The 46162-nt window shown below is 63.2% G+C and carries 40 protein-coding genes and 2 pseudogenes; 14 read left to right on the top strand and 28 right to left on the bottom strand.

The window, feature by feature from the left end; all coding sequences use genetic code 11:
• Positions 1 to 289: pseudogene (locus tag AC1DWF_RS08150) on the top strand (MurR/RpiR family transcriptional regulator); the annotation flags it as partial.
• 166 nt (positions 290 to 455) lie between these two features.
• Positions 456 to 2933 (top strand): DNA translocase FtsK, encoded by a 2478-nt coding sequence (locus AC1DWF_RS08155; RefSeq protein WP_476841588.1) that lies wholly within the window; start codon positions 456 to 458, stop codon positions 2931 to 2933.
• Positions 2934 to 2942: 9 nt separating this feature from the next.
• Here the strand turns inward: AC1DWF_RS08155 and pta are convergent, their stop codons facing one another.
• The 7 genes from pta to tauA form a co-directional block, all read right to left on the bottom strand.
• Entirely contained in the window at positions 2943 to 3941 is a 999-nt protein-coding gene (gene pta / locus AC1DWF_RS08160) for a phosphate acetyltransferase (RefSeq protein ID WP_476841589.1), read from the bottom strand.
• Positions 3942 to 4016: 75 nt separating this feature from the next.
• Positions 4017 to 5792, bottom strand: coding sequence for a sulfoacetaldehyde acetyltransferase (xsc, locus tag AC1DWF_RS08165; protein WP_476804318.1), 1776 nt, complete (start codon positions 5790 to 5792; stop codon positions 4017 to 4019).
• Between the two features lie 47 nt (positions 5793 to 5839).
• Positions 5840 to 7240, bottom strand: a complete 1401-nt coding sequence (locus AC1DWF_RS08170) for an NAD(P)/FAD-dependent oxidoreductase (protein ID WP_476784012.1) — start codon at positions 7238 to 7240, stop codon at positions 5840 to 5842.
• Positions 7241 to 7261: 21 nt separating this feature from the next.
• Positions 7262 to 7654 (bottom strand): nuclear transport factor 2 family protein, encoded by a 393-nt coding sequence (locus AC1DWF_RS08175; protein ID WP_476784013.1) that lies wholly within the window; start codon positions 7652 to 7654, stop codon positions 7262 to 7264.
• A 142-nt stretch (positions 7655 to 7796) separates the two neighbouring features.
• Positions 7797 to 8624, bottom strand: a complete 828-nt coding sequence (locus tag AC1DWF_RS08180) for an ABC transporter permease subunit (RefSeq protein WP_476784014.1) — start codon at positions 8622 to 8624, stop codon at positions 7797 to 7799.
• Positions 8617 to 9429: a taurine ABC transporter ATP-binding protein gene (locus AC1DWF_RS08185; protein ID WP_476784015.1), complete on the bottom strand. Its 813-nt coding sequence runs from the start codon at positions 9427 to 9429 to the stop codon at positions 8617 to 8619. The genes AC1DWF_RS08180 and AC1DWF_RS08185 overlap by 8 nt, the downstream gene beginning before the upstream one ends.
• An 84-nt stretch (positions 9430 to 9513) precedes the next feature.
• Positions 9514 to 10533, bottom strand: coding sequence for a taurine ABC transporter substrate-binding protein (gene tauA / locus AC1DWF_RS08190; protein ID WP_476784016.1), 1020 nt, complete (start codon positions 10531 to 10533; stop codon positions 9514 to 9516).
• Between the two features lie 158 nt (positions 10534 to 10691).
• Here tauA and pdxR point away from each other — a divergent pair, with 158 nt between their 5' ends.
• On the top strand, positions 10692 to 12170 hold the full coding sequence (gene pdxR, locus AC1DWF_RS08195; RefSeq protein WP_476788924.1) for a MocR-like pyridoxine biosynthesis transcription factor PdxR: 1479 nt from the start codon (positions 10692 to 10694) through the stop codon (positions 12168 to 12170).
• A gap of 7 nt (positions 12171 to 12177) precedes the next feature.
• Here pdxR and AC1DWF_RS08200 read toward each other — a convergent pair whose 3' ends face one another.
• Genes AC1DWF_RS08200 through AC1DWF_RS08210 form a run of 3 tightly spaced genes read right to left on the bottom strand, consistent with a single transcriptional unit; the run spans position 12178 to position 16721 of the window.
• Positions 12178 to 13092 (bottom strand): DMT family transporter, encoded by a 915-nt coding sequence (locus tag AC1DWF_RS08200; RefSeq protein ID WP_476786692.1) that lies wholly within the window; start codon positions 13090 to 13092, stop codon positions 12178 to 12180.
• The gene (locus AC1DWF_RS08205) at positions 13076 to 15481 is read right to left on the bottom strand and encodes a PIG-L family deacetylase (RefSeq protein ID WP_476804319.1); all 2406 of its coding nucleotides are present in this window, start codon (positions 15479 to 15481) and stop codon (positions 13076 to 13078) included. The genes AC1DWF_RS08200 and AC1DWF_RS08205 overlap by 17 nt, the downstream gene beginning before the upstream one ends.
• A gap of 25 nt (positions 15482 to 15506) precedes the next feature.
• Positions 15507 to 16721: an ROK family protein gene (locus AC1DWF_RS08210; RefSeq protein ID WP_476786748.1), complete on the bottom strand. Its 1215-nt coding sequence runs from the start codon at positions 16719 to 16721 to the stop codon at positions 15507 to 15509.
• A 288-nt stretch (positions 16722 to 17009) separates the two neighbouring features.
• On the opposite strand from AC1DWF_RS08210, the gene AC1DWF_RS08215 reads away from it, so the two are divergent.
• The 6 genes from AC1DWF_RS08215 to AC1DWF_RS08240 are packed head-to-tail and all read left to right on the top strand — an operon-like array spanning position 17010 to position 23549.
• Positions 17010 to 18278 carry an extracellular solute-binding protein gene (locus AC1DWF_RS08215; protein ID WP_476788926.1) on the top strand — a complete coding sequence of 423 codons (1269 nt, stop codon included), beginning with the start codon at positions 17010 to 17012 and terminating at the stop codon, positions 18276 to 18278.
• 18 nt (positions 18279 to 18296) lie between these two features.
• Positions 18297 to 19235 (top strand): carbohydrate ABC transporter permease, encoded by a 939-nt coding sequence (locus AC1DWF_RS08220; protein WP_476785852.1) that lies wholly within the window; start codon positions 18297 to 18299, stop codon positions 19233 to 19235.
• Complete coding sequence (locus AC1DWF_RS08225) at positions 19232 to 20083, top strand: carbohydrate ABC transporter permease (RefSeq protein ID WP_109573826.1); 852 nt, start codon at positions 19232 to 19234, stop codon at positions 20081 to 20083. The genes AC1DWF_RS08220 and AC1DWF_RS08225 overlap by 4 nt, the downstream gene beginning before the upstream one ends.
• A 3-nt stretch (positions 20084 to 20086) precedes the next feature.
• On the top strand, positions 20087 to 21601 hold the full coding sequence (gene argH / locus AC1DWF_RS08230; protein ID WP_476785850.1) for an argininosuccinate lyase: 1515 nt from the start codon (positions 20087 to 20089) through the stop codon (positions 21599 to 21601).
• Positions 21601 to 22638, top strand: coding sequence for an ABC transporter ATP-binding protein (locus AC1DWF_RS08235; protein WP_476841590.1), 1038 nt, complete (start codon positions 21601 to 21603; stop codon positions 22636 to 22638). Before argH ends, AC1DWF_RS08235 begins: the two co-directional genes overlap by 1 nt.
• Positions 22635 to 23549, top strand: coding sequence for a carbohydrate kinase family protein (locus AC1DWF_RS08240; protein ID WP_476788927.1), 915 nt, complete (start codon positions 22635 to 22637; stop codon positions 23547 to 23549). Before AC1DWF_RS08235 ends, AC1DWF_RS08240 begins: the two co-directional genes overlap by 4 nt.
• Before the next feature lie 33 nt (positions 23550 to 23582).
• On the opposite strand, the gene pcaF is transcribed toward AC1DWF_RS08240, so the two are convergent.
• From pcaF to AC1DWF_RS08290, 10 genes are all read right to left on the bottom strand, one after another.
• Positions 23583 to 24785 (bottom strand): 3-oxoadipyl-CoA thiolase, encoded by a 1203-nt coding sequence (gene pcaF, locus AC1DWF_RS08245; RefSeq protein ID WP_476788928.1) that lies wholly within the window; start codon positions 24783 to 24785, stop codon positions 23583 to 23585.
• On the bottom strand, positions 24782 to 26761 hold the full coding sequence (locus AC1DWF_RS08250; protein WP_476788929.1) for a 3-hydroxyacyl-CoA dehydrogenase NAD-binding domain-containing protein: 1980 nt from the start codon (positions 26759 to 26761) through the stop codon (positions 24782 to 24784). The genes pcaF and AC1DWF_RS08250 overlap by 4 nt, the downstream gene beginning before the upstream one ends.
• Positions 26762 to 26767: 6 nt before the next feature.
• Entirely contained in the window at positions 26768 to 27163 is a 396-nt protein-coding gene (locus tag AC1DWF_RS08255; protein WP_476788930.1) for a RidA family protein, read from the bottom strand.
• Entirely contained in the window at positions 27156 to 27572 is a 417-nt protein-coding gene (locus AC1DWF_RS08260) for an acyl-CoA thioesterase (RefSeq protein WP_476841591.1), read from the bottom strand. Before AC1DWF_RS08260 ends, AC1DWF_RS08255 begins: the two co-directional genes overlap by 8 nt.
• Before the next feature lie 11 nt (positions 27573 to 27583).
• Positions 27584 to 28777: an acyl-CoA dehydrogenase family protein gene (locus AC1DWF_RS08265; RefSeq protein WP_476788932.1), complete on the bottom strand. Its 1194-nt coding sequence runs from the start codon at positions 28775 to 28777 to the stop codon at positions 27584 to 27586.
• Positions 28778 to 28780: 3 nt separating this feature from the next.
• On the bottom strand, positions 28781 to 29611 hold the full coding sequence (locus AC1DWF_RS08270) for an enoyl-CoA hydratase family protein (RefSeq protein ID WP_476788943.1): 831 nt from the start codon (positions 29609 to 29611) through the stop codon (positions 28781 to 28783).
• Between the two features lie 42 nt (positions 29612 to 29653).
• On the bottom strand, positions 29654 to 30106 hold the full coding sequence (locus tag AC1DWF_RS08275; protein WP_476786295.1) for a cupin domain-containing protein: 453 nt from the start codon (positions 30104 to 30106) through the stop codon (positions 29654 to 29656).
• 101 nt (positions 30107 to 30207) lie between these two features.
• Positions 30208 to 30999, bottom strand: coding sequence for an SDR family NAD(P)-dependent oxidoreductase (locus AC1DWF_RS08280; protein WP_476786296.1), 792 nt, complete (start codon positions 30997 to 30999; stop codon positions 30208 to 30210).
• Positions 30996 to 33323 (bottom strand): bifunctional salicylyl-CoA 5-hydroxylase/oxidoreductase, encoded by a 2328-nt coding sequence (locus AC1DWF_RS08285; protein WP_476788933.1) that lies wholly within the window; start codon positions 33321 to 33323, stop codon positions 30996 to 30998. Before AC1DWF_RS08285 ends, AC1DWF_RS08280 begins: the two co-directional genes overlap by 4 nt.
• 188 nt (positions 33324 to 33511) lie before the next feature.
• Complete coding sequence (locus AC1DWF_RS08290) at positions 33512 to 34060, bottom strand: cysteine hydrolase family protein (protein ID WP_476786386.1); 549 nt, start codon at positions 34058 to 34060, stop codon at positions 33512 to 33514.
• A 103-nt stretch (positions 34061 to 34163) separates the two neighbouring features.
• Between AC1DWF_RS08290 and AC1DWF_RS08295 the strand changes: the two are divergent.
• A pseudogene (locus tag AC1DWF_RS08295) lies at positions 34164 to 35137 on the top strand (GlxA family transcriptional regulator).
• Positions 35138 to 35152: 15 nt separating this feature from the next.
• Here AC1DWF_RS08295 and AC1DWF_RS08300 read toward each other — a convergent pair.
• The 3 genes from AC1DWF_RS08300 to AC1DWF_RS08310 form a co-directional block, all read right to left on the bottom strand.
• Entirely contained in the window at positions 35153 to 35677 is a 525-nt protein-coding gene (locus AC1DWF_RS08300) for a MarR family winged helix-turn-helix transcriptional regulator (protein ID WP_476786385.1), read from the bottom strand.
• 97 nt (positions 35678 to 35774) lie between these two features.
• A complete protein-coding gene (locus AC1DWF_RS08305) occupies positions 35775 to 36743 on the bottom strand; it encodes a pyridoxal-phosphate dependent enzyme (RefSeq protein ID WP_476804320.1) in 969 nt (322 codons plus the stop codon).
• On the bottom strand, positions 36740 to 37519 hold the full coding sequence (locus tag AC1DWF_RS08310; RefSeq protein WP_476786810.1) for a GntR family transcriptional regulator: 780 nt from the start codon (positions 37517 to 37519) through the stop codon (positions 36740 to 36742). Before AC1DWF_RS08310 ends, AC1DWF_RS08305 begins: the two co-directional genes overlap by 4 nt.
• 151 nt (positions 37520 to 37670) lie before the next feature.
• Here AC1DWF_RS08310 and AC1DWF_RS08315 point away from each other — a divergent pair, with 151 nt between their 5' ends.
• From AC1DWF_RS08315 to kynU, 4 genes are all read left to right on the top strand, one after another.
• Entirely contained in the window at positions 37671 to 38657 is a 987-nt protein-coding gene (locus AC1DWF_RS08315) for an ABC transporter substrate-binding protein (protein ID WP_476788935.1), read from the top strand.
• Between the two features lie 65 nt (positions 38658 to 38722).
• The gene (locus AC1DWF_RS08320; RefSeq protein ID WP_476788936.1) at positions 38723 to 39502 is read left to right on the top strand and encodes an ABC transporter ATP-binding protein; all 780 of its coding nucleotides are present in this window, start codon (positions 38723 to 38725) and stop codon (positions 39500 to 39502) included.
• Positions 39503 to 39507: 5 nt separating this feature from the next.
• Positions 39508 to 40431 (top strand): ABC transporter permease, encoded by a 924-nt coding sequence (locus AC1DWF_RS08325; RefSeq protein WP_476785289.1) that lies wholly within the window; start codon positions 39508 to 39510, stop codon positions 40429 to 40431.
• An 18-nt stretch (positions 40432 to 40449) separates the two neighbouring features.
• Positions 40450 to 41697 carry a kynureninase gene (gene kynU / locus AC1DWF_RS08330; RefSeq protein WP_476785288.1) on the top strand — a complete coding sequence of 416 codons (1248 nt, stop codon included), beginning with the start codon at positions 40450 to 40452 and terminating at the stop codon, positions 41695 to 41697.
• A 54-nt stretch (positions 41698 to 41751) separates the two neighbouring features.
• Here the strand turns inward: kynU and AC1DWF_RS08335 are convergent, their stop codons facing one another.
• The 5 genes from AC1DWF_RS08335 to AC1DWF_RS08355 form a co-directional block, all read right to left on the bottom strand.
• Positions 41752 to 42438, bottom strand: a complete 687-nt coding sequence (locus AC1DWF_RS08335; protein WP_476788937.1) for an ABC transporter ATP-binding protein — start codon at positions 42436 to 42438, stop codon at positions 41752 to 41754.
• Positions 42435 to 43184 (bottom strand): ABC transporter ATP-binding protein, encoded by a 750-nt coding sequence (locus tag AC1DWF_RS08340; protein ID WP_476841592.1) that lies wholly within the window; start codon positions 43182 to 43184, stop codon positions 42435 to 42437. The genes AC1DWF_RS08335 and AC1DWF_RS08340 overlap by 4 nt, the downstream gene beginning before the upstream one ends.
• Entirely contained in the window at positions 43177 to 44148 is a 972-nt protein-coding gene (locus tag AC1DWF_RS08345; protein ID WP_476785285.1) for a branched-chain amino acid ABC transporter permease, read from the bottom strand. Before AC1DWF_RS08345 ends, AC1DWF_RS08340 begins: the two co-directional genes overlap by 8 nt.
• Positions 44149 to 44156: 8 nt before the next feature.
• Positions 44157 to 45077, bottom strand: a complete 921-nt coding sequence (locus tag AC1DWF_RS08350; RefSeq protein ID WP_476788939.1) for a branched-chain amino acid ABC transporter permease — start codon at positions 45075 to 45077, stop codon at positions 44157 to 44159.
• 164 nt (positions 45078 to 45241) lie between these two features.
• Positions 45242 to 46162 (bottom strand): ABC transporter substrate-binding protein (locus AC1DWF_RS08355; RefSeq protein WP_476841593.1); only part of this gene is annotated, 921 nt, incomplete at its 5' end.

Below are 46162 nucleotides of genomic sequence, written 5' to 3' on the forward strand. Positions count from 1 at the left end.
GGTCTTCGGACTGCGCCGCCGGATCGCGCGTATGGAGATGGTACTGTCGGCCATCGAAAAAAGCGGTGCGAAGCTGCTCTACATCACCGACGAGGGCGTTTCCCACCGGCAAAGTGCAACCTGGCATTTTCGCTGCCAGACGCTGGCGCCAGGGCCTCTGTTCAACCACGTCTCGGCGATGGCGATCTGCCACCTTCTCGCAACCCGCGCCATCGAACGCTCAGGTGCCGCCGGACGAACCCGTCTCAGGGGCATCGAACGAATTGGCGATGCGCTGGAGGAGTTGTAGCTCCTCATACCTTGCGACTTTCCACGACTGCATAGCCCAGTGGCGGAGGGCACTGCGCCGGGCCGCGACAGATGTTCACTTTCACGGTCAGAGTGGCCGGCGGGAAGGAACTGTTAACCACTCGCTTCCTATTGCTCAGCAGACGTTTCATCGGCGAGTCTTGAGTATGCAGTCCATGCGTTTTTCTCGAACCAATCTTCCGGACACGGCTTCGCACGATGACGGCGCGAGCCACCCTGACAACAAGCGCGGCGACAGGGCGGCAGGCCAGCTGCCCTCGGCGGCGGACGGCCCCGGCTGGCAAGATTATTTCTTCCTGGCACCCAATGTGCGCTTCACCCGCACTCCCGATTACGATGCCGCAAAGCGCCATGCGGACGGCGAGGCCGATGCCGGTCAGGGCGAAACACAGGCTGAGGTTTCCGCCGTGCAGCCGTCGATGCCGGAAGTTCAGGTCGCGGTGACGCCCCACGCTCAACCCTCGGCAACGGTGATACGCCGGCCGCAGGTCGTGGAAGCCTTGCAGGCACAAATTGCCAGCAGAATCGCTGCGGCGGCGCCCAAGCCAGCACAATTACCGGCGCAGCAGGCCAGTGTCGTTTCGCAGCCGACCGTGCCTGCGGCGCGTCCGACGGCAATGGCAACAGACCCACGGTCCTCCACCACCAGCGGGGCGGTGCCGCAGCCCAAGAAAGCACGCTGGTCCTACCTCTCCGATCACGCCTTCTTCGAATTGATGGCGCCGAGCACCTCGGACGGGCCGTCGCCGGTCGCGGCACATATCGCCTCGCGGCCAGCACCCGCTCCGGCGCCAGTACCGGTGCCAGTGCCGGTTGCACCGGCTCCCGCTGTCGCCAGGCGCCCAGACGTCTCGGCTACGGAAATCACCGCGCTGTTTCGCGTCATTGAATGCATCCCGGCCGTTGAGACCGCCATGCCGATCGTGGCACCGGCCAATTCGAACGAGGCCAAGCCGGAAACATCGGCGATTGCCGAAGCAATTGCCGCCAGCACGGAGCCCGCGCAGCCAAGCGTCGAGATCGCAGCACCGGCCGCGCGGCCAGCTTTGCCACCCATTGGCAGGATCGTGCCGGCGACCACGGGCGACGCCTATCAGCTTCCTTCCGAGGAGCTGCTGCAGCTGCCACCGGAAGGCCAGGGCTTCTACATGTCGCAGGAGCGGTTGGAGCAGAATGCCGACCTGCTGGAAAGCGTGCTCGAGGATTTCGGCGTGCGCGGCGAAATCATCCATGTCCGCCCCGGCCCTGTCGTCACGCTCTACGAATTCGAGCCGGCACCGGGTGTCAAATCCTCGCGCGTCATCGGCCTTGCCGACGACATCGCGCGTTCCATGTCGGCGATTTCAGCGCGTGTAGCTGTCGTGCCCGGTCGCAACGTCATCGGCATCGAGCTGCCGAACGAGACGCGCGAGACCGTCTATTTCCGCGAGCTGATCGAGTCGGACGGCTTCCGAAACACCAGCTGCAAGCTGGCGCTATGTCTCGGCAAGACGATTGGCGGCGAGCCTGTCATCGCCGAGCTTGCCAAGATGCCGCATCTGCTCGTCGCCGGCACCACCGGCTCGGGCAAGTCGGTGGSSATCAACACCATGATCCTGTCGCTGCTCTACCGGCTGAAGCCTGAAGAGTGCCGTCTTATCATGGTCGATCCCAAGATGCTCGAGCTCTCCATCTATGACGGCATCCCGCATCTTTTGACGCCCGTCGTCACCGACCCCAAGAAGGCGGTGACCGCGCTCAAATGGGCGGTGCGCGAGATGGAGGACCGCTACCGCAAGATGGCGCGCCTCGGCGTCCGCAGCATCGATGGCTACAACGAACGCGCCGCCGTCGCCCGCGAAAAGGGCGAGACCGTCGTCATGACGGTTCAGACCGGCTTCGAAAAAGGCACCGGCGAGCCGCTGTTTGAAGAGCAGGAGATCGACCTCGCGCCGATGCCCTATATCGTCGTCATCGTCGACGAGATGGCCGACCTGATGATGGTCGCCGGCAAGGAAATCGAAGGCGCCATCCAGCGCCTGGCGCAGATGGCGCGTGCCGCCGGCATCCATCTGATCATGGCGACGCAGCGCCCATCGGTCGATGTCATCACCGGCACGATCAAGGCCAACTTCCCGACCCGCATCTCCTTCCAGGTGACGTCCAAGATCGACAGCCGCACCATCCTTGGCGAACAGGGCGCTGAACAGCTTCTCGGCCAGGGCGACATGCTGCACATGGCGGGCGGCGGGCGCATTTCGCGCGTTCACGGCCCCTTTGTCTCCGACATTGAGGTCGAGCATGTCGTGGCCCATCTGAAAGCGCAGGGGCGCCCCGAATATCTCGAAACCGTGACTGCCGACGAAGAGGACGAAGAGCCCGAACAGGGGCCCGTCTTCGACAAGGGGGCCGTTGCGGCCGAAGATGGCGACTCGATCTATGACGAGGCGGTGAAGGTGGTGCAGCGCGACAAGAAGTGCTCGACCTCCTACATCCAGCGCCGACTCGGCATTGGCTACAACCGTGCCGCCTCGCTGGTCGAACGCATGGAGAAGGAGGGCCTGGTTGGCGCTCCCAACCATGTCGGCAAGCGCGAGATCATGGCAGGCCGGCGCGATCTGCCCGACGGGCCCGACATGGATTGATCGGCGGCCCTAGCCCTGGGCCGCCTGAACCACTGTAACGGCGATCATGTGAAACGCGTCCTCGGTGCTGCAGCCGCGCGACAGGTCATTTGCCGGCTTGGCAAGGCCTTGCAGGATCGGCCCGATGGCGGTGGCGCCACCGATGCGCTGGGCGATCTTGTAGCCGATATTGGCGGCGTCGAGATTGGGGAAGACAAAAACATTGGCTTCGCCATGCAGCGTTGAGTTCGGCGCCTTGGACGCGCTGACCGCCTCGACAAAGGCAGTGTCGAACTGCAGCTCGCCGTCGATGACAAGGTCGGGGTCGGCGGCATGGGCGAGCCGGGTCGCCTCGACGACCTTCGACACCCGCTCGTGCGCCGCACTGCCATTGGTCGAAAACGACAGCATCGCCACCTTGGCKGCAGCGCCGGCCAACGCCTCGTAAGAGCGCGCCGACATGCGTGCGATGTCGGCGAGGCCAGTTGCATCGGGGTCGACGACCAGGCCGCAATCGGCGAAGACGAAGGCGCCTTTGCGGGCATGGTAGGGCTCGCACAACATCATCAGGAAGAAGCTGGAGACCAGCCCGACACCAGGCGCGCGGCCGATGACCTGGAGGGCTGCCCGCACCGTGTCGGCAGTGGTGGCGACGGCCCCGCCGACAGTGCCGTCCGCCTCACCCTCGCGCACCATCATGGCGGCGAAGATGAGGGGCGAACGAACAGCCTCCAGTGCCTGGATCTTATTGACGCCCTTGGCCTTGCGCAATTCATGATAGGCGGCCGCAAAACGCGGGGTCAGGGGCGAGCGTGCCGGGTCCTCGATACGAAATCGTTCAGGACTGGCACCGGCATCGGCCAGCCTTTGCGTGATCACCTGATGGCTGCCGATCAGGGTGATCTCGGCGATGCCTTCTCGTAGAGCCTGCACGGCAKCCTCGACGATGCGCGGATCCTCGCCCTCGGCCARCACAATGCGTTTGGGCGCGTGCCTTGCGGCTGCGATGATGCGGTCGAGCGGTTTCATCAATATGTCCAGGAGAGGTGGATGCGGCCCGGATGCAAATGTTCCGAGCCGGTATTGGCGCGATGTAGCCGCTTGTCAGCTGCGTGACTGCGGACGCATGTCGGCGCGGTCGATGCCGGCAACTGGCACCGGCTTCTTCATCGCATCGCGGCGGAAGGGCTCGCCGAGTTCCTGGTTGAGAATGACCTCGACGAAAGTGGTCACACCCTTGGCCTGTTCCTCGACCGCCTTTTGCAATGCTGCCGTCAGCGCAGCCGGCGTGTCGGCCACCACACCTTTCAATCCGCAGCCCTCGGCCACCTTGGCGTAGCTGAGGTTCGGGTTGAGCTCAGTGCCGACGAAGTTGTTGTCGTACCATAGCGTCGTGTTGCGCTTTTCGGCACCCCACTGGTAGTTGCGGAAGATCACCATGGTGATCGCCGGCCATCCCTTGCGGCCGATCGCGCCCATCTCGTTCATCGAGATGCCGAAAGCGCCGTCGCCGGCAAAGCCAACCACCGGCACGTCGGGCCGGCCGATCTTGGCGCCGACGATCGACGGGAAGCCATAGCCGCACGGGCCGAACATGCCGGGTGCAAGATACTTGCGGCCTTGCTCGAAGCTCGGATAGGCGTTGCCGATGGCGCAGTTATTGCCGATGTCGGTGGAGATGATCGCTTCCTTGGGCAAAGCCGCCTGGATCGCCCGCCATGCCTGGCGCGGCGACATGCGGTCGGCCTCGCGACGGCGCACCGAGGCATTCCACTCGGTTCCCGCATCGTCATCCTCGTGGTCCATCGACGACAGCTGCTGCAGCCAGGCCGAACGGGTCTGGTGGATCGCAGCCTTGCGCTCCTCGCGGCCAACGTTGCCAGCAGCCGGCGTCAGCTGATCGAGGATCTGGCGCGCCACCTGCTTGGCGTCGCCGCATATGCCGACCGAGACCTTCTTGGTCAGGCCGATGCGGTCGGCGTTGATGTCGACCTGGATGATCGCGGCGTTCTTCGGCCAGTAGTCGATGCCGTAGCCGGGCAGGGTCGAGAACGGGTTGAGGCGCGTGCCGAGCGCCAGCACCACGTCCGCCTTGGCGATCAGCTCCATCGCTGCCTTCGAACCATTGTAGCCCAGCGGGCCCGCGGCAAGGCGATGGCTGCCGGGGAAGGCGTCATTGTGCTGGTAACCGCAGCAGACGGGCGCATCGAGACGCTCGGCCAGCGCGATTGATTCTGGGATTGCTTCGCCGATGACCACGCCAGCACCGTTGAGGATAACGGGGAATTTCGCTTCGGAGAGCAGCCTTGCCGCCTCCGCGATTGCCTGCTTTCCGCCCGAGGGCCGTTCGAGCTTGACGATGCTCGGCAGGTCGACGTCGATGACATGGGTCCAGTAGTCGCGCGGGATGTTGATCTGCGCTGGCGCACAGCCGCGCCAGGCCTTTTCGATGACGCGGTTGAGCACTTCGGGAATGCGCGAGGGGTCGCGCACCTCTTCCTGGTAGCAAACCATCTCCTCAAACATCGCCATCTGGTCGACTTCCTGGAAACCGCCCTGGCCGATAGTCTTGTTGGCCGCCTGGGGGGTGACCATCAGCATCGGCGTATGGTTCCAGTAAGCGGTTTTCATCGCGGTGATGAAGCCGGTGACGCCGGGGCCGTTCTGGCCGATCGCCATCGCCATGGTGCCGGTGACGCGGCTGAAGCCGTCGCACATCATGCCGGCATTGGTCTCGTGCGCGCAGTCCCAGAAGCTAATGCCGGCCTTGGGGAAAAGGTCGGATACGGGCATCATGGCCGAGCCGATGATGCCGAATGCATGCTCGATGCCATGCATCTGGAGAACCTTCACGAATGCTTCTTCGGTGGTCATTTTCATGGTTTTGTTCCTTTCGATTTCGGGGGCGGAGTCCGGCCTTGGGAGGGCTAGAGGATTTCGTCCTTGAGATAATACCAGCGGTACATGCCCCACTGGCCAAGGCGCCTGAACGGCGTCAGAAGCCCGTGGCTCGGCAGCGGTGAGGTGAAGATCGGCAGGTCGAGCTCGCCGCCCTTGCCCGCGACCATCTGGGCCATGCGGCGGCCGGCCTGGGCCGAATACATGACGCCGTTGCCGCCATAGCCCATGGCATAGAACAGCTGCTGTTTCGGGTCGGGCCGGAAGATGCGCGGCATCATGTCGTGACTGACATCGACCCAGCCCCACCATGAATAGTCGACCTCGATGCCGCGCAGGACCGGAAACTTGCGATAGAGCCCTTCGAGCAGGCGCTCGAGATGCCTGTCATTGACCGCATCGCGGCCGGTGATGGCGCTGCGGCTGCCGATCTGCACGCGGCCATCGGGCAGCATGCGATAGTAGTGACGCAAGGTGCGCGTATCGGTGAGCGGGATGCGCGTCTTGAAATTCAGCGCCTCGTGTTCGCCAGGGGTAAGCGGGCGGGTGACGACGGAATTGGACAGGATCGGCATCAGCCGGTGCCTGGTCAGGTCGTGCAGGCCAGGCGAGGTGTAACCGGCGGTGGCGATGCAGACCGCGCGTGCCCGGACTGTGCCGCCCGGCGTGCGCAGATGGTGGACGCCGCCCTTCAGCTCGCTGTCCAGCACCGGACTGGAGGTGTGTACCCTGGCGCCAAGCTTGCGGGCCAGCTTGAGATAGCCGAAGGCGAGCTTGGCGGCATGGATGCCCATGCCGTCGGGCTCATACACACCGCCCTTGGCTTCGGCGTCACGGACGAAATCCCGGTGGATCTCGTCGCGCCCCACGATCCGGGTCGGATAGCCAAAAACCTCGTTGAGCAGCCGCGATTCCTTCTCCAGCGCTGGCATCATCTTGTCGCGATGGGCGATGTAAAGATGGCCGCCATCCTGCGGGTCGCAGTCGATCTCCGGTGAACGGATCAGGTCGCGAAACAGGTCAAAAGCCTCGCTGATCTCGGCATGCAGCCTCCTGGCGACATCGATGCCCCAGCGTTCGATCCATTGCGAACGCTTGAGCCGCCCGGCTGAAATCTGCGCCTGTCCGCCATTGCGCGTGCTGCAACCCCAGGCGACGCCATTGGCCTCAAGCACCGTCGCCTTGATGCCATGCTCCTTGGCGAGATGGATGGCGCAGGAGAGGCCAGTATAGCCCGAACCGATAATGGCGACATCGACATCGATATCCTGCGTGACCGGGCCGTCGTCTTCGGGCGGCATGCCGGCGGTGGCGATCCAGTAGGTCGGCGCATAGTCCTTGCCTTCGCCGGGATTGGGCGCATGAACCGGATCGTAGGCCGGGTCAAAGGGCTTTCGCTGAGCACTGGGCCTTGTGAGCTGATGTTGCATGGGCCTGTTCTCCCGAACCTCTCAGCCCTTGGGCTGAGCCGCAATCAGCGGCCGGTTCTTGCGGAATGCCTGCTTGCGTACGATCTCGCCGTCCTTCAGCGTGAACAGATCGCAGCCTTCGGCCTCGATGCGGCTACCGTCCGAATTGGTGCCGGAGAAGGTCCATTCGGAGACCGCGCGGTCGCCATGGACGAAATGTCCGTGATGGGCCCAATGCGCGTCCGGCATGGCTTTCCAGACGCCGCTGAAAGCCGCGGCGATCTGCTCCGTGCCTTCGAAACGTGTGCCGTAGACCTCTGTGCCGGCGACACCATTGAAGACGCAATCCTTGGCGAAGAAGCGCATGACACCATCGATGTCGTGCCGGTTGAAGGCATCGAACAGGTGGGCAAGATCGTTGGCGGTAACAGGCATTTCGCAGTCCTCGTGACGTGGCTGCTGTGCCTTTCAGGCATAGCTTCGCCGTGGCCGGACAAGCCGGCCGAATGGTCTTGGTGTGATGAGTTTTGGTGGCTTCAGCCGGGTGGCGCAGTCGCCATGTGGATCATTGYTGCCATCAGATCTTGCCCTTCCAGGGGATCAGCGTCTTTTCGAGATAGCGGATCAAAAGGTCAAAGGCGAAAGCGAATATGCCGATGACGATGATGCCCATGATCACCGTGTCGCTGGCGAGATATTCAGCGGCATTCAGCACCATGAAGCCCAGGCCGCGATGGGCGGCGACCATTTCGGCCGCCACAAGCGTGGTCCAGCCGACGCCGATGCCGATGCGCATGCCGGTGAATATCTCCGGCAAGGCAGCCTTGAGAATGACGTGGCGGATGACCTGGCCACGGCTCGCGCCCATCGCATAAGCCGCGTGAATCTGCTCGATCGAGACGGAGCGGACGCCGGCGCGGGCGGCGATCGCCATCGGCGCGAAGATGGCGAGGTAGATCAGGAACACCTTCGGCAGCTCGTCGATGCCGAGCCAGATGATGATAAGTGGCAGATAGGCGAGCGGTGGCAGCGGCCGGTAGAACTCGATGATCGGATCAAACAGGCCGCGCACGACGCGGTTGGTGCCCATCAGGATGCCGACGGGTACCGCCGTCACGAGCGCCAGCACAAAGGCGCCGAGCACGCGGCCAAGGCTCGCCAGCGTGTGCTGGGTAAGTGTCGAATTGGAAACGCCTTCCGTCATAGCCGTGACGAATTTGGCCCATACGGCGAGCGGCGAGGGCAGGAACAAAGGCTTGACCCAGCCCATCTCGGTAACCAGCAGCCACAGGCCGAAGATCACCAGGGCTGTGATCAGGCTGATATGCCCGCTCATGCCGTCGCCGGGCGCGCCATAGATCTTGCCTGGTCGCGCGGGCTTGGCCTTGGAGAGGCGCTCAAGCATGGGCGAGTTCCGGGTTTCCGGATTGGAGCTCGTCGCCATAGATGATGCTGAGGATCTGTTCGCGCATGTCGATGAAATCGCGGCTGGACTTGATGGCACGGGCATTGCCCTCTTCAAGGAAGCGTCGGTTGAAATCGAGTTCGTAGGTGTGGGTGATGCGGCCCGGCCGCGGCGACATGACGATCAGCCGCGAGCCCAGGAACAGCGCCTCCTCGACGCTGTGGGTGATGAAGAAGAACATCTTGTTGGTGAGCTGCCAGACCTTGAGCAGCAGCTCCTGGATGGTCTCGCGGGTCAGCGCGTCGAGGGCGGCCATCGGTTCGTCCATCAACAGCATCGCTGGATCGCAGGTCAGCGCGCGGGCAACGCCGACGCGCTGCTGCATGCCGCCGGAGAGGTGGTAGATCATGTGGCGGTGGAAATCCTGAAGCCCGACCAGTGCGAGGTTTTTGGTGGCAATCTCACGCCGCGTCGCCTTGTCCACGCCGCGCAGCTTGAGGCCGAACTCGGTGTTGTCGATGACGTTGAGCCAGGGCAAAAGCGCGTGCTTTTGGAAGACGACGCCACGGTCGGCGCCGGGACCCGTGATGCGGCGCCCGCCCAATGTGATGTCGCCGGCGGTCGGCGCCATGAAACCAGCCATCAGGTTGAGCAATGTGGTCTTGCCGCAGCCCGACGCGCCGAGCGCCACGACGAAATCGCCGCTGTTGATTTCAAGATTCACGCCCTTGAGCGCAACGACCGCCTGATCGGTATAGAGACCTGGATAGGTCAGGCTGACATTGCTGACGTTTAAGGCTTCCATTTCGCCGACCTTTCGTAACGAATGCGCAGTCGAGGTGGGAAGTCGCCGCCGGCCGACAGGTGCGGCCAGCGGCTTTGTCGAGGCTTATTTGGACGCCTCCTTGGCATAGCCACTGTTGACGAAGGGCGCGTAGTCGTCGAGTGCCTTGTCGATCTGTTTTTGGGCGACAAGGAACTTCGCGCTTTCGTTCAGCGCGCGTGTTGCACCCCCGCCGAGCCAGGTGTCGGACGCCTGTTCGGCGGCATTGGGGAAGGACAAGAGCTTCAGCGCTTCGACAGCACCTGCGCCATCGCCGCCGATCAGCTTGACGATGCCCTGGACCTGCGGCGAGTCCGCTGTCCAGGCTGCCTTGTTGGCGTTGTAGTCGGCATAGGCATCGGCAAGAACCTTGGTAAAGGCCGCCATGAACTTGGGGTTCTCAGCCGCCCATTTCTTGTCGGCCACAAGGCCGTCGAAGGTCGGCACGCTGGCCGCGCCGATGACTTCGGAATCGGCGATCACCTTGCCGTTCTTGAGCAGTTCAGACAGCGCCGGTGGCCAGACATAGGCGGCATCGATGTCGCCGCGCTGCCATGCTGCAATGATCTGCGGCGGCTTCATGTTGAGGATGTTGACCTCGCGCGGATCGATCTTCCACACCTGCTCCAGGCCGACGAGCAGATGGAAATGCGAGGTCGACACGAAGGGCACGCCGACATTCTTGCCCTTGAGGTCTTCGGGCTTTTCGATGCCAGAGCCGTTGCGCACCACGAGTGCTTCGGACTTGCCGATATTGTCGAGGATCCAGAACAGTTCGAGATCGACGCCGCGGGTCGCGGCGGCGGTGGTGCCGGTGGAGCCGATCACGCCGATCGGCACGGTGCCCGAGGCGAGCGCGGTCGAGATGTCGCCGCCCGAGCTGAATTGGCGCCAGTCGATGGTGTAGCCCGCTTCCTTGGCGGCGGCGTCGAAGCGGCCGTCGGCAATGGCGGTGACGAACGGACCGACGATCTGCTGGTAGCCGACGACGACCGACGTTTGAGCGTAAGCAAGACAGGACGTGAACAGGCCGGCAGCGATGGTTGCTGCGCCGGCCAAATGCTTCAGAGACTTAAAGTGTATCATCGTTTCCCTCTTTGTTTTGCTGCCACCGGTTGTCCCGGGATCTTGCCAGCTTTGATGCCGGTCTTGGTTCTGCCTCAAAGGGATAATTGAGCACATCCGATTGCCTTATATCCAGATAGGAAGTTGAATGATTCCAGTCTGGGCTTACAGGCAGGTTCATGGCGCACGCGACCATTTCGGAATCGATCTTCTTTCTCGACCGGGCGAGCCGGATCGGGCTGCAGACGCAGATCCGCGAGACGATTGTTTCGTCGGTGCTTGCGGGCCGGCTGCCACCAGGCGCGCAGCTGCCGTCGACGCGCAAGCTCGCCGATTACCTCAACATCTCGCGCATCACGGTGACGCTGGCCTATCAGGAACTGGCGTCACAGGGTTACGTCGAGACGGCGAGCCGCAGCGCCTATCGTGTCGCCGACAACCCCCCGATTAGCGGACTGGAGGCAAGCACGCCCGAGGCGGGACCTGATGTCATCGACTGGTCAGCCAAGCTGCGCACGAGCTTCATCGTTGCCAAGCAGATGCGCAAGCCGCTCGACTGGCGGCGCTATCCCTATCCGTTCCTCTACGGACAGATGGACCCCTCGCTGTTTGACCTGACTGCCTGGCGCGACTGCGCCCGGCGTGCCTTGGCGCGCGAGGATTTTGAACTGATGGCGGGGGATTTCGCTGCCGCCGACGATGTGCAGCTGGTCAATTACATCTGCTCGCGGACGCTGCCCAGTCGCGGCATTCGTGCTGGCCCGGACGAGATCCTTGTCACCGTTGGAGCGCAGAATGCGCTGTGGATCGTTATCCAGCTTCTGCTCCGCCAGGGCGCACACGCCATCTGCGAAAATCCCTGCCACCCGGATATGAGCGCATCGCTCAGGTTGAGCGGGGCCCAGGTGACCGCGGTCGACGTTGACGAGGAGGGCCTGCCGCCCGCCGACTTGCCGGCAAAGGTCGATGCGGTTTTCGTGACGCCCAGCCATCACTCGCCGACGGGCGCGACCATGCCGCTCGACCGGCGCGCGGCTCTGCTCGAAGCTGCGGCGTCGAAGGATTTCATCATCGTCGAGGACGACTACGAGTTCGAGATGAGCTTTCTGGCGCCGCCGTCACCGGCACTGAAATCCTTCGACCGCAGCGGGCGTGTATTTTATATCGGCAGCTTCTCGAAGTCGCTGTTTCCAGGCCTGCGGCTTGGCTATCTGGTCGCGCCGGCCCCCGTGATCCGCGAAGCCCGTGCCTTGCGTGCGCTTATGCTGCGTCATCCGCCGGGACATCTGCAGCGGACCGCCGCGTATTTCCTAGCGCTTGGGCACCATGACGCGGTGCTGCACCGGATGCGCGCCGAATATCACCGCCGCCACATCGTCATGGCCGATGCATTGCGCAGCGAAGGTTTCACCATTGCCGGCTCGTCGTCATTCGGCGGCACGTCGTTCTGGATCGAGGGGCCTAAGGGGCTCGACGCCGATGTTCTGATGAACGAACTGCGCCAGGACGGGGTCTTGATCGAATCTGGCTCGCCCTTCTTCCCCGCCGATGACGGCCCGTGCCGATTCTTTCGGATGGGTTATTCGTCGATCCCGCGCAGCCTTATCGTCGAAGGTGTCATGCGAACCGCCACGCGGATGCGCGTGCTTACCTCTTGACCCGAGACTACTGTCGCTTCTTGTTGGCGCGGCGTTCAAGATAGGCCGTTGTCTGGAGTGCTATCAGGACGACGACCGCTCCGATGACGATGCGTTGGTCGGGCACTTCGCCGAAAAAGATGTAGCCGGCTGCCGTCGTCACGACGATGGAGAGATAGCCGATGGGGGCGAGCACACTGGCGTCGGCGAGGCGATAGGCGCGCAAAAAGCAATATTGGCCAGCCTGCGCCAGAAGCCCGATGCCAAGCAAGGGAACCCAGTCGAAGACCTTGACCGGCTGCCAGACGAAGATGGCCGGCACAGCGGTGATGACGGCGAGGCCGACGGTGTAGAAAACCATCATCACGGTGGTGTTTTCATCGCGCAGCATGCGTGTCTGGATGATGGCGAGCGAGCCGAAGACGACTGTGGCGAACACCGCGAGCAGGCCGAGGTTCCATTCGACCCCGCCGGGCGCCAGCATGACGAGCACGCCGGCAAAGGCGAAGGCGGCACCGACCCAGCGCAGCCGCGACACCGTTTCGCCCAAAAAGGCGACCGCCATGGCCATAGTGATCAACGGCCTGGAAAAACTCAGCGCGTTGACCACCGCCAAGGGCAGCAGCGTGTAGGCCATGAACTGGCTGGTCAGCGCAATCGCGTTGCAGCTGATGCGGGAGACGTTCTGCCACGGATGTTTGGTGTGGCGGATGTGATGGCGGTGCCGCCAGATCAAAGGCAGGATGAACAACAGGCCGATCATCGCCCGGATGAAGACGAGCTGGAAGGCCGGATAGATGAGCCCCTGCGCCTTCACGAGCGCCGTCATGCCGCCGGAGACCAGCAGCATGTCGGCGAGCACCCAGACCACGCCCTCGCGGTTGGCCTTGTGACGCTCCTCCCCCGCCTCGGGCGTCACCGTGCTGTCAGGCTGGCTGGACAAGATTTGCCATCAGGCGGAATGCTCCAGGTACAAGCTTGTCCATCTGGTGGTGCAGGACGAGGCTTGTGTGCGTATGGCGGCCCTTGCCGATCGCCGCCGACACAAGCGCACCCATCAGCGGCTGTTCATTGGCGTCGTGCATGGCGAGTAGCGGCTGATAGGCCTCGTCCCAGCGCGCGGCGAAATAGAGCCCGCGCTCCTTGTTCCAGCCGGACCAGTCCTGCGGGCCGATAATATTCGGCCCCTTGAGCAGGACGTGGTCCGGCGCCAGCACCGTGACCTCGGCGTTCGGATCCGTTACGCGCCAGCGTAAAGACGGCGAGCCAATCTCGAGTTTCCTCGGCGGCGTCGCTAGTGGATCCCAACCGTCGGTCGGGCGGTGGTAAAGGGTGACAAGGTGGCCGCCATTTTCGACGAAGCGGTGCAGCTTTTCGGTCGCTGCTGCCAGATCCTTGCGGATGCCGAAGGCAAAGATGCCGACGACGATGGTGGTGTATTGCGACAGGTCGCCGGCAAGCGCCTTGGCGTCGAGTTCGGTGACATCGTGACCCATGCGCGACAGCCACAGGCCGACGCGGTCGGCACCTGCGCCGACATAACCGACGCGCGCGCCTTGCGGCAGCTTGAGGTCGAGCGTGAGTACGCGCAAGGCTTCCGGCTGGCGATGGGTGACGCGACCGATATGGGGATAGGCGATCGGGGTCAGCCTGAGTGCCGCCCTGCCGCCGACGAGCGGGGTGATGGTGGCAAGTCCGGGGACACGCGTTTCGGGCGCGCGGATGAGCTGGCTGCCTTCTGACTGCGTCAGCGACCAGCCGCCATCCATGTTGAGCGAGACGGGCGCATCCTTGCCCGCAACGGCAGGCTTAATCGGCCATTCCTGTCTTGTGCCGTCGAGCGGCACGATGATCGCTTCGGGCTCCATGACAACCGAGCTTGCCGGCAGCACGGCAAAAGCTTCTTCGAAGTCATAGGTGGCGCGGGCGGTGTGAGCGCCGAACTTGGCCGAGATGACGACATGGGCATCGCCATTGCCGCCAAGCGCCGACCATGACGGCGGATAAAGCTTTGTGTAGGCGGCATTCGCCGAGGCCGAAATTTCCAGGCTGCGTCGCCGTCCTGTGCTGGTTTCTGCTTTTGCCGTGATCGCCTCAGGCAGGATCGCCTCGACCTCTACCGAGCGGCTGTCGCTGCCAGGGGCGAGATCGATGGTGAGTTCAGCTGTTTCGCCCGGCGACAATGTCGACGGCGACAATGACGCGCGGTCGAAGATGCCGGCTGCTTCGATCAAGCCGGCGTCGATTTCGCGTGCCTTGCGCTCCAGGCGGTGGCGGTGAAGCGCGAGGAAAGCCGGCGACGCATTGGCGCGCGCGGTAGCGAGCTGGCGGGCCGCTTCGATGAGATGGCTGATGATCGCGTCGCAGTTGGGGAACGAGGCAATCGCCTTGTCGATAGCCTCAGCGGCAGCGGCCAAGGCTACCGCGGCTTCGCCAGACAGGTCTTTCGACTCCGCCAAGGCCGCGAGCGTTGCCGGCAGGGCGTCGAGCACCGATGTCTCGACCTTTGTACCGTTCGCGGCGAGCAGCAGGTGCAGAGGCCAGCGCGTCTCCGGCACGTCAGGCCAATGACCCATGCCCTGCGAGGCGTGGTAGTAGCGCGACCATTCGCCGATGCGGTCATATTCCGCGCCAGTCGCCGGTTCACGGCCGGGTGCGTCCACAACAACGGTGGCATCAGGTGGCGGCACTTCATCGTCATAGGTGTCGCCGCCGCCGGACCATGCTGGCAGGTAATATTTCGCCACCTGCCAGGGGCTCATGCCTTCCTTGAAATGCTCGGGGAAGGCTTCCGGGTCCGCTGCAAGCTTGATCGCTTTTTCGGCGGCGCGGGTCATGGCGCGGTGATGGCCATGCTGGCCGGGGACATCGAGGAAGGTCGGGATGACAATGTCGGGCCGTTCGCTGCGATAGGCGCGCACCAGTCGCTCGACAGTGCGCATCTCGCCCCAGCGGGTAAAGGTCTGGTCGCCGTCCTTGGAGAAGCCGAAATCATGCACCTCGTCGTCAGGGCCATGGCCGAGCCAGACGACGTCGGCATCGAGCTCGCGCGCGGCCTCCTCCATCTCGCGCGTGCGCATCATGCCGAGCACACCCAAACGCTCGGGTCCGAGCGAGTTCTGCCCGCCTTCGCCACGCGTCGAGCAGGCGACGATGACGCGCATGCCGAGACCGAGGCGGAACCAGGCGAGCATGCCGCTCTGCTCGTCGTCGGGATGCGCGCCGGTATTCATCATGGTGACGGTGGAATTCAAACGGCTGAGTGACCGGTGAAGCCTGACCAGCGAAGGGTTAGCCTTTTGTCTTTCAATACGTTCGCGAGCGCTCAGCATCTAGATCCTCCGGTATTTCAGTCTGCTATTCGGTATGCGCGGTGGCGGCTGTTTCGAGCTTGGGCGTGACCACCTCGAACAGCGGCAGCGCAGCGGCACCGAGTGCCGCCGTGTACTGCCCCGTCTGGCCGCGCATGACGCGGGGCAGGGCGCGGGTCCTGCGGCTGGCGACCGAGATCGGCAATGGTCCCATCCTCTCGATCAGCTCGTCGATGATCGCGTCGGGCAGCATGCCGCCGAGGATCACCGTTTCGGGATCGAGGATGTTTTCGATCATCGCGATCATGGGCGCGAGATAGGTCGCGGTCTCGTCCATCCACTCCAAAAGCACCGGATGGCGCTTGGCATGGAGCTCCGCGAAGTCGGCGAAATCGCAGTCGGGCATGCCGGCGTCGCAAAGCTTTTCACGCAGCGCATGGACCGAGGCGTAGCGCTCGAGGCAGCCACTTTGACCACACGGGCAAGCCCTGCCGCGCGGGACGACGACGACATGGCCGATTTCGCCGGCATTACCGAAGGCGCCACGGAACGGCGTGCCGTCCTGGATCATGCCAAGACCGAGGCCGGCACCAAAATAGACCATGCAGAAGCTGGAGATCGCATGGCCAGCGCCGAAGAAGCGCTCTCCGACGGCTGCGGCGTTGGCGTCGTTTTCCACCGTGACCGGCTCACCGCAGGCCTCGCTGAGCAGGCTCGCTGCATCGATATTGGCCCATCCCGGCAGCGTCGTGGGACCCACCGACGTCATGCCTTCGATCTCGAACGGGCCGGGCATGACCACGCCTATGCCGAGCAGCCGTGACTTGAACGTCGACCTTACGGTGTCGAGTTCGGCTCGCAGATGGGCGATGACCTGGCTCGGACTGGTATCGTTGACCGGCGTGATTCGCCTGGAGCGCGGCTGCCCCGACAGGTCGAGCACGGTCGCCACCATATGATCGGAGGCCATCTCGATGCCCATGGTCATGGCGCCATCGGGGTTGACGGCGAACTGGATTGGCGGCTGGCCGCGACCCGAACGCAGGCGCCCGGTCTCCATCAACAGGTTTTCACTGACCAGCTCATCAACGATATTGGCGATGGCCTGCGCTGTGAGATGCGTGAGCCTGGCGATATGCATGCGCCCCAAAGCGCCATTGCGGCGAACGACGTCGAGCACCACGCGACGGTTATGGTCGCGGCTGCGCTCGGGATTGTTACCCAAAGTGACCTGATGCGTGCTGCCCGGCTGAAACGCCATTTCGCTCATCCTGACCTCAGTTGCAAAATTGATAACGCGGAAGCCCCGAACCCCGCAACAGATTAATTCAAGTAAATTATCTTATTGACAAATGGCGTGCGGCAGGAAAGCGTATAGGCAGTGTGCGGGGAGGATCCGCAGCTTTGCTGGTGCCCGTTTTTTGTCGAGCGTGATCCGCTCGCGTCTGGCGGCATCGGATTCATGAGATGGCCGGGGCTTCGATTGCATGCGAGGCACGGTCCATGGGGATAATCACCGCCCGTAGCCCGGATTTTCCGGCGGGCGCAGATGGAGGTTTACATGCGTAGAGCAACCCTGTTTGCCGGACTGATCGCAGGATTCAGCACGCTGGCAATCAATGCGGCCCAGGCCGTCGAGATTGAATATTGGCAGTATGTCTTCGACTCGCGCGTCAAGGCGATGGACCAGCTGATCGAGAATTTCGAGAAGGCCAATCCAGATATCACAGTCAAGCAGACGACCTTCCCCTACGCCGACTACCAGACGCGCGTCATCGCCGCCAAGATGGGCGGACAGGGTCCTGACGTGATGCAGCTGTTCTATGGCTGGCTCGACAAGTTCGTTGCCGGTGGCCTGCTGCAGCCGCTGCCGACCGACGCGTTCCCGCACGACAAGATCGAAGCCGATTTCTTCCCGATCGTCAGCGCCATGAAGCGCGGCGAAGATTATTACGGCCTGCCCACCGCAGTGCGTTCGCTGGCGCTGTTCTACAACAAGAAGCTGTTCACCGAAGCTGGTCTTGACCCGGCCAACCCGCCCAAGACGCTCGAAGAGTTCGTCGCGGCCGCCGAAAAGATCACCAAGCGCGACGGCAACGGCAACCTCGTGGTCGCCGGCTCGACCCTCGACATGGCCGGCCAGGATCACCAGTGGTGGCGTGAAGTGCTGGTTCGCCAGTTCGGCGGCGAGCCCTACACCGACGGCGACCGCAAGGTGGCCTACAACACCGAAGCCGGTGAAAAGGCGCTGAAGTTCTACACCGACCTGCAGACGGTACAGAAGATCGGCCAGTCGAGCTTCATGGACGAAGGCCAGGCGGCGTTCCGCGCCGGCATGGCGGGCATGACCATCGACGGCACCTTCCGTCTCGGCGCGTTCAAGTCGATCGAAGGCTTCGAATGGGGCGTGACCGAGCTGCCGGCCAATGCCGACGGCACTCGTTCCAACTATGCCAGCTACTTCGCCAACGGCATCTCGGCGACGACAAGCGGCGAGAAGCTCGAAGCCTCGAAGAAGTTCCTGGCCTACATCTCCTCGCCCGAGGCCATGGACGTCTGGCTGAAGACGGTCGGCGAACTGCCGGCGCGYCGCACGGCTGCGATGACCGAGGCCAACCTTGCGGACCCGATCTACGGTCCGTTCCTCAAGGGTCTCGATTACGCCCGCACCACCATGTTCGTTGACGAGGCAGCCCAGCGCCAGACCACGATCGACATGGCCAACCGCGTGCTGCTTGAAGGCCAGTCGGTGAAGGATTCGCTCGCACAGGCCGCAGCGGCCGAGCAGGCGATCATCGACGCAGCAGCACCCAAGTAAGGCGAMGGCTTGATGTCTGTGACAGCGGATCAACAGGGGGCGGCGCTGAGCCGCCCCAGCGGAACCTTCTGGAACCGCCGTTCCATGCGGACGAGGCGGCTGGTGTGGGTGTGGAGTTTCCTCGCTCTGCCGATCCTGTTCTATTCGGTGATCCGCTTTTACCCGACAATCGAAGCCTTCTGGCTTTCCCTGACAAACTGGGACCTTTTGAAGCCGCCGCAGTTCATCGGCCTGGCTAACTACGAAAGGCTTTTCGCCGACCCGCAATTCTGGAAGGTGTTCAAGAACACCTTTGCCTATCTGCTCGTCGGCACGCCGATCAGCCTATTGCTGTCGTTCGTCATCGCCTATCACCTCGACCGCGTGCGCTTCATGCACGGGTTGATCCGCGGCCTGTATTTCCTGCCCTATTTGACCACCGCAGCAGCCATGGCCTGGGTGTGGCGCTGGTTCTACCAGCCCGCGCCGATCGGTGTGATCAACAATGCGCTCGGCACACTCGGCATCCCGCAGCAGCCGTTCATCCGCTCGGTCGACCAGGCCTTGCCGTCGATCATGTTCACGGCGATCTGGGCTGGCCTCGGCTTCCAGATCATCATCTTCATGGCCGGTCTGCGGTCGATCCCCAACACTTTCTATGAGGCAGCGCGCATCGACGGCCTCGGCGAATGGGCGATCCTGCGCAAGATCACGCTGCCGCTGCTCAAGCCGACCACCGTGTTCCTCGTCGTGTTCTCGTCGATCGGCTTCCTGCGCATCTTCGACCAGGTCTACAACATGACCACCAACGATCCGGGCGGCCCGCTCGGTTCGACCAAGCCTCTGGTGCTGATGATCTACCAGACGGCGTTTTCGTCCTATGCGATGGGTTATGCGGCGGCACAAACGGTCGTGCTGTTCACCATCTTGCTGTTCGTGTCGCTGTTGCAGCTCTGGATCCTGAGGGAAAAGAAATGAGTGCCGTCACCCAAACGCCGGCGCTTTCCCACGCCAATCTTCGGCCCGGCCGCATTCTCACCTGGACGCTGCTGTTCATCGGCGGCCTGATCATGGTGACGCCGCTGGCCTTCATGTTCTCGACGTCGTTCAAGACGGCGGGCCAGGTCTATGACCTCCGGCTCATTCCGGCGGCACCGACGCTCGCCAACTACATCGCCATCCTGGCCGACGGGCGCTTCATGCGCTGGTTCTTCAACTCGATGTTCGTTGCGGTGATGGTGACGCTGTCGAATGTCTTCTTCGACAGCCTTGTCGGCTACACGCTGGCCAAGTTCGAATTCCGCGGCCGCTATTTCATCTTCCTCGCGATCCTGTCGACGCTGATGATCCCGACGGAGATGCTGGTTATCCCGTGGTACCTGATGTCAAGCAAGCTCGGCTGGCTGGACAGCTATTGGGGCATCATGTTCCCAGGCATGATGACGGCCTTCGGCACTTTCTTGATGAAGCAGTTCTTCGAAGGCGTGCCCAACGACTTCCTGGAGGCAGCGCGTGTCGATGGCCTGAACGAGTTCCAGATCTTCTGGAAAGTGGCAATGCCTCTGGTGACGCCCGCTCTGTCCGCGCTCGCCATCTTCACCTTCCTCGGCAACTGGACCGCGTTCTTCTGGCCGCTCATCGTGACCACCAGCCGCGAGCTCTATACGCTGCCGGTGGGGCTATCGAGCTTCGCGGTGGAACAGTCCATCCAGTGGGAAATGATCATGACTGGTGCAGCGATCGCCACGCTGCCGACCCTGATCGTCTTCATCGTCCTGCAGCGCTACATCGTCCGCGGCGTCATGCTGGCAGGGCTCAAAGGATAAGACATGCCTGAACTGAACCCCAAGCTCGCCGACAAGAGCGTCTTCCCCAATCCTGTCTACAAGGAAACGGTGCTGAAGCCGCTGTTCGACGGCGCCAAGACCCACCATGTCGACGGCTTCCGCGCCATCGACCGGGCGCATCTGGTGATGCTGACCGAGACCGGCATTCTCGAAGCCAAACAGGCCTCGGCCATCGCCGGCGCGCTCGAAGCCATCGACCGCGAGGTCGATCCATCCACGCTCGTCTATACCGGCGAAGTGGAGGATTTCTTCTTCCTCATCGAAAAGGAACTAAAGGCCCGCCTCGGTGCCGACGTTGCCGGGCGCCTGCACACCGCACGCTCGCGCAACGACATCGACCACACGCTGTTCAAGCTTGGCCTCAAGCAGCGCATCGACGCGCTGATGGTCAAGGCGCGACATCTGCTGGGCGCGATGATCGATGCGGCCGATCGCGAAAAGGCGACGCTGATCGTTGCCTATACGCACGGCCAGCCAGCACAGCCCTCGACTTTCGGGCATTATCTGGCAGCAGCCATCGAGGTGCTGGTCCGCGACATCGAGCGCTTCGAAGAGGCGCGAAAAATCGTCGACCTGTCGCCGATGGGTGCCGCCGCCATTACCACGTCGGGCTTTCCGATCGACCGTCAGCGCGTCGCCGATCTGCTCGGCTTTGCCGCGCCCTTGCGCAATTCCTACAGCTGCATTGCGGCATCGGACTACATCACCTCGACCTATTCAGCGATCGAACTGATGTTCCTGCACCTCGGCCGCCTGATCCAGGACTTCCAGTTCTGGACGAGCTTCGAGGTTGGCCAGGTCTATGTGCCGAACGCCTTCGTGCAGATATCGTCGATCATGCCACAAAAGCGCAATCCCGTGCCGATCGAGCATATGCGCCTGCTCGCCAGCCAGACGATGGGCCGGGCCCGTACGGTGCTTGGTGTCATCCACAACACGCCGTTCACCGACATGAACGATAGCGAGGGCGAGACCCAGTCGATGGGCTACGAAGCGTTCACCGCGGCTTCGCGCGTGCTCGACCTGCTTGCAGCCTTCATCGATGCGATCCGCATCGATCCCGAGCGAGTTGCCGAGAATATCCGCCGTTCCTGCATCACCATCACCGAACTTGCCGACTCGTTGGTCCGTATCGAAGGCCTGTCCTTCCGCGAGGCGCATGAGATCGCGGCAACCGTTGCCAAGTCAGTGGTTGCGGCGGGCGGCGGGCTTGCCAAGGACGGCTACGGCCCGTTCCTCGATGCTTTCAGGCATTCGACCGGACGCGAACCGACCTTTGGCCGCGACAAGTTCGAAGAGATCGTCTCGCCAGAGCATTTCGTGGCCGTGCGTGACCGCTTCGGCGGCCCGGCACCGGCACCGATGGCCGAGGCGATTGGCGTCTACAGGAAGAAGGCAGCGGCATTTGAGGCCGTTGCTAAGGAACATGCCGGGCACGAGGCGAAAGCCGCAAAAGAACTCGGTGAGAAATTCAAGGCACTGGCAGGGGCGCTCTGATGGCGACGATCGAACTTGAAAAGCTGGTCAAGCGCTACGGCAAGGTAGACGTCGTCCAGGGCATCGACCTTGAAATCGCCGACGGCGAATTCGTCGTCTTCGTCGGGCCTTCGGGCTGCGGCAAGTCGACGACTTTGCGCATGATCGCCGGCCTCGAAGACATCTCAGGCGGTACGCTGAAGATCGGCGGCGAGGTAGTCAACGAGCGCGATCCCAAGCAGCGCAACATCGCCATGGTGTTCCAGAACTACGCCATCTATCCGCATTTGACCGTGCGCCAGAACATCGGCTTCGGGCTCTACACCTCGAAACTGTCCAAGGCGGAGAAGGACAAGCGGATCGAAGAGGCAGGCCGTATCCTTGGCCTTGAAAAATATCTCGACCGGCGCCCTGCGGCCCTGTCCGGCGGCCAGCGCCAGCGCGTCGCCATCGGCCGCGCCATGGTGCGCAACCCCTCGGCCTTCCTGTTCGACGAGCCGCTGTCCAACCTCGATGCGCAGCTGCGCGCCCAGATGCGCATCGAGATCAAGCGGTTGCACCAGAAGYTCAAGACAACGACCGTCTATGTCACCCACGACCAGGTCGAGGCGATGACCATGGCCGACCGCATCGTTGTCATGAAGGACGGCCATATCCTTCAGGTGGGCACGCCGACCGATCTCTACGAAAATCCGGTCGATGTCTTTACCGCCCGCTTCATCGGCAGCCCGTCGATGAACCTGGTTCCGGGCCGCAAGAACGGCAAGGGCGTCGAACCGTCGGCCGGCGGCGACATCCTGATCGGCGTGCGCCCGCATCAACTGACGGCGGCAATCGAAAAAGCCGAAGGCGGCCTCGAACTCACTGGTACGGTGACGGCGGTTGAACCGCTTGGACCTGAAACGCTGGTGCATCTCGATGTCGACGGCAATGCTGTGATTGCCACCGCACCAAGCAAGTTCATTCCGGCGACGGGCAGCAAGCTGACCTGCCGCGCGGCACCGGGCAGCCTCTATCTCTTCGACGCCAAGACCGAGAAGAGCCTGGGCCGGCAATGACTTCTGGAAATGCCAAGCATCCGGCGGTGCTCAGCATCGGGCGGATTTACTGCGACCTCATTTTCACTGGACTGGCGTCGCTGCCTGAGCCGGGACGTGAAGTGTTTGCGCAAGACATGAAGATGGCTGCCGGTGGCGGTGCGTTCATCGCGGCTGCCCACATGGCCCATGCCGGCCGCAAGGTAGCACTGGTGGCGCGCCTTGGCACCGACTCGCTGTCTTCAGGGATCGAGGCCGAGCTTGGCGCAAGCAATGTCGATCTTCGCTTTGTCGAGCATTCGCCGGGTGCGGGGCCGCAGGTCACCGTCGCCTCGGTGATCGGCAACGACCGTGCGTTCCTGTCGCGGCGCGCCGGTACGGCGCTTCCGGCGACACTTGAGGCTGCGCTCGACTGGAGCGATGCCGGGCATCTGCACATCGCCGAATACGCGACCTTACACGAGATCCCCGATCTGGTGACCCGGGCCAAGGCGAAAGGGCTGACCGTGTCGCTCGACCCAAGCTGGGACGAGACGCTGATCTACGAGGCCGAGCTGCTCGAACGCTGTGCCGGCGTCGACATCTTCCTGCCCAATATGGAAGAGGCGACAGCGATCACGCGCGAAAACGATCCGATCGCAGCGATCGAGATCCTGTCCAAGGCCTTCCCCGTGGTTGCCCTGAAAGCAGGCGGCGAAGGCGCATGGCTGAAGGCCAATGGCCAGTTGCTGCACCGGCGGGCCGAAGAGGTTCCGGTCGTCGACACGACGGGGGCGGGCGACGCCTTCAACGCTGGCTTCATCGATGCCTGGCTTTCCAGCCAGTCCGAGGAAGCCTGCCTTGCCGCCGGCGTCACCTATGGCAGCCTTGCCGTCCAGGCGGCAGGAGGCTCGGCGATCCTGCGCCAGCCGCAGCGTCGGGCTGCGGGCTGACGACGCCAAATCGCCGTAGCGAGGAACAACTCGCTACGGTCGGCTGATCAGCAGCGAAATACCCTGGCCGACGCCGATGCACATGGTGGCGAGCGCGCGCTTTGTGCTCTGCAAATCAAGTTCCAACGCCGCCGTCAGCACGAGGCGTGCACCCGACATGCCGAGCGGGTGACCAAGCGCGATGGCGCCGCCATTCACATTGACATGGGCCGCGTCGTCGGCGAGGCCAAGCTCGCGCATGCAGGCCAGCGACTGCGCGGCGAAAGCCTCGTTGAGCTCGATAATATCGATGTCGGCGATGGTCAGCCCACTGCGTTCCAGAAGCTTGCGCGTCGAGGCGACCGGACCGATGCCCATGACGCGGGGGGCTACGCCAGCGGTGGCCATGCCGTCGATCTTGGCGAGCGGTGTCAGGCCGTAGCGTTCGACCGCGCGGGCTGACGCGACGATCACAGCCGCGGCACCGTCGTTGACGCCCGAAGCATTGCCGGCTGTCACTGTGCCGCCGGCGCGGAACGGTGTCGAAAGGCTGGCGAGTTTTTCGATGGTCGTTTCGCGCGGATGCTCGTCATGCTCGACGACAGTCGCTTCGCCCTTGCGCCCTTTGATGGTGACAGGAGCGATTTCACGGGCAAACCGCCCACTCTTCTGGGCAGCGGCGGCGCGCGCCTGGCTGCGCAGGGCAAAATGGTCCTGATCGTTACGCGAAATGGAAAATTCCGCCGCGACGTTTTCGGCCGTCTCCGGCATGGAATCGATGCCGTATTGTTTTTCCATCAGTGGATTGACGAAACGCCAGCCGATGGTGGTGTCGAAGATCTCGGCGCTGCGCTGGAACGCACTCGTCGCCTTCGGCATGACAAAGGGCGCGCGCGACATGCTTTCGACGCCGCCGGCGATGATGATGTCTGCTTCGCCAAGCTTGATGGCGCGCGCGGCATAACCGACAGCGTCGAGGCCGGAGCCGCAGAGCCGGTTGATGGTCGTCCCAGCCACCGTCTCCGGCAGGCCCGCAAGCAGTGCGGCCATGCGGGCGACATTGCGGTTGTCTTCGCCGGCCTGGTTGGCACAGCCGAGCACGATCTCGTCGATCTGGTCGGTGGAAATGGCGGGCAGTCGCGCCAATGCCTCACGGATGGCATGGGCAGCAAGATCGTCAGGGCGCACGGATGCAAGCGCGCCGCCATAGCGGCCGATCGGGGTGCGGACGCCGCCGACGATATAGGCTTCGCTCATGGCTTTGCGTCCTTGTGCGTTTCGGCGGCGACCATCGGCCCGCCCTTGTGGGCCGGGAAGCCGTAGCCGTTGATCATCACCAGATCGATGTCGCTCGAACGCGCGGCGACACCTTCAGCGAGCAAGGCAGCGCCTTCATCGGCCATCGCCTTGAGCAGCCTTGCGATGATCTCATCAGGAGTGAAGCTGCGCGGGGTAATGTTCCTGGCCGCGCGAGCGGCTTCGATCAGCGCCGTCACCTCGGGATCGACGGCCCGTTCGCCACTGGAATAGTCGTACCAGCCGCGCCCGGTCTTGCGGCCGAAGCGCCCCGCTTCGCACAACCTGTCGGCGATTTCGACATAACGTGCCCGGGGATCGCGGGTCGCGGCCTGGCGCTTGCGCCGTGCCCAGGCGATCTCGAGGCCTGCCATGTCGTAGACGGCGAAGATGCCCATCGGAAAGCCATAGGCTTCGAGCGCGGCGTCGATTTCGTGCGGTGCAGCACCGTCCTCGACCATGAACTCGGCCTCGCGGCGGTAGGCGGAAAAGATGCGGTTGCCGATGAAACCTTCGGTGACGCCGCATACGACCGGCAACTTGCCCAGCTTCTTGGCGAAGGCCAGCGCGGAAGCGAGCACGTCGGGTGCGGTCGCCTTGCAGTCGACGACCTCAACGAGGCGCATGATGTTGGCCGGCGAGAAGAAGTGGAGGCCGACAACGCGCTCGGGATGAGCGGTCGCGGCGGCGATTTCGTCGGGGTTGAGGTAGCTGGTGTTGGTGGCGAGGATCGCATCCTGCCTGACGATGCCGTCGAGCCGTTGGAACAACTCGGTCTTGACGGTGAGATCGTCGAACACCGCCTCGACGACAAGGTCGGCGGCGGCGAGTTCGCTGGCGTTGTAGGTCACCACGAGCCGGCCAAGGCATTCGTTGCGAACTGTCGGTGAAAGACGCCCTGACTGGACCGACTTGTCGAGGATGCCCGCGATGCCCTCGCGCCCCTTTTCGGCGGCTTCGACCGTCTGCTCGACGCCGATGACACGATAGCCCGATGTGAGTGCCGCAACGGCGATGCCCGCGCCCATCAGTCCGGTGCCGACGATGCCGACAGTCTCGATCTTGCGCGGCGTGATGTTGTCGAGCTTTTCGACCTTGCCGGCTGAACGTTCGGCGAAGAACACATGGCGGAGCGCTGCGGATTCCGCGGAATCGCGCAGCCGAACGAAGGTCGCGCGCTCGTCGGCGAGGCCTTGCCTGAGGTCGACCTGTGCGGCTGCCTTGACGAGGCGGACGGCCTCGGCGGGCGCGGCCTGGCCGCGTGCCTTGGACAGGATCTTTTTCGCTGCGGCATCGACGGCCGCCGGTTCGGTGGCTGGGACTTCCAACAGGCCGGTGCGGCGCAGCGGCGCGCTGGCGAGATCGTGGACGAGGCTGAGCGCTGCGTCGAGATGATCGTTTGAAACGCCATCGACAAGACCGAGTGTCAGCGCTTCGGTCGCCTTGACCGCACGGCCGCTGCCGATCAGGTCGATCGCGGCGACGGTGCCGATCAGGCGCGGCAGGCGCTGGGTGCCGCCGGCGCCCGGCACAATCCCAAGCTTGACCTCGGGCATGCCGAAGCTCGCTTTGTCGCCGGCGATGCGGCCATGGCAGGCGAGCGCGATTTCGCAGCCGCCGCCGAGCGCGGCGCCATTAACCGCAGCGACCACCGGCTTGCCGAAGCCTTCGATGCGCTCGATGACTTCGGGCAGCGACGGTTCGACCGGGGGCTTGCCGAATTCCCTGATGTCGGCGCCGCCGACAAAGGTTCGGCCAGCGCCTGTGATGACGATGCCGACCACTATGCTCGATGCGGCGGCGTGGTCGAGCGCCTTGACCAGCCCCTGGCGGACATGCGCCGAAACCGCATTGACCGGCGGATTGTCGATGGTGACGACAAGCACGCCGTCGCTCAAGCTGCCCGTAACGCTCTCGGAAAACCGCGTCGCGCTCATATGGCCTTACTCGGGAATGACGGCGGTGGCCTGGATCTCGATCTTGGCGCGGTCCTCGACCAGCGCCACGACCTGCATGGCGGCCATGGCCGGGAAATGCCGGCCGATGACGTCGCGATAGGCCTGTCCAAGGCCGCGCAGGTTTTCGGTGTATTCCTTCTTGTCGGTGAAATACCAGGTCATCGTGGTGATGTGGTGCGGCTCGGCACCGCCGGCGCGCAGCACGGCGACGACGTTTTCAAGCGTCTGACGCACCTGGCCGACGAAGTCGTCGGTCTCGAATTCGCAATTGCCATTCCAGCCGATCTGGCCGCCGACGAAGACCGTGCGACCGCTGGCTGCGACGCCGTTGGAGTAACCGATCGGCTTCGCCCATCCCTCGGGCTGCAGGATTTCATGCATCTGATGTCTCCAGAAGTTTTTCGAGCGCGGCACGGATGTCGTCCGGCCAGGCGAGCGATTTGTGGGTGTCGAGCGACGTTGCAACGACGCTGTGGCGAGCGCTCCAGAGCAGGGTGCCTGCCGCCGAAATTTTATGCTCCAGGTCAAGCGAGGAGCGGCCGACCCGGCGAACCGCAAGCTCGAAATCGAGCGTGTMGCCGTGGAAGCCGGGATGGACGAAGGTGAGATCCAGCCGCACGGTTGGCGTGCCGATGCGTCGCTCAGTGATCAGCTCTTTCCACGGCGCGCCGACCGAGCCGAAAAACTCCTCCAGAACCCCCACGAGGATGTTCAAATAGGAGGGGAAATAGGCGATCCCGGAAGGGTCGCAGTCCCCGAAACGCAGCGGCCGGCTGGTGCGGAAGGTCAAGGTTGCGCCCTCTACTTCGCGGCCTTCATCAGCTCACGGCCGATGATCAGCTTTTGCACTTCTGTTGCACCCTCGTAGATGCGCAGCGCGCGGATTTCGCGGTAGAGCCGCTCGGTGATCTCACCGACGCGCACGCCGCGCCCGCCAAACATCTGCAGCGCCTGGTCGATGACCCACTGGGCGTTTTCCGTCGCCGTCATCTTGGCCATGGCGGCCTCGCGGGTGATCGGCAGTTTCTGCACGTCGCGCCGCCAGGCGGTGCGCACGGTCAAAAGCGAGGCGGCGTCGATTGCCGTTGCCATCTCGCCCAGCGTGCTCTGCGCGGTCGGCAGGTCGGCCAGTGTCGCGCCAAACATTTTTCGCGACTTGGCGTGTGCGACAGCTTCGTCGAGCGCGCGGCGAGCGAAGCCGAGCGCTGCGGCAGCCACCGACGGACGGAAGATATCGAGCGTGCGCATGGCGATCTTGAAGCCTTCGCCCGGCGCGCCCAAAAGCTGCGACGCAGGGATACGGCAGTTGTCGAAGCGCACCCGGGCGAGCGGATGCGGCGCGATCGTTTCGATGCGCTCGGCGATCGAAAAGCCCGGCGTGTCGGCGAAGACGACGAAAGCCGAAATGCCGCGTGTGCCCGGCGCTTCGCCGGTGCGGGCGAAGACCGTATAGACATCGGCGATGCCGCCATTGGAAATGAAGATCTTTTCGCCGTCGAGCACATAGTCGTTGCCGGCGCGGGCAGCGCTGGTGCTCATCGCCGCGACGTCCGAGCCGGCGTCCGGCTCGGTCAGCGCGAAGGCCGAGATCAGCTCGCCACGAGCGATCTTGGGCAGGATCGCCAGTTTGAGTTCGTCCGATCCCGACAGGCTGATGGCGCCTGTACCCAGGCCCTGCATGGCGAATGCGAAATCGGCAAGGCCGTCGGCATAAGCGAGCGTTTCGCGGATCAGGCAGAGCGAGCGGCTGTCGATTTGCTCCGACACACCGCCAAATGCCGCCGGCACGCAATGCCTGAGGATGCCGGCAGCTCCCAGTGCAGGGACCAACTTCTTGCAGGCCGCATAAGCGTCGGCATGGTCGATCCCATCAAGTCCGCCGCCCGCGACAAAGCCGTCGAGTTCAACCGCGAGCGCGCGGTGGCTGTCGGCGAAAAACGGCCAGTCGAGGTGATCGCGGGTCGGATTTCCCACCGGCGCCGAATGCGAAGCCATGGCTCAGTTCCCCTTGAATTCCGGCTTAGTCTTGGCGGCGAAGGCTTCGAAGGCGCGGCGGAAATCGCCAGTCGCCATGCAGATCGCCTGGGCCTGCGCTTCGGACTCGATCAGCTGGTCGATGCCCATCGCCCATTCCTGATCGAGCATCTTCTTGGTCATGGCGTGCGCGAACCACGGACCGTCGGCAACGGTACGGGCGAACTTCTGCGCCTCGGCAAGCAGGTTCGGGCGTTCATGCAGCGCGTTGTAGAAGCCCCAGTTGTGACCTTCGGCGGCGGACATCGAACGGCCGGTGAACAGAAGCTCGGCGGCGCGGCCCTGGCCGATGATACGCGGAAGGATACCGCAGGCGCCCATGTCGGCGCCGGCGAGGCCAACCCTGGTAAACAGGAAGGCGGTCTTGGCCTCGGGCGTGGCGACGCGGAAGTCGGCCGACATGGCAAGGATCGCACCCGCACCGGCRCAGATGCCGTCGACGGCCGCGATGACTGGTTGCGGACAGGTGCGGATCTGGCGGACCAGATCGCCGGTCATGCGGGTGAAATCGAGCAGGTCGGGCATCGACATGCGCGTCAGCGGCTCGATGATGTCGAAGACATCGCCGCCGGAGGAGAAGTTGTTTTCGGCCCCGGTCAGAACGACGGCGCGCACGTCGCTGGCGCGTGCCAGCGAACGGAACAGATCGGTGAGTTCCTCGTAGCTTTCGAAGGTCAGCGGGTTCTTCTTCTCCGGACGATTGAGCGTGATGGTGGCGACCCGGCCGTCGGCATCGGTCTCAAACAGGAAGTGCTTGGCCTTGTGGTCCTTGAACGGACGCTTCTTGTCCTGCATCGGGTTGGTCACGGATCGCTCCTGTCGCTATCTTTGGCTTGCTTAGTCGTTCGCTGACGGTGGAAGGAAATCCACTTCATGCGCGGCAGAAATCTTCACGACCTCTTCGGGATCGCCGAGGTTGTCGAGCTTGCTGAACAATTCCTCGAGCATCCCCGCCGGAGAAACCCAAAACAGCGCCCGCGTCGGCTTGTCGGATTTATTGAAATAGCCATGCGGAATACCGCGCGGCATCCGCACTAGATCTCCAGCCTTGGCTTTGAACCATTGGCCGTCGAGCTTCAGATCGAGTTCGCCTTCCTGCACCAGGATAAATTCATCCTGCGTCGGATGGATATGCACGGGAACGAACTGACCAGGCGCGCTGTTTGTTTCAAAGGCGAATGTCGCGTCGCAAATCGCTTTCGGAAAATAGATCTGACCGAGAATGTTCCACTGCTTACCCTCAAAGCCGTGACCGTCGCGCGTAATTCCCTTTTCGAGATTTCCTGCCATGTCTACCTCCCCGTTGATTAGGTTTGCCTGGTATCAATTCCTGTTTGCCGGACCTGCAAAGATGCGAGCGGCGTCAGCACCATTTCCCGTAGCCTGCCTGCTCACCCTCCCAGTATTTCGCCGCCGGCGACCGGGATCGCCTGGCCAGTGATGGCGGTTGCCTTTTCGGAGGCGAGCCAAAGCACCGTGTTGGCAACTTCCTGCGGCGTGACCAGTCGTCCCTGCGGGTTGGACCGGGCAAGGCTTGCACGCGCTTCATCCGCCGTGCGGCCTGTCTTGCCGCTGATCGTTTCGACGGCACCGTCGAGCAGAGGTGTGTCGGTGAACCCAGGGCAGACGGCGTTGACGGTCACGTCAGTGCGGGCGAGTTCGAGCGCCAAGGCACGCGTCATGCCGATCACGCCATGCTTGGAGGCGCAGTAGGCGGAGACGTAGGGATATCCGGTCAGGCCGGCAGTGCTGGCGACATTGATGATGCGGCCATTGCCGGCGCGTTTGACCGAGGCAAGTGCTGCCTGTGTGACCAGGAACGTGCCGGTCAGATTGATGCCGATCACCCGGTTCCACATCGCAAGGTCGGTCTTGTCGAACGGCGCCGACGGCGCTTCGCCGGCACAGTTGACCAGCACGGCGATGTCACCCGCCTGGGTCACGGCCTTGGCGATGCCTGCCTCAACCGACTGTGCGTCGGTGACGTCAAAGCTATCGTGTACAAAGGCTTCGCCGCCAGCGGCAGCGATCTCGGCGCAAACGGCTTCAAGTGGGGCCGCGCGTCGCCCGCACAGGCTGACGCGCAGGCCATCGGCCGCCAACGCCAGCGCAATGGCGCGGCCGATGCCGCTGCCTGCGCCGGTGACTAAAGCGTGACGCCCGTTCTTGCCCCGATTGCTCATGCCTTGCCTGTGGGTGCGGCTGCCGCGGCGCGGGCGAGGTTGTTCACATATTGCGCGCGGGCCGAATGATACTGCTTCGGCCAGGCCTGTTCAGCGTAACCGATCTTCGCCGCTTCATGCATGACGAAGGACGGGTCGGCGAGATGCGGACGGGCGACGGCGCAAAGATCGGCGCGGCCGGCAGCGATGATCGAATTGGCGTGGTCGGCCTCCGAGATCGCACCCACGGCAATCGTCGGCACCTGGATCTCGTTGCGGATCTTGTCGGAGAACGGTGTCTGGAACAGGCGGCCATAGACCGGCTGCTCTTCCTTCACCACCTGGCCTGACGAGCAGTCGATCATGTCGGCGCCGGCTTCCTTGAACATGCGCGCGAAGATCGCTGCGTCCTCGGGCGTGTTGCCACCCTCGTACCAGTCGTGAGTGGACAGACGCACCGAGATCGGCTTGTCTTGCGGCCACGCCGCACGGACAGCGCGGAACACTTCGAGCGGGAAACGGGCGCGGTTTTCGTGGCTGCCGCCATATTCGTCGTCGCGCAGATTGGTCAGCGGCGACAAGAAGCTCGACAAGAGATAGCCGTGGGCTGCGTGCAGTTCGAGAATGTCGAAGCCAAGTTCGGCCGCCATCTCGGTGGAGCGGACGAAATCGGCTGTTACACGATCCATGTCCTCCCGGGTCATTTCGCGCGGCATGTCGGAATGCTTGAGGTAGGGCAGGGCGGATGCCGAAATCAAAGGCCAGCCGCCTTCGATCACCGGCTGGTCGATGCCTTCCCAAGGAACCCTTGTCGCGCCCTTGCGACCGGCATGTCCGATCTGGATGCCGATCTTGGCCGGTGTCTGGTGATGGACGAAATCGACGATGCGCTTGAAGGCCTGCGCCTGCTCGTCGTTCCACAGGCCAAGGCAGCCGGGCGTGATGCGCGCGTCTGGCGACACGCAGGTCATCTCGGGGAACACAAGGGCCGCGCCGCCCATGGCGCGCGAGCCCATGTGGACGAGATGGAAGTCGTTGGGCAGGCCGTCGGTCGCCGAATACATCGCCATCGGCGACATCACGATACGGTTCTTCAGCGTCAAGCCGCGAATGGTGAAGGGCGTGAACATCGGCGGCGGCACCGAACCGTTGGGCGCGGGAACGACACCGGCACGCTCGGCGAACCAGCGCTCGTAGCCCTCGAGCCAGTCCTTGTCGCGCAAGCGCAGGTTTTCATGGCTGATGCGCTGCGAGCGCGTCAGCATCGAATACATGAACTGCTCGGGCTCCAGCGTGTCGGCATAACGCGTGCCGACGACCTCGAACCACTCCATCGCATTGCGTGCGGCGTTCTGGATGCGGGCAACGTCGACGCGACGCACGTCCTCATAGGCTTCGAGCACGGCCGGAATGCTGGCCTTGTCGTGGCCGAAGATATCGAATTGGCGGGTCAGTTCTATGGCGTCGTCGATGGCGAGCTTGGTGCCCGAACCGATGGCGAAATGTGCGGTGTGCGCGCTGTCGCCCATCAAAACGACATGGCTTTGGCCATTGAAATGGCTCCACTTGTCGCAGATCAGGCGGCCGAAATTCAGCCAGGCCGAGCCGCGCAGATGGCGCGCATTGGTCATCAATTTGTGGCCTTCGAGCGTGCCGGCAAACAGCTTCTCGCAGAAGTCGATGGACTGGTCCTGGTCCATCTCGCCGAGGCCATGCGCCTGGAACACGTCGTCGGTGGTCTCGACGATGAAAGTCGAGGTGTTTTCGTCGAAGCGATAGATGTGAGCCTGGAACCAGCCATGCTCGGTCTTTTGGAAATCGAAGGTGAAGGCGTCGAAACGCTTGTCGGTGCCGAGCCAGATATAGCGGTTGGGCCGCATCACCATGTCGGGCTTGAAGATATCCGCGTATTTGTGGCGGATGCGCGAATTGATGCCATCCGCGGAAATGATCAGGTCGGCGTCGGGAAAATCCTGGTCGCCCTGAACGTCGGTTTCGAAGACCAGCTCGACGCCGAGTTCGAGGCAACGCTCCTGCAGGATGTTGAGCATCTTCTTGCGGCCGATGCCGACAAAGCCGTGACCGGTGGTGCGGATCTTGCGGCCCTTGAACACCAGCTCGATGTCGTCCCAGTGGTTGAAGGCGACCTCGATCGTCTCGGCGGTTGCCGGATCCCACTGGCGCATCGACTGCATGGTGGCATCGGAGAAGACCACACCCCAGCCAAAGGTGTCGAAGGGGCGGTTGCGCTCGACAACGGTTACCTGATGCTCGGGGTGCTGCTTCTTCATCAGGAGCGCGAAGTAGAGACCAGCAGGCCCACCACCAATACAGACAATGCGCATGCCGTTCTCCTCCGCAAACCGTGCGGTCCCGGCGGGCGCGGCTCGCCCAACCTTGACCATGGAGGCAGCATGGACGCTTTCGAAAAGAACTTCAAGCTTAAAGTTATTTTTGGACATGGCGGCCCCCGACCGCTGGCGAAATGCGCTGGCGACCGGGCCGAAAGGTTAAGGGCCAAGCCCTGCAGATGCTACCGGGTAAGGAAGGTGGCGGTGTCGACGATCTCGCCATAGGCAAAGGCCAGCGCGGCCATGACGGCGGCGTGGACCTGCGCTGCCGGCACGGTCGCGCCGCCAAACTCCAGGTCACGCGTGGCGCAGGCGTCGTGGACGACGGTCGTCTTGTAACCGAAGTCCGATGCTGCCCGGGTCGCGCCTTCGATGCACATGTGGCTCATGGCGCCGACGATCACCACTTCTTCAACGCCGCCGGCGTCGAGTGTCTCTTTCAGGTCGGTGCCGCGAAACGAATTGACGAAATTCTTGGTGATGACCTTCTCGCCGTCGGCCGGGTGCACGGCGACATTGATCTCGATGCCGGGGGTTGCTGGCGCAAAGATGGGGGCATCTTCAGACAGCGATAGGTGACGAACATGGATGACCGCATCGCCCTTGGCGCGCGCCGCCGCGATGACGCGGGCGGCGTTTGCCGTTGCCTGCTCTATGCCAACGAGCGGAAACCTGCCGGCTGGAAAATACTCGTTCTGGATGTCGATGGCGATGATTGCGCGCTTGCTCATGTCCCGTTGCCTTTGCTGTTGGGAAGATGTTGCGTGAAAGATGCTATGGATTATGGTGCCGGCCTATTGGCGATATCGACATAACCAGGGGCGATTCCGACAAATGGCTGAAGGCGACGTGATCGAGATCGGGCTGCTGCTTTATCCCGGCGCACAGATGTCAGCGGTGCTCGGCATGACCGACCTTTTCGACCTCGCCAACCGCACTGCCCGGCGCAAGAGCCGCGATACGCCGCCGCCTACTCTCCGCGTGTGCCACTGGCAGGCCGAACAACCGGGGATGCCGCCAGCGAGGGTGTTCGATACCCATCCCGACGCATCGAGCGTTCCCGCCGTGTTTGTCGTGCCACCGGCGCTCGGCGACCCGATATCACCCGAACTCGCCGCACCGCTGGCGCACTGGCTGCGCGATCGCCACGGCGCGGGCGGAGTGCTGGCGTCAGTCTGTGCGGGGGCCTTCCTGCTTGGCGAGACCGGTCTTTTGGCAGGGCGGGCAGTGACCACCAACTGGGTCTACGACGATGCATTCCGCTTGCGCTTTCCCAGGCAAAGCTCGATACCGACAGGCTGGTCATCGACGATGGCGACATCATCACCGCTGGCAGCCTCATGGCCTGGACCGACCTCGGCCTCAAGCTCGTCGACCGCTTCCTCGGCCCGACGGTGATGGTCGAGACGGCTCGGGTGCTGGCTCTCGATCCGCCCGGGCGCGAACAGCGTTATTACAGTGCCTTCGCGCCACGCCTCAGCCATGGCGATGCTGCCATACTCAAGGTGCAGCACTGGTTGCAGGCGACCGAAGCCAAGGATCTGAGCCTTGCAACGCTCGCTGCTCTGGCGGGACTCGAGGAGCGGACCTTCCTGCGCCGTTTCCAAAAGGCGACCGGACTGACGACGACGGATTACGGTCAGCGGGTGCGCGTCGGCAAGGCGCGCGAATTGCTCCAGTTCACCACGCAGTCCGTCGACAAGGTCGCCTGGGAGGTCGGCTACGGCGACCCTGGTGCATTTCGCAAGGTCTTCACGCGCATCGTCGGGCTGACTCCGAGCGACTACCGCGCCAGGTTCCGTGCATAGGTTAGCGCGATTTGATCATGCACCCTTGGCGAGGGAAGCGACGACCGAGCGCTTGAGCTTGGCAAGTTCGTCGAGCAGTACAGCGCCGTCTTTCGGCGCCAGATTGCCGAACAGGTCGGCGATCCAGTCGGCATGGGCTGCCGCCATCTTTTCGAACTCGGCGCGGCCGAAGGGCGTAAGCGCGATGATCTGCACGCGGCGGTCGGTCGGCGATGTGGTACGGCTGATATGGCCGCTTTCGGCAAGCCGCTCGACGAGCACGGTGATGTTGCCGGGCGACACCATCATGCGCTTAGACACTTCGCCAAGCACCATGCCGTCCTGGGCGCGTTCGAGCTGGGCCATCAGGTCGAAGCGGGGCAGGGTGGAATCGAATTCTTCGCGCAGGCGCCGGCGTATCTCGGTCTCAACCAGCGTCGAGCACGTCAGCAGGCGTAGCCACAGCCGAAGTTCGGTACCGTGATCGGCGGGCGCTTCCTGCACCTTGGTCTCGCCGTCGACCCATGCGGTGGCGTTCGCCGTTTCTTTGCGTTCGTCCATCTCTGCCCGGTCTTTCCTCAGCTGGCGAACCAGATAGCAGTCCGGTCCGGACAGGCTTTGTAGAGCCGTTTCACTGGGTCTTACAAGCTTGAAAGATTCAAGGTGCGGGAATGCCGCCGGCAAGCACCGTGGCGTAGGCCTGGGCGTCGATGTTGCCGCCAGAGATGACACAAACGACGTTGCCTCTAGCATGCTCGCTCGAAAGGGCTGCTGCGAGCGAAGCGGCGCCAGCGCCTTCGGCGACGATCTTGCCCTTGGAAAACAGCAGTCGCATGGCCTCCGTCACCTGCTCGAGGCTGACGGTCACAGCGCCATCGATCAACTCACTTGCCACCGGCCAGAGTTGCGGCACCAGCGACGGCCCCCCGATGCTCTTGATGAAAGAGGGGCGCGTTTCGATTTCGACGATATGCCCCGCTCCAAGAGCTGCCGTCACGGGTGCTGCGTTCTCGTCTTCGACAGCAAGCACCTTTGCCTCGGGCAGCAACGCCTTGACGGCACTGGCGACGCCAGTGGTCATGCTCCCGCCGCCATATGGGGTGAGCACGACGTCGACCTCAGGCAAATCCTCCAGAATCTCCATGCCGATCGAGCCGCTGCCAGCCAAAACGGCCTGGTCGGTCACCGGATTGACCAGCAGTTCAGGAAAATCCGGACGGTCAGCGCCGATGATGTATTGCCACCAGGTTTCCATGGAAATGAACCTGACGTCGCCGCCGAGGCGGCGCACGCCGTCGATCTTGGTCTGCGGCGCGCCGGCATACATGTAGGCAGCCATAGGCACGCCGAGCTTGTTTGCCGCCCAGGCCATGCCATAGGCCATGTTGCCGGAACTGGTGGTTGCTACCCCATTGCGCAAGGTATCGGCATCACGCGACAGAAGCGCATTTAGCGCGGGCCTGAGCTTGAAAGCGCCAATCGGCGACAGCGTTTCGAGCTTGAGGAAGATTTGCCGGTCAGGCAGGCCGAGATCGAGCCGCACAAGCGGCGTGCGCGGAATGTATGGCGCAATCCGCGCGCGTGCGGCGGCGATCTCGTCGAGGCTCGGGCGATAGGGAACATTCATTCGGCCGCCGACCTTGTTCTCAGGCTGCCGGCGCGCGCGGCGTGCTTGTTTCCGCTGTAATCCTCTGTGTGGACATAGACATGCAGCGTATAGCCTATGTGGTCGATCATCAGGGCCTTCGCTTTTTCCAGGTCGCGGTCGAGCGCTGCTTCCATCAGTGCGGTGTGGGGGCCGATCGACTGCGCTTCGCTAAGCGCTGCCATGGCTTCTTCATAGCCCTGCTTCTGGCCTTCGGCCGCCCGCAATGTCGGTGCTAGCCCGAGAAAACGATGATGGCGGCGCAGCTGGTCGGAAATGGTCGAGCGGAAGTGCAGCAACCAGTTGGACGTGGCCGCACTCAACAGTGCCGAGTGGAACGCCTGGTGCTTTTCATCCCAGTCGTCGACGGCAGCGTCGGAAGGGTCCTCGGTCGCCGTCTTGCAGCGCGACAGCCTGTAATGAGCAGTGACCACGGCCTCTTCCCAGTCGCTATCGCCCTTTTCGATCGATTCCAGCAGTAGCGGCAGCTCGACCACCATTCTGGCGCGTGCAAGGTCTTCGAGCTCGGCCCGCGAGACCTGCGCGACGGCGAAACCGCGATTGGAAATCGCCGTCACCAGACGTTCGGCTTCTAGCCGTGACAGCGCTTCGCGCAACGGCGTCCAGCCGACGCCATAGCCAGTGCGCAGTGCGCTCAGCTTCAGCGGCGCGCCGGGCATCAGGCGGGTGGTCAGGATATCGCGCCGCAGCAGCCGATAGGCCGCTTCCGTCTTGGTGGAGTGCTCGTCGTCCTGCATCGCTGTCCATCCGTGTCTGCCGCAAAAATTATATATCATGGGAGCGCGTGGCAAGAATTATATATAATGTTTGACAGACCTCTTGCGACTGCTCATGATTGCCCCATGCCGCCGTTCAGTGAGCGGTGCTTGTCAAATCTGGGAGGAATAGATGAGAAACTTGAAGTCCGGTCTGCTGTCGGGTCTGGTATTTGCCGGTGCGCTCGCCGTCAGCCTTGGCGCCGCCGTCGCCGATCCGATCAAGATCGGCATTGCCAATTTTGGCGAGCACCCACAGCTGAACGCAGCCATCGCCGGCTTCAAGAAGTCGCTGGCTGAAAACGGTTTCGTCGACGGCAAGGACGTCGTCTACACCGAAAGCCACACCAATTTCGACGCGTCGCTGGTGCCCCAGATGATCGCCAAGCTGCAGGCAGAGCAGCCCAAGCTGTTGTACACCATCACCACCCCGGTTTCGCAGATCGCCAAGAAGGCGCTCGCTGGCTCGGGCATTCCGGTCGTCTTCGCAGCGGTGACCGATCCGGTCGCGGCCAAGCTGGTTCCCTCGTGGGAAGCCGGCGATGACGGCATGACCGGCGCGACCGATCTGCAGGACGTCGCTGCCGTGATGGCGTTCACCAAGAAGCTGCTGCCCAATGCCAAGCGCTTTGGCGTGCCTTACAATCCGGGCGAAGCCAATGACGTCGCCCTGGTCGAAAAGATCAAGGAAGCCGCACCTGCCGCGGGCTTCGAAGTCGTTGAAGTCGGCATCGACAATGTCAACGACATCCAGCAGCGCATCGCATCGCTCGCCGGCAAGGTCGACGTGATCTACGGCCCGACCTCGAACCTGATCCAGCCGGCGATCCCGGCAGTGTCCGCAGCAGCGCGCCAGGCCGGCATCCCGGTCGTCAATGCCGACGACAATGCCGTACGCGAGGGCGTCGTTCCGGCAAGCTTTGCGGTGAACTACGAGCAGGTCGGCGTCAACGCCGGCAAGATCGCCGCCGAAATCCTGAAGGGCAAGGACCCCAAGGCCATCGCGCCTTCACGCCCGGCCTATGAGGACCATGCCGCGATGATCTCGAAGAAGGCGATGGCGGCATTCGGCATCGAAATCCCGGCTTCGCTGGCCGATTGCGGCTGCATCGTCGAGTAATCTTCGGCTTCGTCAAAAACAGGTGGCGGCGTCTTTGACGCCGTTACCTCTTTCGGGAGGGACGGATGCTCGAAATCCGATCTGCACGTAAAGTTTTCTACAAGGGCCAGGCCGACGAGAAGGTCGCGCTGGACGGCCTCAGCCTTAAGCTTGCCACCGGTGAATTCGGCGTCGTCATCGGCTCCAACGGTGCAGGCAAGAGCAGCATGCTCAATGCCATTTCAGGCGCACTTGTACTCGATTCCGGTCAGATCCTCATCAATGGCGACGATGTATCGGATATGCCGGTCCACAAGCGCGCGATCCGTTTGGCGCGCGTCTTCCAGGACCCGATGAAGGGCACCGCCGCCTCGATGACGGTTGCCGAAAACATGCTGCTCGCTGATCTGCGCTCCAAGAAGCGCACTTTGCGCCAGGGCCTCAATCCGACCCGCCTGGCCACCTACAAGGAACGCCTTGAACTCCTTGGGCTCGGCCTTGAAAATCGCCTCGACACCCGCGTCGAACTGCTTTCGGGCGGCCAGCGCCAGTCGCTGTCGCTGATCATGGCGGTTGGCGGCTCACCGGATCTGCTGTTGCTCGACGAGCATACCGCAGCGCTTGATCCGCGCACCGCCGACATCGTCATGAAGGCGACCGTGCGTGCCGTCGAGGCGCTGAAGCTCACCACTTTGATGGTGACTCACAACATGCAGCATGCCGTCGATTTCGGTCACAGCGTCATCATGCTCGACGCCGGCAAGCTCCGCCTCGAAATCTCCGGCGAGGAAAAGGCCAAGGTCACTGTTGTCGACCTGATCGGCCATTTCTCCGTGAAAACCGACCGCATGTTGCTGGCGAGCTGATCATCATGGACTTTATCCAGACTGTTTTCACGAGCTTCGTCGCGCTCATTCCCGTCACCCTGGCGCAGAGCCTGATCCTTGCATTCGTCGTGCTCGGCATCATGATCCCGTTCCGTACGCTCAACTTCCCCGACCTCACCAGCGAAGGTGCGTTTCCGCTCGGTGGCTGCGTCTGCGGCGTGCTTCTGGCGTCTGGCGCTTCACCGCTGACGGCGATTGCGGTTGCGCTGATCGCCGGCTTCCTTGCCGGCTGCTGCACTGCCTTCATCCATCTGCGTTTCCGCATCCACACGCTGCTCGCTGGCATCTTGATGATGACGATGCTCTACAGCATCAATCTGCGCATCATGGGCAAGTCGAACCTTTCTGTCTTCGGCGCGCCCACCGTGTTCGACTGGGCACCGTTCGTCCAGCCGGGCTTCCCGGCGGCCAAGATCATCGTGGCTGGCCTGATCGGGGCCATCGTCTTCATCCTGCTCAACATGTTCTTCAAGACCGAGAAGGGCACAGCGATCCGCGCGGTCGGCGCCAACCCCGACATGGCCGAAGCACAGGGCATCAATGTCTGGGTCGCTACCATTGGCGGCGTGGGCCTTGCCAGCGCGTTTTCGGCAACCAGCGGTGCGCTGATGGTGCAGAGCCAAGGCTTTGCCGACGTCAATATGGGCCTCGGCATCCTCATCAACGGCCTTGCCGCGCTGATGATCGGTGAAGCCATCGTCGGCAAGCAGACCGTGCTGCGCCAACTCGCGGCGCCGTTTGTCGGCGCTGTCGTCTACTACCAGCTGGTGTCGTTTTGTCTGGCGGCAGGCATGCCGCCCCCCGACCTGAAGCTCGCCACCGGACTGTTCGTGCTCGCCATGCTTGCTCTGCCGAGCCTGCGTCGCAGCCGGGGACCGGCACAAGCACGCGAAACCATTCGCGAATAATCAAGGATAGCCCGCATCATGACTGCAATTCCTGATCTCGCCGCGATCGAGGCCATGGACGCTGCCGATCCGCTGCGTTCGATGCGCGACCGCTTCATCTTGCCGGAAGGGGTGATCTATCTCGACGGCAATTCGTTGGGGGCTGCTTCGCACGCTGCCTTCAGCGAGCTCCAGGCGGCCGCGTCCAAGGAGTGGGCGCARGACCTGATCCGGGCCTGGAACACCGCCGGGTGGTTCGACATGCCGACCGAGCTCGGCGACCGGATCGGCCGCCTGATCGGCGCCGCACCCGGCCAGACGGTTGTCTGCGACACCACCTCGACCAACATCTACAAGATTCTTCATGCAGCACTCGCGCTGCGGCCTGACCGCTCGGTCATTGTCGCCGAGGGCAACAGCTTCCCGACCGACCTGTACATGGCCGAGGGCGTCGCTTCGACGCGGGCTGGCACCGTGTTGCGTCTCGAAGGCGTCGATGCGCCCAGCATCGAAGAGCTGATCGACGAAAATGTCGCTGTGGTTCTGGTTAACCACGTCAACTACAAGTCGGGCGAATTGCGCGACATGGCGGCGCTGACCAGGAAGGCGCATGCAGCTGGCGCGCTGATCGTCTGGGACCTCTGCCACACGGCCGGCGCCCTGCCGGTCGACCTCGACGGGGCCAATGTCGATTTCGCCGTCGGCTGCACCTACAAATACATCAATGGCGGCCCCGGCGCGCCGGCCTTCATCTATGTGGCCACCCGCCATCTCGCCGATGTCCGCCAACCGCTGAGCGGCTGGTGGGGCCACGCGCGGCCCTTTGCATTCGAGCAGGGTTATGCGGCCGATGCCGGCATCCGCCGGTTTTTGTGTGGCACCCAGCCGATCCTGACGATGCGCGCGCTCAAGGGCGCGCTCGACATCTGGGACGACGTCGACATGACGGCGCTCAGGACAAAAAGCATCGCCTTGACCGATCTGTTTATCCAGCTGGTCGAAGCGAAATGCGGCGCCTATGGCCTCGAGCTCGAAAGTCCCCGCGACGGCACCAAGCGCGGCAGCCAGGTTTCGTTCGTCCATCCGCACGCCTATCAGGTCATGCGGGCGCTGATCGAGCGTGGCGTGATCGGCGATTTCCGGGCGCCGGCAACGGTCCGCTTCGGCTTCACGCCGCTCTATGTCGGTTACAAGGATGTCTGGAAGGCAGTGGAAGTGCTCGAGGACATCATGCGCACCGGCGCGTGGAAGGACGAGCGTTTCGCCGTCAAGTCGGCGGTGACGTGAGCGACCAGAGTTAGGCTAGAGAGATTGTGAAAAGGGCGGCTGAGCCGCCCTTTTTCACACCCCGAGATAGCGGTCCTGAACCTCTGATGTCAGCGCATCAGGCGTGCCTTCGAACACCGTCACACCCTTCTCGAGCACGAAGCAACGGTCGGCCACCGGCAGCAGTTCGGCAAGCGTCTTGTCGACGACAAGGATCGACTGTCCGCTCGCCTTGAGCTTGCGGATCGCCGCCCAGATGTCGTGGCGGATGACAGGGGCAAGTCCCTCGGTCGCCTCGTCGAGAATGAGCAGGTTCGGATTGGTCATCAGCGCGCGGCCGATCGCCAGCATCTGCTGTTCGCCGCCCGACAGCGTGTTGGCATATTGGTCGCGGCGTTCACCGAGACGCGGAAACAGCTCGACCACTTTTTCCAATGTCCACTCGCTGCCGCGTGCTGCGGCAAGCAGGTTCTCCAGCACCGTCAGATTGGGAAAGCAGCGCCTGCCCTCCGGCACCAGGCCGAGGCCCAGGCGCGCGATGCGGTGCGGGCGCATGCCGGCGACCTGGCGGCCACCAAAGCTGATCGAGCCCGAGCGCGGTTTCGCAAGACCGAGGATCGAATTGATGGTCGTCGTCTTGCCCATGCCATTGCGGCCCATCAGTGCCACGACCTCGCCCTCCCTGACGTCGAGCGAGACGCCAAACAGCGCCTGCGATGCGCCGTAGAAGGTTTCGACTCCCTTGAGTTCGAGCAGGCTCACGCGGCTTCTCCGAGATAGGCCCGGCGCACTTCGGGATCGTTGCGGATCTCGTCCACCGTGCCGGTGGCGATGACGCGGCCATAGACGAGGACCGAGATGCGGTCGGCGAGCGCGAACACCGCGTCCATGTCGTGCTCGACCAGAAGTATCGGCGCTTCGCGGCGCAGGCCGTCGAGGAACTTTGTCAACGCTTTCGAGCCTWCAGGCCCCATGCCGGCCATAGGTTCGTCGAACAAAAAGGCCTTGGAGCCAAGCGCCAGCGCAATTGCGATTTCAAGCTGTCGGCGTTCGCCATGCGACAGCTCGGCGGCGGGCACGTAAGCGCGCCCGGAAAGGCCGACGCGCTCCAGCATCGCCATGGCCGGTTCGGTCAGGCTCTTGTCGTTCATGACTGGACGAAAAAAATGAAAGCTCGTTCCCTGACGCGCCTGCACGGCCAGCATCACGTTGCGCAGGGCGGAAAACTCCTGCGCCAGCGACGATATTTGGAAGCTGCGGCCGAGGCCGAACCGCGCACGCGCCGCCATGTCGAGCCCGGCCATATCCTGGCCGAGAAAGCGAATGCTGCCGCTGTCGGGCCGCAGCGATCCCGAGATCTGGTGGATCAGCGTGCTTTTGCCCGCACCATTGGGGCCGATCAGGGCATGGATTTCGCCCGGCCTGAGATCAAGGCTGACGCCGTCGGTGGCCTTCAGCGCGCCGAAGGTCTTTTTGAGGTCGCGGATTTCGAGGACCGGCTCAGCCATGACGTGCCTTTCCAGCCAACAGGCCAAGCAGGCCACCGCGCGCAAACAAAACGACGCCGAGCAGGATCAGGCCTAAGAAGAACTGCCAGCGCTCGGTGATGCCGCCAAGCGCGAACTCAAACAGCACGTAGAGCATCGCACCCGCGACCGGGCCGAACAGCCGACCCTTGCCGCCGAGGATGATCAAAACGATGAGCTCGCCCGACATCTGCCAGGACAGCATCGAGGGGCTGACGAAACGGTTGAGGTCGGCAAACAGCGCACCGGCGAGGCCCGTGACCATGGCCGAGATGGCGAAGGTAACAAGCCTGATGTTGAAGGGCGCGATGCCGACGGCGGACAGCCTGGTCGCGTTCTGCCGCGCCGCCTGCAATGCGGCGCCGAAGCGCGAGCCACGCAGAAGCCAAAACAGGCCAAGTGCCGCCATCAGCACGACATAGCAGATCAGGAAATAGGGCAGGGGCTGCGCCGTATTCACGCCAGGAAAAGTGTTGCGGACATAGATCGACAGCCCGTCCTCGCCGCCATAGGCAGGCCAGGAAATGGCGAAGTAGTAGATCATCTGCGCGAAGGCGAGGGTGATCATGATGAAATAGACGCCCGTCGTGCGCAGGCTGATCACGCCGATCGGCAAGGCGACAAGACCGCAGACCATGATCGCCACCAGCCAGATCACCGGCATCGACGTCGTGCCTTGGATGCCAAAGAACAGCGGTTCGGCGTTGAAGGCGTGGGTCGCCAGGATGCCGGCGGCATAGCCGCCAAGACCGAAGAAGGCGGCGTGGCCGAAGGACACCAGCCCACCGAGCCCAAGGGCGATGTTGAGCCCGACGGCGGCGAGCGCGAGGATGGCGATACGCGTGGCAAGCGTGACGTAGAATTGCTCGCCCATGGCTGTCGCRCCGAGCGGGATCGCCAGCAACAGGAGCGCCAGCAGAATGTTGACGATGGTTTCGCGGCTCATGGCGGCCCTCACGACTGCGCCGCAAACAGGCCGCTCGGCCTGAAAGCGAGGATCAGGGCCATGACGATGTAGATCAGCATGGAGGCGAGCGAGGCACCGATCAGTCCCGCCTGGGCCGCCGGCATCATCAACGCCAGCGCTTTGGGCAACAGGAAACGACCCATCGTGTCGACGAGGCCGACGAGGATGGCGCCGAACAGCGCGCCCTTGATCGAGCCGATGCCACCGATGACGATGACCACGAAGGCGAGGATGAGCGCTGGCTCGCCCATTCCGACCTGCACCGATTGCAGCGCACCGACCAAAGCGCCGGCAAGGCCAGCAAGGGCGGCACCGAGCGCGAATACCACGGTGTAGAGTGTGCGGATGTCGACACCGAGGGCCGCGATCATCTCGCGGTCGGACTCGCCTGCGCGGATGCGCATCCCAAGGCGGGTGCGCGAGATTAGCAGATAGAGCCCGACAGCAACCGCGATGCCGACGCCGATGATGGCGAGGCGATAGAGCTGGTACTGGCCACCGCCTGGCAGGGGCACAGCACCTTGCAGCAGCGGCGGAATGTCGAGATAGAGCGGGAACGAGCCGAACAGCCAGCGCGTGCCTTCCGAAAAGATCAGGATCAGCGCAAAGGTCGCCAGCACCTGGTCGAGATGGTCGCGCTCATAAAGCCTGCGGATCACAAGGATTTCCATTATCGCGCCTGCGGCTGCCGCGGCGATCAGGCTCGCCACCAGACCGATCCAGAACGAGCCGGTGGCAGCAGCGACCGCGGCGCAGGCAAAGGCACCGACCATATAGAGCGAGCCATGGGCGAGGTTGATCAGGCCCATGACGCCGAAGATCAGCGTCAGGCCGGCGGCCATGAGGAACAGCATCACCCCGAGCTGCAGCCCGTTGAGAATTTGCTCGATCAGAAGTGCAATGGACAAGGGATGCTTTCGCTGACTGGATTTAAGGATGCGACGAAGACGCCTCCCTCTCCCCGTTTACGGGAAGAGGGTAAGGGTGAGTGGCAGCTCTGGACGTGCGGACGTATGCGCCGCCCCACATCCGCCTGCCGGCTCCTTCTCCCCGCACGCGGGGAGAAGGAAGCTCACATCTTGCACTGGTCGGCGTAGGCGTCCTTGTGGTCTTCGAAGGCGGTGGCGATGATCTTGTTGGTCAAGACGTCGCCTTCCTTCACCACTTCGCGAACATAGATGTTCTGGACCGGGTGGTTGTTGGTGTTGAAGGTGAACTCGCCGCGAACCGACTTGAAGTCGGCAGCCTTGAGGGCCGCGCGGAACGCGTCCTTGTCCTTGACGCTTGCCTTGGACAGCGCCGACAGGATCAGGTTCGCGGTATCCCAGCTCTGGGCGGCATAGATCGAGGGCAGGCGATTATACTCGGCCTTGAAGGCTTCGACGAACTGCTTGTTGGCCTCGTTGTCGAGGTCCTTGGACCAGCTTGCCGAGTTCTTGACGCCAAGCGCCGCGTCGCCAACCGCAGGCAGAATGTCCTGGTCGAAGGAGAAGCCTGGGCCCATGACCGGGGTGTTCACGCCCGACTGGGCGTACTGCTTCATGAAGGAGATGCCCATGCCGCCGGGCAGGAAGAAGAACACCGAGTCGGCGCCGGAATCGCGGATCTGGGCGATCTCGGCGGCGTAGTCGGTCTGGCCAACCTGGGTGTAGACCTCACCCGCCAGCTCGCCCTTGTAGTAGCGCTTGAAGCCGGTCAGCGAATCCTTGCCGGCGGGATAGTTGGGGGCGAGGATGAAGGTCTTCTTGTAGTCCTTGTTGGCGTATTGCCCCATCGCCTCGTGGAAGTTGTCGTTCTGGTAGGCGACGTTGAAATAGTTCTTGTTGCATTTGGCACCCGCCAGCGCCGAGGGGCCGGCATTGGGCGACAGGTAGATGACGTCCTGTGCCACGGCATTGGGCACCACCGCCATGGCGAGGTTCGACCAGATGATGCCGGTGAGCAGGTCGACCTTGTCGCTCTGGATCATCTTTTCCGCGAGCTGCACGGCAAT

The organism is Aminobacter sp. P4_D5, from assembly GCF_056401815.1.

What these genes read in the sequence shown, in the direction of transcription:
- xsc (WP_476804318.1), bottom strand. Translation starts at nt 5,792, where the DNA reads ATGAAAATGACCACCGAAGAAGCATTCGTGAAGGTTCTCCAGATGCAT.
- AC1DWF_RS08170 (WP_476784012.1), bottom strand. Translation starts at nt 7,240, where the DNA reads ATGCAACATCAGCTCACAAGGCCCAGTGCTCAGCGAAAGCCCTTTGAC.
- AC1DWF_RS08175 (WP_476784013.1), bottom strand. Translation starts at nt 7,654, where the DNA reads ATGCCTGTTACCGCCAACGATCTTGCCCACCTGTTCGATGCCTTCAAC.
- AC1DWF_RS08180 (WP_476784014.1), bottom strand. Translation starts at nt 8,624, where the DNA reads ATGCTTGAGCGCCTCTCCAAGGCCAAGCCCGCGCGACCAGGCAAGATC.
- AC1DWF_RS08185 (WP_476784015.1), bottom strand. Translation starts at nt 9,429, where the DNA reads ATGGAAGCCTTAAACGTCAGCAATGTCAGCCTGACCTATCCAGGTCTC.
- tauA (WP_476784016.1), bottom strand. Translation starts at nt 10,533, where the DNA reads ATGATACACTTTAAGTCTCTGAAGCATTTGGCCGGCGCAGCAACCATC.
- pdxR (WP_476788924.1), top strand. Translation starts at nt 10,692, where the DNA reads ATGGCGCACGCGACCATTTCGGAATCGATCTTCTTTCTCGACCGGGCG.
- AC1DWF_RS08205 (WP_476804319.1), bottom strand. Translation starts at nt 15,481, where the DNA reads ATGCTGAGCGCTCGCGAACGTATTGAAAGACAAAAGGCTAACCCTTCG.
- AC1DWF_RS08210 (WP_476786748.1), bottom strand. Translation starts at nt 16,721, where the DNA reads ATGGCGTTTCAGCCGGGCAGCACGCATCAGGTCACTTTGGGTAACAAT.
- AC1DWF_RS08225 (WP_109573826.1), top strand. Translation starts at nt 19,232, where the DNA reads ATGAGTGCCGTCACCCAAACGCCGGCGCTTTCCCACGCCAATCTTCGG.
- argH (WP_476785850.1), top strand. Translation starts at nt 20,087, where the DNA reads ATGCCTGAACTGAACCCCAAGCTCGCCGACAAGAGCGTCTTCCCCAAT.
- AC1DWF_RS08240 (WP_476788927.1), top strand. Translation starts at nt 22,635, where the DNA reads ATGACTTCTGGAAATGCCAAGCATCCGGCGGTGCTCAGCATCGGGCGG.
- pcaF (WP_476788928.1), bottom strand. Translation starts at nt 24,785, where the DNA reads ATGAGCGAAGCCTATATCGTCGGCGGCGTCCGCACCCCGATCGGCCGC.
- AC1DWF_RS08250 (WP_476788929.1), bottom strand. Translation starts at nt 26,761, where the DNA reads ATGAGCGCGACGCGGTTTTCCGAGAGCGTTACGGGCAGCTTGAGCGAC.
- AC1DWF_RS08255 (WP_476788930.1), bottom strand. Translation starts at nt 27,163, where the DNA reads ATGCATGAAATCCTGCAGCCCGAGGGATGGGCGAAGCCGATCGGTTAC.
- AC1DWF_RS08265 (WP_476788932.1), bottom strand. Translation starts at nt 28,777, where the DNA reads ATGGCTTCGCATTCGGCGCCGGTGGGAAATCCGACCCGCGATCACCTC.
- AC1DWF_RS08275 (WP_476786295.1), bottom strand. Translation starts at nt 30,106, where the DNA reads ATGGCAGGAAATCTCGAAAAGGGAATTACGCGCGACGGTCACGGCTTT.
- AC1DWF_RS08280 (WP_476786296.1), bottom strand. Translation starts at nt 30,999, where the DNA reads ATGAGCAATCGGGGCAAGAACGGGCGTCACGCTTTAGTCACCGGCGCA.
- AC1DWF_RS08285 (WP_476788933.1), bottom strand. Translation starts at nt 33,323, where the DNA reads ATGCGCATTGTCTGTATTGGTGGTGGGCCTGCTGGTCTCTACTTCGCG.
- AC1DWF_RS08290 (WP_476786386.1), bottom strand. Translation starts at nt 34,060, where the DNA reads ATGAGCAAGCGCGCAATCATCGCCATCGACATCCAGAACGAGTATTTT.
- AC1DWF_RS08300 (WP_476786385.1), bottom strand. Translation starts at nt 35,677, where the DNA reads ATGGACGAACGCAAAGAAACGGCGAACGCCACCGCATGGGTCGACGGC.
- AC1DWF_RS08305 (WP_476804320.1), bottom strand. Translation starts at nt 36,743, where the DNA reads ATGAATGTTCCCTATCGCCCGAGCCTCGACGAGATCGCCGCCGCACGC.
- AC1DWF_RS08310 (WP_476786810.1), bottom strand. Translation starts at nt 37,519, where the DNA reads ATGCAGGACGACGAGCACTCCACCAAGACGGAAGCGGCCTATCGGCTG.
- AC1DWF_RS08315 (WP_476788935.1), top strand. Translation starts at nt 37,671, where the DNA reads ATGAGAAACTTGAAGTCCGGTCTGCTGTCGGGTCTGGTATTTGCCGGT.
- AC1DWF_RS08320 (WP_476788936.1), top strand. Translation starts at nt 38,723, where the DNA reads ATGCTCGAAATCCGATCTGCACGTAAAGTTTTCTACAAGGGCCAGGCC.
- AC1DWF_RS08325 (WP_476785289.1), top strand. Translation starts at nt 39,508, where the DNA reads ATGGACTTTATCCAGACTGTTTTCACGAGCTTCGTCGCGCTCATTCCC.